This window comes from Tabrizicola sp. (genome assembly GCF_041919135.1).
GTDB lineage: Bacteria > Pseudomonadota > Alphaproteobacteria > Rhodobacterales > Rhodobacteraceae > Tabrizicola.
In genome coordinates, this window is the sequence record NZ_JAYRUJ010000001.1 from 324,337 (window position 1) to 378,036 (window position 53,700).

57 protein-coding genes and 1 tRNA gene (2 of these 58 cut by a window edge) are annotated in these 53,700 nt (G+C 69.2%); 28 read left to right on the forward strand and 30 right to left on the reverse strand.

Annotation, left to right across the window (positions count from 1 at the left end; genetic code table 11):
• The 5 genes from phnK to phnG form a co-directional block, all read right to left on the reverse strand.
• A protein-coding gene (gene phnK / locus ACE3UA_RS01545) for a phosphonate C-P lyase system protein PhnK (protein ID WP_374641795.1) crosses the window boundary here: on the reverse strand, positions 1-640 show its 5' portion. It extends 140 nt beyond the left edge of the window; the window shows 640 of its 780 coding nt (coding positions 1-640); it begins with the start codon at positions 638-640; its stop codon lies beyond the left edge, outside the window.
• The gene (locus ACE3UA_RS01550; protein ID WP_374641797.1) at positions 637-1,587 is read right to left on the reverse strand and encodes an alpha-D-ribose 1-methylphosphonate 5-phosphate C-P-lyase PhnJ; all 951 of its coding nucleotides are present in this window, start codon (positions 1,585-1,587) and stop codon (positions 637-639) included. Before ACE3UA_RS01550 ends, phnK begins: the two co-directional genes overlap by 4 nt.
• Positions 1,588-1,702: 115 nt before the next feature.
• Positions 1,703-2,869, reverse strand: coding sequence for a carbon-phosphorus lyase complex subunit PhnI (locus ACE3UA_RS01555; protein ID WP_374641799.1), 1,167 nt, complete (start codon positions 2,867-2,869; stop codon positions 1,703-1,705).
• Positions 2,869-3,450 (reverse strand): phosphonate C-P lyase system protein PhnH, encoded by a 582-nt coding sequence (gene phnH / locus ACE3UA_RS01560; RefSeq protein ID WP_374641801.1) that lies wholly within the window; start codon positions 3,448-3,450, stop codon positions 2,869-2,871. Before phnH ends, ACE3UA_RS01555 begins: the two co-directional genes overlap by 1 nt.
• Complete coding sequence (phnG, locus tag ACE3UA_RS01565; RefSeq protein WP_374641803.1) at positions 3,447-3,896, reverse strand: phosphonate C-P lyase system protein PhnG; 450 nt, start codon at positions 3,894-3,896, stop codon at positions 3,447-3,449. The genes phnH and phnG overlap by 4 nt, the downstream gene beginning before the upstream one ends.
• Before the next feature lie 112 nt (positions 3,897-4,008).
• Between phnG and phnF the strand changes: the two genes are divergently transcribed.
• Entirely contained in the window at positions 4,009-4,722 is a 714-nt protein-coding gene (gene phnF / locus ACE3UA_RS01570) for a phosphonate metabolism transcriptional regulator PhnF (protein ID WP_374641805.1), read from the forward strand.
• Between the two features lie 168 nt (positions 4,723-4,890).
• Here phnF and phnE (ACE3UA_RS01575) read toward each other — a convergent pair whose 3' ends face one another.
• From phnE (ACE3UA_RS01575) to ACE3UA_RS01615, 9 genes are all read right to left on the reverse strand, one after another.
• Entirely contained in the window at positions 4,891-6,216 is a 1,326-nt protein-coding gene (gene phnE / locus ACE3UA_RS01575; RefSeq protein WP_374641807.1) for a phosphonate ABC transporter, permease protein PhnE, read from the reverse strand.
• 3 nt (positions 6,217-6,219) lie between these two features.
• Positions 6,220-7,098, reverse strand: a complete 879-nt coding sequence (gene phnE / locus ACE3UA_RS01580) for a phosphonate ABC transporter, permease protein PhnE (RefSeq protein WP_374641809.1) — start codon at positions 7,096-7,098, stop codon at positions 6,220-6,222.
• A gap of 66 nt (positions 7,099-7,164) precedes the next feature.
• Positions 7,165-8,061 carry a phosphonate ABC transporter substrate-binding protein gene (gene phnD, locus ACE3UA_RS01585; RefSeq protein WP_374641811.1) on the reverse strand — a complete coding sequence of 299 codons (897 nt, stop codon included), beginning with the start codon at positions 8,059-8,061 and terminating at the stop codon, positions 7,165-7,167.
• A gap of 49 nt (positions 8,062-8,110) precedes the next feature.
• The gene (gene phnC, locus ACE3UA_RS01590; protein WP_374641813.1) at positions 8,111-8,929 is read right to left on the reverse strand and encodes a phosphonate ABC transporter ATP-binding protein; all 819 of its coding nucleotides are present in this window, start codon (positions 8,927-8,929) and stop codon (positions 8,111-8,113) included.
• A gap of 188 nt (positions 8,930-9,117) precedes the next feature.
• Entirely contained in the window at positions 9,118-10,353 is a 1,236-nt protein-coding gene (locus ACE3UA_RS01595; RefSeq protein ID WP_374641815.1) for an alpha-D-ribose 1-methylphosphonate 5-triphosphate diphosphatase, read from the reverse strand.
• A complete protein-coding gene (locus ACE3UA_RS01600) occupies positions 10,350-11,012 on the reverse strand; it encodes a class I SAM-dependent methyltransferase (RefSeq protein ID WP_374641817.1) in 663 nt (220 codons plus the stop codon). The genes ACE3UA_RS01595 and ACE3UA_RS01600 overlap by 4 nt, the downstream gene beginning before the upstream one ends.
• Positions 11,009-11,803, reverse strand: coding sequence for a phosphonate ABC transporter, permease protein PhnE (gene phnE, locus ACE3UA_RS01605; protein WP_374641819.1), 795 nt, complete (start codon positions 11,801-11,803; stop codon positions 11,009-11,011). Before phnE (ACE3UA_RS01605) ends, ACE3UA_RS01600 begins: the two co-directional genes overlap by 4 nt.
• Positions 11,800-12,600, reverse strand: coding sequence for a phosphonate ABC transporter ATP-binding protein (locus ACE3UA_RS01610; protein WP_374641821.1), 801 nt, complete (start codon positions 12,598-12,600; stop codon positions 11,800-11,802). Before ACE3UA_RS01610 ends, phnE (ACE3UA_RS01605) begins: the two co-directional genes overlap by 4 nt.
• Positions 12,601-12,607: 7 nt before the next feature.
• Entirely contained in the window at positions 12,608-13,474 is an 867-nt protein-coding gene (locus ACE3UA_RS01615; RefSeq protein WP_374641823.1) for a PhnD/SsuA/transferrin family substrate-binding protein, read from the reverse strand.
• A gap of 361 nt (positions 13,475-13,835) precedes the next feature.
• On the opposite strand from ACE3UA_RS01615, the gene hisB reads away from it, so the two are divergent.
• The 3 genes from hisB to ACE3UA_RS01630 all read left to right on the forward strand — a co-directional run bounded on the left by hisB (position 13,836) and on the right by ACE3UA_RS01630 (position 16,043).
• The gene (gene hisB / locus ACE3UA_RS01620) at positions 13,836-14,423 is read left to right on the forward strand and encodes an imidazoleglycerol-phosphate dehydratase HisB (RefSeq protein WP_374641825.1); all 588 of its coding nucleotides are present in this window, start codon (positions 13,836-13,838) and stop codon (positions 14,421-14,423) included.
• A 73-nt stretch (positions 14,424-14,496) separates the two neighbouring features.
• The gene (gene hisH, locus ACE3UA_RS01625; RefSeq protein ID WP_374641827.1) at positions 14,497-15,138 is read left to right on the forward strand and encodes an imidazole glycerol phosphate synthase subunit HisH; all 642 of its coding nucleotides are present in this window, start codon (positions 14,497-14,499) and stop codon (positions 15,136-15,138) included.
• Entirely contained in the window at positions 15,126-16,043 is a 918-nt protein-coding gene (locus ACE3UA_RS01630) for a glutaminase (RefSeq protein WP_374641933.1), read from the forward strand. Before hisH ends, ACE3UA_RS01630 begins: the two co-directional genes overlap by 13 nt.
• Here ACE3UA_RS01630 and ACE3UA_RS01635 read toward each other — a convergent pair.
• The 3 genes from ACE3UA_RS01635 to ACE3UA_RS01645 are packed head-to-tail and all read right to left on the reverse strand — an operon-like array spanning position 16,040 to position 17,803.
• Positions 16,040-16,447, reverse strand: coding sequence for a VOC family protein (locus tag ACE3UA_RS01635; RefSeq protein ID WP_374641829.1), 408 nt, complete (start codon positions 16,445-16,447; stop codon positions 16,040-16,042). The two genes, ACE3UA_RS01630 and ACE3UA_RS01635, sit on opposite strands and share 4 nt — an antisense overlap.
• Before the next feature lie 47 nt (positions 16,448-16,494).
• Positions 16,495-17,364, reverse strand: a complete 870-nt coding sequence (locus tag ACE3UA_RS01640; RefSeq protein WP_374641831.1) for a DMT family transporter — start codon at positions 17,362-17,364, stop codon at positions 16,495-16,497.
• A gap of 49 nt (positions 17,365-17,413) precedes the next feature.
• The gene (locus ACE3UA_RS01645; protein ID WP_374641833.1) at positions 17,414-17,803 is read right to left on the reverse strand and encodes a DUF2147 domain-containing protein; all 390 of its coding nucleotides are present in this window, start codon (positions 17,801-17,803) and stop codon (positions 17,414-17,416) included.
• A gap of 145 nt (positions 17,804-17,948) precedes the next feature.
• Between ACE3UA_RS01645 and hisA the strand changes: the two genes are divergently transcribed.
• From hisA to ACE3UA_RS01660, 3 genes are all read left to right on the forward strand, one after another.
• A complete protein-coding gene (gene hisA, locus ACE3UA_RS01650; RefSeq protein ID WP_374641835.1) occupies positions 17,949-18,668 on the forward strand; it encodes a 1-(5-phosphoribosyl)-5-[(5-phosphoribosylamino)methylideneamino]imidazole-4-carboxamide isomerase in 720 nt (239 codons plus the stop codon).
• A gap of 133 nt (positions 18,669-18,801) precedes the next feature.
• Positions 18,802-19,563 (forward strand): imidazole glycerol phosphate synthase subunit HisF, encoded by a 762-nt coding sequence (gene hisF / locus ACE3UA_RS01655; RefSeq protein WP_374641837.1) that lies wholly within the window; start codon positions 18,802-18,804, stop codon positions 19,561-19,563.
• On the forward strand, positions 19,560-19,865 hold the full coding sequence (locus ACE3UA_RS01660; protein ID WP_374641839.1) for a phosphoribosyl-ATP diphosphatase: 306 nt from the start codon (positions 19,560-19,562) through the stop codon (positions 19,863-19,865). The genes hisF and ACE3UA_RS01660 overlap by 4 nt, the downstream gene beginning before the upstream one ends.
• Before the next feature lie 57 nt (positions 19,866-19,922).
• Here ACE3UA_RS01660 and ACE3UA_RS01665 read toward each other — a convergent pair whose 3' ends face one another.
• Positions 19,923-20,330, reverse strand: coding sequence for a CoA-binding protein (locus ACE3UA_RS01665; protein ID WP_374641841.1), 408 nt, complete (start codon positions 20,328-20,330; stop codon positions 19,923-19,925).
• Between the two features lie 158 nt (positions 20,331-20,488).
• The gene (gene rlmB / locus ACE3UA_RS01670; protein WP_374641843.1) at positions 20,489-21,277 is read right to left on the reverse strand and encodes a 23S rRNA (guanosine(2251)-2'-O)-methyltransferase RlmB; all 789 of its coding nucleotides are present in this window, start codon (positions 21,275-21,277) and stop codon (positions 20,489-20,491) included.
• A gap of 119 nt (positions 21,278-21,396) precedes the next feature.
• Here rlmB and ACE3UA_RS01675 point away from each other — a divergent pair.
• Positions 21,397-21,480: transfer RNA gene (locus ACE3UA_RS01675), tRNA-Tyr, on the forward strand.
• A 64-nt stretch (positions 21,481-21,544) separates the two neighbouring features.
• On the opposite strand, the gene ACE3UA_RS01680 is transcribed toward ACE3UA_RS01675, so the two are convergent.
• Positions 21,545-21,985, reverse strand: coding sequence for a PACE efflux transporter (locus ACE3UA_RS01680; protein ID WP_374641845.1), 441 nt, complete (start codon positions 21,983-21,985; stop codon positions 21,545-21,547).
• A 138-nt stretch (positions 21,986-22,123) separates the two neighbouring features.
• Here ACE3UA_RS01680 and ACE3UA_RS01685 point away from each other — a divergent pair, with 138 nt between their 5' ends.
• Together ACE3UA_RS01685 and ACE3UA_RS01690 are read left to right on the forward strand one after the other, a co-directional pair.
• On the forward strand, positions 22,124-22,918 hold the full coding sequence (locus ACE3UA_RS01685) for a dimethylarginine dimethylaminohydrolase family protein (protein ID WP_374641847.1): 795 nt from the start codon (positions 22,124-22,126) through the stop codon (positions 22,916-22,918).
• Positions 22,915-23,889 (forward strand): hypothetical protein, encoded by a 975-nt coding sequence (locus tag ACE3UA_RS01690; RefSeq protein ID WP_374641849.1) that lies wholly within the window; start codon positions 22,915-22,917, stop codon positions 23,887-23,889. Before ACE3UA_RS01685 ends, ACE3UA_RS01690 begins: the two co-directional genes overlap by 4 nt.
• Before the next feature lie 2 nt (positions 23,890-23,891).
• On the opposite strand, the gene ACE3UA_RS01695 is transcribed toward ACE3UA_RS01690, so the two are convergent.
• Positions 23,892-24,047, reverse strand: a complete 156-nt coding sequence (locus tag ACE3UA_RS01695; protein ID WP_374641851.1) for a hypothetical protein — start codon at positions 24,045-24,047, stop codon at positions 23,892-23,894.
• A 247-nt stretch (positions 24,048-24,294) separates the two neighbouring features.
• Between ACE3UA_RS01695 and ACE3UA_RS01700 the strand changes: the two genes are divergently transcribed.
• Entirely contained in the window at positions 24,295-25,578 is a 1,284-nt protein-coding gene (locus tag ACE3UA_RS01700; protein WP_374641853.1) for an O-acetylhomoserine aminocarboxypropyltransferase/cysteine synthase family protein, read from the forward strand.
• Positions 25,579-25,596: 18 nt separating this feature from the next.
• On the opposite strand, the gene ACE3UA_RS01705 is transcribed toward ACE3UA_RS01700, so the two are convergent.
• The 3 genes from ACE3UA_RS01705 to ACE3UA_RS01715 form a co-directional block, all read right to left on the reverse strand.
• Positions 25,597-26,367, reverse strand: coding sequence for a hypothetical protein (locus ACE3UA_RS01705; RefSeq protein ID WP_374641855.1), 771 nt, complete (start codon positions 26,365-26,367; stop codon positions 25,597-25,599).
• A complete protein-coding gene (locus tag ACE3UA_RS01710) occupies positions 26,367-27,428 on the reverse strand; it encodes a hypothetical protein (protein ID WP_374641857.1) in 1,062 nt (353 codons plus the stop codon). The genes ACE3UA_RS01705 and ACE3UA_RS01710 overlap by 1 nt, the downstream gene beginning before the upstream one ends.
• Before the next feature lie 94 nt (positions 27,429-27,522).
• Entirely contained in the window at positions 27,523-28,218 is a 696-nt protein-coding gene (locus ACE3UA_RS01715; RefSeq protein ID WP_374641859.1) for an SIMPL domain-containing protein, read from the reverse strand.
• 161 nt (positions 28,219-28,379) lie between these two features.
• Between ACE3UA_RS01715 and ACE3UA_RS01720 the strand changes: the two genes are divergently transcribed.
• Positions 28,380-31,214 (forward strand): translation initiation factor 2, encoded by a 2,835-nt coding sequence (locus ACE3UA_RS01720; RefSeq protein ID WP_374641861.1) that lies wholly within the window; start codon positions 28,380-28,382, stop codon positions 31,212-31,214.
• Between the two features lie 157 nt (positions 31,215-31,371).
• Here the strand turns inward: ACE3UA_RS01720 and cobT are convergent, their stop codons facing one another.
• A complete protein-coding gene (gene cobT / locus ACE3UA_RS01725; RefSeq protein ID WP_374641863.1) occupies positions 31,372-32,382 on the reverse strand; it encodes a nicotinate-nucleotide--dimethylbenzimidazole phosphoribosyltransferase in 1,011 nt (336 codons plus the stop codon).
• 132 nt (positions 32,383-32,514) lie between these two features.
• Here cobT and cobS point away from each other — a divergent pair, with 132 nt between their 5' ends.
• The 5 genes from cobS to ACE3UA_RS01750 all read left to right on the forward strand — a co-directional run bounded on the left by cobS (position 32,515) and on the right by ACE3UA_RS01750 (position 35,809).
• The gene (cobS, locus tag ACE3UA_RS01730; RefSeq protein ID WP_374641865.1) at positions 32,515-33,243 is read left to right on the forward strand and encodes an adenosylcobinamide-GDP ribazoletransferase; all 729 of its coding nucleotides are present in this window, start codon (positions 32,515-32,517) and stop codon (positions 33,241-33,243) included.
• 75 nt (positions 33,244-33,318) lie between these two features.
• On the forward strand, positions 33,319-34,410 hold the full coding sequence (ribB, locus tag ACE3UA_RS01735) for a 3,4-dihydroxy-2-butanone-4-phosphate synthase (RefSeq protein ID WP_374641867.1): 1,092 nt from the start codon (positions 33,319-33,321) through the stop codon (positions 34,408-34,410).
• Between the two features lie 4 nt (positions 34,411-34,414).
• Positions 34,415-34,915, forward strand: a complete 501-nt coding sequence (locus ACE3UA_RS01740) for a 6,7-dimethyl-8-ribityllumazine synthase (RefSeq protein WP_374641869.1) — start codon at positions 34,415-34,417, stop codon at positions 34,913-34,915.
• Positions 34,912-35,379, forward strand: coding sequence for a transcription antitermination factor NusB (gene nusB / locus ACE3UA_RS01745; protein ID WP_242070035.1), 468 nt, complete (start codon positions 34,912-34,914; stop codon positions 35,377-35,379). The genes ACE3UA_RS01740 and nusB overlap by 4 nt, the downstream gene beginning before the upstream one ends.
• 43 nt (positions 35,380-35,422) lie before the next feature.
• Positions 35,423-35,809: an META domain-containing protein gene (locus ACE3UA_RS01750; RefSeq protein ID WP_374641872.1), complete on the forward strand. Its 387-nt coding sequence runs from the start codon at positions 35,423-35,425 to the stop codon at positions 35,807-35,809.
• A gap of 122 nt (positions 35,810-35,931) precedes the next feature.
• Here the strand turns inward: ACE3UA_RS01750 and ACE3UA_RS01755 are convergent, their stop codons facing one another.
• Positions 35,932-36,864, reverse strand: a complete 933-nt coding sequence (locus ACE3UA_RS01755) for an alpha/beta fold hydrolase (RefSeq protein ID WP_374641935.1) — start codon at positions 36,862-36,864, stop codon at positions 35,932-35,934.
• Positions 36,865-36,872: 8 nt separating this feature from the next.
• On the reverse strand, positions 36,873-37,160 hold the full coding sequence (locus ACE3UA_RS01760) for an SCP2 sterol-binding domain-containing protein (protein ID WP_374641874.1): 288 nt from the start codon (positions 37,158-37,160) through the stop codon (positions 36,873-36,875).
• Positions 37,161-37,224: 64 nt separating this feature from the next.
• Between ACE3UA_RS01760 and ACE3UA_RS01765 the strand changes: the two genes are divergently transcribed.
• The 5 genes from ACE3UA_RS01765 to ACE3UA_RS01785 all read left to right on the forward strand — a co-directional run bounded on the left by ACE3UA_RS01765 (position 37,225) and on the right by ACE3UA_RS01785 (position 42,146).
• Positions 37,225-37,788, forward strand: coding sequence for a tetratricopeptide repeat protein (locus tag ACE3UA_RS01765; protein ID WP_374641876.1), 564 nt, complete (start codon positions 37,225-37,227; stop codon positions 37,786-37,788).
• A 3-nt stretch (positions 37,789-37,791) separates the two neighbouring features.
• Positions 37,792-40,638, forward strand: a complete 2,847-nt coding sequence (locus tag ACE3UA_RS01770) for a helicase-related protein (RefSeq protein ID WP_374641878.1) — start codon at positions 37,792-37,794, stop codon at positions 40,636-40,638.
• Entirely contained in the window at positions 40,639-40,959 is a 321-nt protein-coding gene (locus tag ACE3UA_RS01775) for an RNA-binding S4 domain-containing protein (protein ID WP_374641880.1), read from the forward strand.
• A gap of 51 nt (positions 40,960-41,010) precedes the next feature.
• Entirely contained in the window at positions 41,011-41,349 is a 339-nt protein-coding gene (gene fdxA / locus ACE3UA_RS01780) for a ferredoxin FdxA (RefSeq protein WP_197641946.1), read from the forward strand.
• A 287-nt stretch (positions 41,350-41,636) separates the two neighbouring features.
• Positions 41,637-42,146 (forward strand): CarD family transcriptional regulator, encoded by a 510-nt coding sequence (locus tag ACE3UA_RS01785; protein ID WP_374641882.1) that lies wholly within the window; start codon positions 41,637-41,639, stop codon positions 42,144-42,146.
• A gap of 163 nt (positions 42,147-42,309) precedes the next feature.
• Here ACE3UA_RS01785 and ACE3UA_RS01790 read toward each other — a convergent pair whose 3' ends face one another.
• Positions 42,310-42,900, reverse strand: a complete 591-nt coding sequence (locus ACE3UA_RS01790) for a riboflavin synthase (protein WP_374641884.1) — start codon at positions 42,898-42,900, stop codon at positions 42,310-42,312.
• A 132-nt stretch (positions 42,901-43,032) separates the two neighbouring features.
• Here ACE3UA_RS01790 and ACE3UA_RS01795 point away from each other — a divergent pair, with 132 nt between their 5' ends.
• From ACE3UA_RS01795 to ACE3UA_RS01805, 3 genes are all read left to right on the forward strand, one after another.
• Complete coding sequence (locus tag ACE3UA_RS01795; protein WP_374641886.1) at positions 43,033-44,307, forward strand: capsule biosynthesis protein; 1,275 nt, start codon at positions 43,033-43,035, stop codon at positions 44,305-44,307.
• A 129-nt stretch (positions 44,308-44,436) separates the two neighbouring features.
• The gene (locus ACE3UA_RS01800; RefSeq protein WP_374641937.1) at positions 44,437-45,522 is read left to right on the forward strand and encodes a polysaccharide biosynthesis/export family protein; all 1,086 of its coding nucleotides are present in this window, start codon (positions 44,437-44,439) and stop codon (positions 45,520-45,522) included.
• A 91-nt stretch (positions 45,523-45,613) separates the two neighbouring features.
• Positions 45,614-47,518: a capsular polysaccharide biosynthesis protein gene (locus ACE3UA_RS01805; RefSeq protein WP_374641939.1), complete on the forward strand. Its 1,905-nt coding sequence runs from the start codon at positions 45,614-45,616 to the stop codon at positions 47,516-47,518.
• A 76-nt stretch (positions 47,519-47,594) separates the two neighbouring features.
• On the opposite strand, the gene parE is transcribed toward ACE3UA_RS01805, so the two are convergent.
• Both parE and ACE3UA_RS01815 read right to left on the reverse strand, forming a co-directional pair.
• Positions 47,595-49,550: a DNA topoisomerase IV subunit B gene (gene parE, locus ACE3UA_RS01810; protein ID WP_374641888.1), complete on the reverse strand. Its 1,956-nt coding sequence runs from the start codon at positions 49,548-49,550 to the stop codon at positions 47,595-47,597.
• Positions 49,551-49,720: 170 nt separating this feature from the next.
• Complete coding sequence (locus ACE3UA_RS01815) at positions 49,721-50,380, reverse strand: glutathione S-transferase family protein (RefSeq protein WP_374641890.1); 660 nt, start codon at positions 50,378-50,380, stop codon at positions 49,721-49,723.
• Between the two features lie 144 nt (positions 50,381-50,524).
• Between ACE3UA_RS01815 and ACE3UA_RS01820 the strand changes: the two genes are divergently transcribed.
• The 3 genes from ACE3UA_RS01820 to ACE3UA_RS01830 all read left to right on the forward strand — a co-directional run.
• Entirely contained in the window at positions 50,525-52,285 is a 1,761-nt protein-coding gene (locus tag ACE3UA_RS01820; RefSeq protein WP_374641892.1) for a helix-turn-helix transcriptional regulator, read from the forward strand.
• Between the two features lie 215 nt (positions 52,286-52,500).
• Entirely contained in the window at positions 52,501-53,439 is a 939-nt protein-coding gene (gene ppk2, locus ACE3UA_RS01825) for a polyphosphate kinase 2 (RefSeq protein WP_374641894.1), read from the forward strand.
• A gap of 201 nt (positions 53,440-53,640) precedes the next feature.
• On the forward strand, positions 53,641-53,700 hold the beginning of the coding sequence (locus tag ACE3UA_RS01830; RefSeq protein WP_374641896.1) for a DUF1007 family protein. 588 nt of this gene lie beyond the right edge of the window; the window shows 60 of its 648 coding nt (coding positions 1-60); the start codon lies at positions 53,641-53,643; its stop codon lies off the right edge, out of view.

Sequence of the window (53,700 nt, forward strand, 5' to 3'; positions counted from 1 at the left end):
CGAGGTCATGCGTGACGATGATCACCGACAGCCCGAGGTCCCGCACCAGCCCGCGCAACAGGTCCAGAAGCCGCGCCTGCACGCTGACGTCGAGGCCGCCGGTCGGTTCGTCCATGAACACGAGGCGCGGCGAGGTCACCAGGTTCCGGGCGATCTGGAGCCGCTGCTGCATCCCGCCGGAAAAGGCCGAGGGCCGGTCGTCCACCCGATCCTCGGCGATCTCGACCCGGCCCAGCCAGTCCAGCGCCTTGCCGCGGATCTGGCCATAGTGCCGCGCGCCCACGGCCATCAGCCGTTCGCCCACGTTGCCGCCCGCCGAGACCCCCATCCGCAACCCGTCGCGCGGGTTCTGGTGGACATAGGCCCAGTCGGTGCGCGACAGCCGCCGGCGGTCGGTCTCGCTCATGCCAAGCACGTCGCACCCGCCATAGGCGATGCGGCCCAGATCGGGGTGCTGGTGTCCGGCGAGGCAGGACAGCAGCGTCGACTTGCCCGAGCCGCTTTCGCCGACGATCCCCAGCACCTCTCCCGGGTAGAGGTCGAAGGAGACATCCGCGCAGCCGATACGGGGGCCGTAGCGTTTGGTCAGGCCCTCGACCTGCAGCAGCGGCGTGGCCGTGATGCCGGTCTGGATTGTCATCGCGCGCCCTCCGTTTCAGGCCAAATTCCTTCGAAGGAATTTGCAAAAGTCTTCGAAGACTTTTGGTCCCCGCCCAACCGTCCCGCGTGACCTTTCGCCCGCCGCCCCGCACAGAAATCGGTGTCGGAACAGACGAACATCCGCCCGCCTGCGTCGTCGGTGATCACCTCGTCCAGGTAACTGTCCTTCGCGCCGCAGAGATCGCAGTCATGCGGGGCCTTCGAGGTCTCGAACGGGTGGTCGTCGAAATCGAGGCTCACGGCCTCGGTCCAGGGCGGCAGGGCGTAGATCCGCTGTTCGCGTCCCGCCCCGAACAGCTGGATCGCCGGGTTGCCCGACAGTTTCGGGTTGTCGAACTTGGGGATCGGCGAAGGGTCCATCACATAGCGCCCCTCTACCTTGACCGGATAGGCGTAGCTGGTCGCGATCTGGCCGTGCCGCGCGATATCCTCGTACAGCTTCACATGCATCAGCCCATATTCCTCCAGTTCGTGCATCTTCCGCGTCTCGGTCTCGCGCGGTTCCAGGAAACGCAGGGGTTCGGGGATCGGGACCTGGTAGACGAGGATCTGGCCCTCGGTCAGCGGCGTCTCGGGGATGCGGTGGCGGGTCTGGATCACGGTCGCCTCCGCTGTGGCCTCGGTCACGGCGACTCCGGCGGTGCGCTGGAAGAAGCGGCGGATGCTGACGGCGTTCGTGGTGTCGTCCGCCCCCTGGTCGATGACCTTGAGCCGGTCCTCGGGCACCAGGCAGGCCGCCGTCACCTGCACCCCGCCCGTGCCCCAGCCATAGGGCATCGGCATCTCGCGGCTGGCGAAGGGGACCTGATAGCCCGGCACCGCGATGCCCTTCAGGATCGCCCGGCGGATCATCCGCTTGGTCTGCTCGTCCAGATAGGCGAAGTTGTAGGCGGACGCCGTCGCGGCGGTGGAACAAAGCTCGGTCATTTCGACTTTCCTTCGCAGGGGGACCTCGAATGGACGCGCCGACCGTCATCATCTCTGCCATCGGCATCGCCATTGCGCTCTGGATCGCGTGGCGGCTGAAGTAGGGCCGGGTCTCTCATTCCGCCGCCTCCTGCATCGCCATCGCCTCGGTCCTGAGCTTGCGGACCAGTTCCAGCTCGGCCTGGAAGTCGACGTAGTGCGGCAGCTTGATGTGTTCCAGGAACCCGGTGGCCTGGATGTTGTCGCAATGCATCAGGACGAATTCCTCGTCCTGCGCCGGGGCGCCGGTGAAATCCTCGCCCAGCTCCTGCCAGCGCAAGGCACGCTCGACGAGGCTCATCGCGATGGCCTTGCGTTCGGACTGGCCCATCACCAGACCGTATCCCCGGGTGAACTGCGGCGGCTCGCTGCGGCTGCCCTTGAACTGGTTCACCGTCTCGCATTCGGTCAACTCGATCTCGCCGATCTCGACGGCGAAACCCAACTCGGGGATGTCCACTTCCACCGCCACGGTGCCGATGCGCAGCTCGCCCACGAAGGCGTGGGTCCGGCCATAGCCGCGCTGGGTGGAATAGGCCATGGAGAGGACGAAGCCCTCGTCCCCCCGCGCCAGCGCCTGCAGGCGCAGCGCCCGGTCGGCGGGAAGCTCCATCGGCTCGCGGGTCAGGTCGGGGGGAGTGGCGTCAGAGGGTTCGGCGGTCTCGATCAGGCCGTCGCGGTTGAGGAAGCTCGTGACATGGGGAACGCGCGATGCCCCCCCACCCCATCCCTCCCCCACGAGGGGGGAGGGAGGCGCTTCGGCGTCGGCGTGGCGCAAGACCGTGGAACCGGGAACCTCCCCTCCCCCTTGTGGGGAGGAGATGGGGGGCACGCCCTCGGCCATCAGAGCAAAGTCCAGCAGCCGATGCGTGTAGTCGAAGGTCGGCCCCAGCACCTGCCCGCCCGGCACGTCCTTGAAGGTCGCCGAAATGCGCCGGCCCACCGCCATCGCGCCGGTATCCACCGGACGCGAGCCCGCAAGGCGCGGCAGCGTCGTGCGGTAGGCGCGGATCAGGAACACCGCCTCGATCAGATCGCCCCGCGCCTGCTTGATCGCCAGCGCCGCGAGGTCGGGATCGTAGAGCGAGCCCTCGGCCATGACCCGGTTCACCGCAAGCTTCATCTGCTCGCGGATTTGCGGAATGGTCAGTTCGGGCACCGCTGGGTCGCCCCGCCGCTCCTCGGCCAGCCACTGGTGCGCATTGTCGATGGCGCGTTCGCCACCCTTGACGGCCACATACATCAGATCGCCTCCACGCGGGTGGATCGGGGCAGACCGGCGATGCGGTCGCCGGCGGTGAAAAGCGTGTCGAAGCCCAGCGGGAACAGCGCCCGGTTGGCGCGGAAGGCGGCCGTCTCGGGCAGGTTCAGCCTGGTTGCCGTCTCGATCCCCGGCCCGGTCAGCATCGGCCCCCGGGTCGCCAACTGGTCGCATTCGACGATCAGCGTGGCCGAGCGGTCGGGATAGTCAGGCTGGCCGATCCTGAAGCGTGACACGGGGTGAAGCGCCTCCCAGGGGCCGAGGGCAAAATCGGCGTCCTCGGCCGCGACAAGCGGCGCGCCGATGTGGAAAGCGATCCAGTCGCGCACGTCCGGGCAATCGACCCGACCTGACAGATGGAGAGCCGTGGTCGGGTCGGTCAGGACCAGGAGGGCTACGCCGGCGGCGATGGAAAGCGGGGCGGGCGGCGTCGCGCCCGAGACCCGGCGGATCGTGCCGGGCCGAGCCAACGCCTCGAGAATCTCGCGGAAGGCGCGGGCGGACTGGACGGGAGCATCGGTGAAGCCGCCCCCGAGCGTGACGGAGGCCTGGGCGGGGGTCATTTGTCTTCCCCCCGGACCATGGTGAAGAAATCGACCTTGGTCGCGGCCGCCTTTGCCGCGCGAAGGTCCCTTGCGGCCCCGGACTCCGCTGCGAGCGGGCGCAGCAGGCTTGCGGTCAGGTCGGCGGCACGGTCGGTCTGCATGAGCGCATCCACCGCCGCCGCCCGCAGCGCATGGTCCTTGTCGCGGCCTTGGACCCAGGCGTGCCCGACCTCTCCCGACGCAAGCCGCACCGACGCGCGCGTCACCGTCATCTCGCCCAGGTTGAAGGCGGAGCCGGTGCCCCCGATCCGGCCGCGCACCATCACCGCGCCGATCTCGGGATGGCGCAGGACGGTATGCGCGGGAAGGTCGGGGAAAAGCCCGGCCAGCCGCGCGGGCGAGGCCTTGGCGAGCGTTGCCATCCAGGACTTGCGGGCAAATGGGGAGGCGTCGGTCATCTGCATCTCGACAGGTTGAGGGGGTTGTCCAGTGTTCTATACAACTATACAACTTATACCCAATGGACGGCTTCGGTCCAACCGGAGAGTTGTGAAATTTTCATGACAGGAGAAACGCTTGATCAAAGACTCGCTCTGGTCCGCCATCGCCGCCACGCTGAGTTCTGAAATCGGCACCGGCCACTACCGCCCCGGAGACAAGCTGCCGACCGAGGCCGCCCTTGCCGCGCGGTTCGGGGTCAACCGGCACACCATACGCCATGCCCTTGCGGCGCTTGCCGAACGGGGTCTGTTGCATTCGCGGCGCGGTGCCGGCGTCTTTGTGGCCCAGCGTCCGACGGACTACCCGCTGGGGCGCCGGGTCCGTTTCCATCAGAACGTCATTGCCGCCGGCCGGACTCCCTCGCGCCGGATCGGCCGGGCCGAGACACGGCCCTGCGACGCCGAGGAAGCACGCGCGCTTCGGGTAAGGACCGGCGACGCCGTGCATGTGGTGGAAGGTGTGTCCATGGCCGACGGACAACCGATCGCGGCCTTCCGTTCGGTCTTTCCGGCGGCGCGGTTTCCCGGCCTGTTGGCCCTTGTGCAGGAGTCCGGATCCATCACCCAGGCCCTCGCGGCCGCGGGCCTGCCCGACTATACCCGGGCCGAGACGCGGCTGACGGCCCAGCTGGCGGACCCGGTGCTGGCGCTGGCGCTGGCGGTCCGGCCGGGGGCGCCGGTGCTGCGGACAATGGCGGTAAACGTGGACCCGAAGGGCGTGCCCGTGGAGTACGGCATGACCTGGTTTGCGGGCGAGCGGGTGACGCTGACGGTCGCCGATCTGCCCTGATACTCCTCCAGGAATTCCCCGGCCTTCAGCGCGCGGAAATCCGGCAGGGCGGCGCGCAGCCGGTCGTTCGGTCGGCTATGCCGGGCGGGAGGCGGGGGCGCAGCGGTTGGGCCGGAATGCCGGCCATGATCATGCAGGAAGGCACGTCCCTGGTGACCACGGCATGGCTCAGGCGCCCTTGATCAGCTTGCGCCGCAGCCAGCCCGAGAGACTGTCCATCAGCATGACCATCAGCACGATCAGGACCATGTAGTAGGCCACTTCCTCCCAGTCCTTCTGGGTGATAATCGCCTGTGTCAGCAAGAGCCCGATGCCGCCGCCGACGATGGCCCCGATCACGGTGGCGCTGCGGGTGTTGGATTCCAGGTAGTAAAGCACCTGGGAGAGCAGGACCGGCGTGATCTGCGGGATGACCCCGAAGCGGGCGCGCAGCAGGCTGTTCGCGCCGGTGGACCGGATTCCCTCGACCTGCTTCTCGTCGATGTTCTCCAGCGCCTCGGAGAAGGTCTTGCCGAAGGTGCCGGTATCGGTCAGCGCGATGGCGATGGCGCCGGTCATCGGGCCGGGACCGAAGGCGCGGGAAAGGATGATGGTCCAGATCAGCCCGTCCACGCCGCGGATGAAGTCGAAGACCCGGCGGGCGGCAAAGCGCAGGGGGCCGAGCGGGTTGAAGTTCCGCGCCGCGAGGAACCCAAGCGGCAGGGCCACCAGCGCGGCGGTCATCGTGCCGAGGAAGGCCATCAGGATGGTCTCGAAGATCGCCCAGGCGACGTCGCCGTGCCGCCACATCTTGTTGGTCCAGAACTCGCTGGCCATGTAGCCGAGGTTCGACCGGGCCGGGTCGATCCGGTCGCCCGAGACGGCGAGGCCAAGGAGTTCGCCGAAACCCTTGCCGTAGAAGGGGCTGTCGAGGGTGAAGAACCAACGCTCCCAGCCCGCTTCGTATTTGAAGGTCTCGACCTTGGCGCGGGAATAGCTGAAGCGGCCTGCATCCGTGGTGACACTGACCTTGTTCTCTGACACGGAAATCCAGCCGGGAATCGGTTCCGGGGCGGTCAGGACCGGCTTGCCGCCTTCGGGGCGGATGTCGACGGTGCCGTAGCCGGGGACGACATAGCGCGCGCCCTGATCGTCGTAGGTGACGACATGGCCCTGCCCCAAGTCGATGGTCGTGACCGGCCCGGCGATGGCGACCCAGTCGGGCAGCTTGTCCCGCGGGTAGGTGCCCTTGTTCTCGCCCTCGATCGCCACCACCACATCGCCCGAGCGGTTGTCGCGGGTGACGTGGGTCTTGTGGGACCAGAAGTCGGACAAAAGAATTGCGGCATTGTCGAACCTGGCGCGCTGCACCAGACCCGCGATGTCGAAGCTGATCGCTGCACAGACGAGATAGGCCAGGACCGCGGCGGGAATGGCGAAAGTCAGGCGGCGCTTGCGGCCAAAACTGGCGGTGACGGTCTCGGACAGGGACGGGGCAGTCGCGGTCATGGTCATGGCCTAGTGCCCCTTCACCAGCTTGTGGCGGTAGTGGTCGGAAATCCGGTCGATCGCGACGATGGCGAGGAAGAGAAGGAAGAAGATCGCGACGACCTCATCATAGCGTCCCTGCCCCCATTGCATCGCCAGCTTCAGGTCGTGGCCGATCCCGCCTTCGCCCACGAATCCGAGGATGGCACTGGCGCGGACGTTGATCTCGAATCGCAGGAGCGCGTAGCTGAGCCAGTTCGGCGCGACCTGGGGGACAATGCCCAGCCACATGCGCTGCGACCAGTTGGCCCCGACGGAGGCGAGGCCCTCGACGGGCTTGAAGTCGGCATTTTCGGCGGCTTCCGAGAAGAGTTTCCCAAGGGCGCCGCCGGTATGCAGCGCGATGGCGATGACGGCGGGAACCGGGCCGCCGCCAAGGATATAGATCAGCACCAGTGCGATGACGATTTCCGGCATCGCGCGCAGGGCGTCCATGCTGCGTCGGAAGACCGGGATCAGGGCGGGCCAGCGGGCAAGGCCGCGTGTGGCGAGAAGCGAGAGAGGCATGGCCATAAGCGCGCCGAGCAAGGTGGCGACGGCGGCAATGTTCAGCGTCTCGATCAGGGCGGGAATGTGGTCCCGGAAGATCGCGGGAAGGAACGCGCGCTTTTCCCAGGCTTCGGAGAGGACCTCCGAGGGGAAGGCGAAGATCTGGTCCAGGCCGCGCAGGAAGCTGCCGGCGTTGCGGTCCTCGGCCAGACTCCAGCCCGAGGCCATGAGGGCGATGAACACCACCAGCAGGATGCCGCCATACATCCGCTTGCGCCGCACCATCTCCAGATAGGCCTCGCGGGGGTCGGCAAGGTTCGGGCGTTGGCCCGGCTCGGGGCCGAAAGCTGCATCAACCATCAGAGGATCCGCAAATAGGAGGAGGCCGGACCCCGGGGAGCATCGGGGTCCGGCCGGGAGGATGGCTCAGGTGCCTTCCTGCATCTTGCGGGCGGCGAGGATGCCGTCATAGGCCGAATGTTCGACCGGAACGAAGTCCTTGGCCTCGCCGGCGGCGACGGCATAGGCGCATTCGGGGTCGGTTTCCCAGAGGTCGGCGGTCAGCTGGGTCACCTTGTCCTTGACGTCCTGCGGCAGGGCCTTGCGAACGACCATCGGGCCTTCCGGGATCAGGGCGGAGCGCCAGATCTCCACCAGGTTCGACATGTCGACGACGCCCGCGTCGGCGGCCTTGCGGAAGGCGCCCGAGTTGTAGCCGTCTTCCCAGTTGCCAAGGCCGTCGGCCCAGCTGACGCCCGCGTCGAAATCGCCGTTGGCCACGCCGACGATGGTCTGCTCATGCCCGCCGGACATCTTCACTTCGCCGAAGTAGGACTTGAGGTCGCCGTATTCGGCGGCGAGTTCCGCGCCGGGGACGAGATAGCCCGAGGTCGAGTTCGGATCGGCGAAGGCGAAGACCTTGCCTTTGGCGTCTTCCATCGAGGTGATGCCGCTGTCCTTGCGGGTGAAGCCGATGGAATAGTAGCCGGTCGAGCCGTCGATGTTCTGCTTGGTCAGCTTGACTTCCACGGCCTCGGGGTCGGTCAGGTAGACCTTGGCATAGCCCGAGGCGCCGAGCCAGGCATAGTCGAGCGTGCCGCCGAGCAGGCCCTGGATCACGCCGTCATAATCGGCGGGGGTGAAGAGCTTGACCGGGACGCCGAGTTCCGCCTCGATCCTGGCGCGGAAGCATTCGTTCGAGGTCAGGCGGTCCTGGGCGTTCTCGCCGCCGAGGATGCCGATGTTGAATTCCTTGATCTCCTGCGCGGTCGCGGCAGAACCAAGGAGCGCGGTCAGGGCGGTAGCAGTCAGCAGCTTTTGCATGGGGTCTCCATGAGGTTGAGGCCCGAAGGCCGGATGATGAGCGGGCGGGTCACGACAGCATCAGGTCCGCGTAGCTGCGGTCCGGGCCGGTGTCGGTGGGGATCGAGGTGGAGGTGGCCGCTTCGTTGAAGCTGGCGTCCGCGCCGTAGATGTCGCGGGCGACGCCGGTGGACAGCTGGTCGGGCGTGCCGTCAAAGACGATGCGGCCGTCGCGCATCCCGATCACCCGGTCGCAGTAGCGGCGTGCGGTATCGAGGGTATGGAGGTTGGCGATGACCATGCGGCCGTCTTCCACGTTGATGCGCTTCAGCGTGTCCATGACGACCTGGGCGTTCATCGGGTCGAGGCTGGCGATGGGCTCGTCGGCCAAAATGATCTTCGGGTCCTGCATCAGGGCGCGGGCGATGGCGACGCGCTGCTGCTGGCCGCCGGACAACGCCTCGGCCCGTTTGGTGGCCTGCTCGGCGATGCCGAGCCGGTCGAGGATCTCCAGCGCGCGCAGGATGTCGGCGCGGGGCCAGAGGTTGAACATGGTCTGGAGCGTGGAGCGGCGGTTCAGGATGCCGTGCAGGACGTTCGAGGCGACGTCCATCCGCGGCACGAGGTTGAACTGCTGGAAGATCATCGCGCAGTGGGACTGCCAGGCGCGGGCCTCGGCGCCCGTCAGCGACAGGACGTTGCGGCCCTCGACCCGGATCTCGCCGGAGGTGGCGTCGAGAAGCCGGTTCATCATGCGCAGGAAGGTGGATTTCCCGGCCCCGGAGCGGCCGATGATGCCGACGAAGGCGGGGCCTTCGATACGGAAGCTGATGTTGTCGACGGCGGCCTTCTGGCCGAACATCCGCGTCACGCCCTGCACATCCAGCATCTGTGTTCCATTCGCTTTGCGTCTGGGACGGTGGTAGCGGCGGGATGTGACAGGCTGCCGAAGGCTGGGTGAAGCTTGTGTGACGCGCCTGCCACCTGATGTGGCGCGGCCAGTCGCAGACCTCCTCGGGGGCAGGCGCGGCGGGCGGCGCGGCGAAATTGGCGAGCGCATCGAACATCGGATGCCTCCTAGAAGGCAGGTTCGGGCTGGGGAAGAAGCGGCAGGGCGGAATAGCCGGGTCGGCCCGAAACCCAGGTGCGCAGCGGGGCCGGAGCCTGACCTGCGGGCCAGTCGAGGAGCAGAAGATCGGCGCGCTGGCCCGGAGCGATGCGGCCCCGGTCGGTCAGGCCCATCGCGCGGGCCGGGTTCAGCGAGACGAGCTTCCAGAGCGATTGCAGGGGCGCAACGCGGTCGGCGTGCAGCCGCACCATCGCCCCCAGCATGGCGGGGTAGAAGTAGTCCGAGGCGAGGATGTCGCAAAGGCCCCGCGCGATCATCCCGGCCGCGCCGGGGCTGCCGAGGTGGCTGCCGCCTCGCATCGCGTTCGGCGCACCAAGGACGATGTGATCGCCCGCCTCGCGCGCAGCGAGGAATACCCGCTCGTGCATCGGGAATTCGGCGACCGTCACGCCCAGCCCCCGGTAATAGCCGCGGGTTTCGGCCTGGCTGTCGTCGTGGGACAGCATCGGCACGTTCCGCGCGAGGGCCAGGGCCGAAACGCGCGCGATATGCGCCGGCACCTCAGCCCGACGGCTCCACACCCCGGTCAGCAGCGCCACATATTCCTCGGGCGAGACATGCGCGCGGCGGGCCTGGTCCTGCATCTTCTTCAGGAAGCGCGGGGCTTCGAAGGATGTCACCGGATAGGGATCGGCCTGGTCGAAGGGCCGGTCCTGGACCGGGACGTCCGGGTGCAGCAGCATCGAGGTCGTATGGTCGTTGAATGCCAAGGCCGGTCGGTCGGCCCCCGAGAGAACATGGGCGATCAGCGGCTCGGCCTCGTGGCAGAAGGTTTCCCAGCGCAGCTGGATGCGGTTGTCTGCGGTCAGGCGCTGGCGAAGCCTCTCCAGCGCGCGGACGACCTGCCAGCCGGTATCGACGCTGCGAAGACCGGGCTCCCAGGACAGGGTCAGGGCGTGGTAGGCGGTGGCGATTCCGTTGGCCGCAAGCTGGCGGTCGGTCTCCAGAAGCGCGGTTTCCACCGGGACCATGACGCCGGGGCGGGGCATGAGCTGGCGCTCGAAGGCGTCACCGTGGATGTCGACGAAGGCCGGAGCAAGAAGGCGACCCCTGGCCGGAATCACCGCCGCGCCGTCGCGGGCGACGTCGATGCCGGTGATGCGGCCGTCCTCGATCCGGACGGAAGCGGTCTCGATCCGGTCTTCCAGGATGACGCGCGCGCCTTCGATCAGTTCAGCAGTCATGCCAGACGCTCCGCCAGAAGATGCCAGTGCCAGGAACCGGGCTTTTCGTGCGGCCGGTCGAAAAGGGTGAAAACCTCGAAGCCCCACAGGAGCGAAAGAAGGTCCGGCGCGGTGCAGAAATAGTGCGGGTGGATCTTGTCGCCCTCACCCTCGAAGACCCAGGTGTTGCGGCTGATCTCGCGGCCCCTGGCCTTGGCCTGTTCGACGGGCAGGCGGCGGGCAGAGAGCATGGTGGCCATGAAGCTGCCGCCGGGACGGGTGACGCGGGCCACTTCGGAGATCGTGCGGCGGACGACGGATTCGTCACCGTGGTAGATCACGTTCCAGGCAAGCACATGGTCGAAGAAGGCGGTATCGAAGGGCAATTCCGTCATCGGGGCCTCGACGGTTTCGACGGCAAGCCCCCTGGTGAAGGCGGCGGCGGCGACTGCGGCGGTTGAGGCCCCGGCCGCATCAAGCGCCGTCACCTGGTGGCCCATCGCGGCCAAGGCAAGCGCGTGGCGGCCGATCCCGGCACCGAGGTCCAGGATGCGAGACCCCGGCGCAAGGGTCGAGGCATGGTTCATGACCCAGGGTTCAGGCATGGCCCAGGGCGAACTGCCATCGGCCTTCTGCCATTCGGTGTTCCAGTAGCGATAGGCGGTGGCGGTGTCGGTCATATCAGCTTCCTGCGGATCCAGCCCGAGCCTTGCTCGACGGCGATGACGAGGGCGAGCATCATCAGGATGATCGCAAGGGCCTCGTCGTAGTTGAAGAGGTCGAAGGCCACCTTGAGGTCCACCCCGGTGCCCCCTGCCCCGACCAGGCCCAGGGCTGCCGATCCGCGCACGGATTTTTCCAGCGCGAACAGGGACGTGGCGGTGAAGGACGGCAGGCAGGCCGGGATCACGGCAGAGCCGATGAGGCCCAGCCGCGAGGCCCCGATGGCGCGCAGCGCGTCCTGCGGGCCGGGATCGGTTTCCTCCATCGCCTCGGCGAAGAAGCGGCCGGCAAAACCGATCTTGTCGACCATGATCGCCATGACTCCGGCGGCGGGGCCAAGGCCGACGATGATGATGAAGATGATCGCCCAGACGAGGTCGGGCACGGTGCGGAAAAGCGCGATGAGCGCGCGGGCAGCGTGGCGGACCAGGGGATGCGGCGACAGGCGGTCGGTGGCGAGGATGGCGAAGGGGAGTGCAAGGATCAGGCCCAGGAAGCAGCCGGCGACGGCCATCTGCAGGGTTTCGAGAAGTTTCCAGCCGATGGGGACGATGCGGGCGAAGTCCGGCGGGAACATCCGGGTCAGGAGACCCGAGGGCGCGAACAGCCGGGCGATCCCGCTGCCAAGCTTGTCCGGCGCGGGGGCGGTGGCGGCGAGCGAGGTCACGACCAGGGCCAGCACGGCCAGGAGCGCGGCATATTCCAGCAGACTGCGATGCTGGAAACGGGTGGGGGCAAGCGCGGTCATGCGGCCTCCGCCTGATCGAAGAACTGCCGGAGACTGGCGGGGTTGGCGCGGCCGGTCGCGGTGTCAAGCGCGATCCGGCCGTTCGCCAGGCCGAGGATGCGGTCGGAGTAGCGCAAGGCATGCTCCAGCCGGTGCGAGATGACGAGGAGCGAGAGGCCCTCCTGGCGGACGAGGTTCAGGAGGAGGGACATGACCTCCTCCCCGGTCTGGGGATCGAGGCTGGCGTCGGGCTCGTCGGCCAGGATGACGGCGGGGCGCTGCATCAGCATCCGGGCGATGGCGACGCGCTGCTGCTGGCCGCCGGAAAGGCTGTCGACACGCGCCAGGGCGCGGTCGGCAAGGCCCACGCGGCCGAGGCAGGACATGGCCTCGTCCCTCACGGTCGCCGGGGCGAGCGACTGCACCCACATGCGGGGGCCGGACATCCGGGCTTGCGCGCCGTGGATGACGTTCGACAGGGCCGAAAGCCGGGGGACGAGGTTGTGGCGCTGCCAGACGATGCCGACCTCGGCCCGGACCTGCCGCAGCGCGCGGGGCGGCAGGGCGGTCATGTCGCGGCCAAGAAGCCGGACCCGGCCCGAGGTCGGCTCGACCAGCCGGACCAGGCAGCGCAGGAGCGTGGACTTGCCGGATCCGTTCGCGCCGATCAGGGCCGTTGCCTGCCCGGGCGCAAGGGCGAAATCGAGGCCCCGCAGCACCGGGCGACCCGAGAAATCCTTGGTCAGGCCCGCGACGGAAAGGACCGGCTCTGCCAGGGCAGAACCGGCCAGCGCCTGCGGGGGGAGAGGCGCGTTCATCGGCGGCTCACTCGCCCACGAACTCGGTGAACTCGGTGATGCCGATGTTCTCGAACATCTTCCGCACCACGTCGTAGTCGGCATTCGTCACGGTCGGGTCGAACTTGCCGCCGGCATATTTGGCGTTCTCTTCCGTGCTGATCAGTGCCGCCAGGATCTCCTCGCCGTGGTCGGTGAAGGTCTTTCTGACGGTCTCCACCACCTCGGGCGGCACCTTGGCCGAGGCGAGCAGGATGTCATCCGGAAGCTGGTCACCCTTCACCAGGACGCGGAACTTCTGGTCGGGGAACTTCTCGGTGATACTGTCGATATGGGTCCGGTTCAGGCCGATCCCGGCGATCTCGCCCTTGATCAGCGCCTCGACGGCGACGTTGCGGTTCAGGAATACGGGCTGGTAGTCCACGGCATAGGTCAGGCCGGCCTTGGCCAGCAGATCGACCGGACCGAGGTGCTGCGAGGTCGAGCCGATCTCGCCGAACGAGATCATCTGGCCCTTCAGGTCGACGGACGCCTCGACCGGGCTCTCGTCCAGCACGACGACGGTGGAGTAATAGTCGGGCCGCACCCAGGTGACCACGGGCCGGGCGTCGAGACGGGCGTTGAAGACGACATATTCCGCCGGGCCGGTCAGCACGAAATCGACCTGCTCCGCCGCCATCGCCTCGACCGCAACGGTGCGGCCCGAGACCGGAAAGAACTCGACCTTCAGGCCCGAGGCGGCCTCGAACGCATCCTTGAAGGGCCCCATCTCGCGCTGCAGTGCCTCCATCCCGTCGATATCGGTGACGGCGAAGCGGATTGCATCCTGCGCCGCAAGCGGGGGGGCAGTGGCAAGGCCGATGGCAAGCAGGCCGGGGGTGAATAGGTGCTTCATCAGGGTGACGTCCTGTTCCGGGGAGACTGAACAGGCGGTAGCAGGTGGGGATGACAGCGAAGCGACGCCAAGATCACAGCACTGCAACAGATGCGTCTGCTGCATCGGGTCGGTGTGGCGTCGCGCACGAGCGGCAGCGAACACTATCCGACTTAACTACATGATTTATAGCATTTTCTCGCGTTCTCTGATACTCTGGCGGCCGTTCAGTGCAATCTTGCCAAACTTTGGGTCGTGAGTTCGAATCTCATCGCCCGTTCCAGTCGGACCAGCCAGCGGGGCGCCCTTCTGCTTTCCCGCGGGTCTTGCCGCAGCGCGCCCAAGGGTTTACCAGCCATCTGGCAACCGCCGGAGATTGCCGATGCGCCAGGCCGAGATCACCCGCACCACCGCCGAGACCGCGATCACGGTCAAGCTGGACCTCGACGGCACCGGCCGGCATGACTGCCAGACCGGCGTGGGCTTCTTCGATCACATGCTGGACCAGCTTGCCCGGCACAGCCTGATCGACCTGACGGTGCGCGCCAAGGGCGACCTGCACATCGACGACCACCACACGGTCGAGGATGTGGGCATCGCCATCGGCCAGGCGCTGGCGAAGGCGCTTGGCGACAAGCGCGGCATCCGCCGCTATGGCCATTTCCGTCTGGCGATGGACGACGCGCAGATTGCCTGCGCGCTGGACCTCTCGGCCCGGCCATACCTGATCTGGACCGTCGATTTCCCGACCCCGAAGATCGGCAGTTTCGACACCGAGCTGGTGCGCGAGTTCTTCCAGGCCCTCTCCACCCATGGCGGCATCACGCTGCATGTGGACAAGGCTCATGGCTTCAACAGCCACCATATCGCCGAGGCCGCCTTCAAATCCGTCGCCCGCGCCCTGCGCGAGGCGGTGGAAACCGATCCCCGTCTTGGCGACGCGCTTCCCTCGACCAAGGGCGCCCTGTGACGGCCGCGCGCATCTTCCTGAATAGATCTGCAAGAATTCTCGCAAATGCTTGCAGCACCCAGAGACCAGACCCATGCCCCTGACCGCCCTCGTCGATTATGATTCCGGCAACCTGCACTCCGCCGAAAAGGCCTTTCAGCGCATGGCGGCCGAGGTGGGCGGCGGCGAGATCCTGGTGACCTCCCGGCCCGAGGACGTGGCCCGCGCCGACCGCATCGTCCTGCCGGGCGATGGCGCCTTCCCTGCCTGCCGCGCGGCGCTCGGCGCCTATGGCGGGCTGTTCGAGGCGATCGAGGAGGCCGTCATCCGCAAGGCCCGTCCCTTTCTCGGCATCTGCGTCGGCATGCAGATGCTGGCCTCGCGCGGCCACGAATACCGCCTGACCGAGGGCTTCGGCTGGATTCCCGGCGACGTGGTCAGGATCGAACCCGCCGACCGCGCGCTCAAGGTCCCGCACATGGGCTGGAACGACCTGATCCTGGACCGGCCGCACCCGGTGCTGGAGGGGATCGCAACCGGCGACCACGCCTATTTCGTCCACTCCTACCATTTCCGCGCCACCGACCCCGCGCATCTCCTGGCGCATTGCGACTATGGCGGGCCGATCACGGCGATCGTCGGCCGCGACAACATCGTCGGCACCCAGTTCCACCCCGAGAAAAGCCAGGCCGCCGGCCTGCACCTGATCGGAAACTTCCTGCGCTGGACGCCGTGACCGGGGCGCTGGCGCAGCATCTGGCCGAGATTGCGGCCGAGATGGCAGAGCGCAGCGAACGGGGCCGCGTGGCCGAATACATCCCCGAGCTTGCCGCCGTCGCCCCCGACCAGTTCGGCATCTCGGTCTGCCTGGCCGACGGCGCGCAGCTTTCGGCCGGGGACAGCGCCACGGCCTTCTCGATCCAGTCGATCTCCAAGGTCTTCGGCCTGGCTATCGCGCTTGGCCGTCTTGGCGACCAGCTCTGGACACGCGTCCGTCGCGAGCCTTCGGGCCTGGCCTTCAACTCGATCCTGCAGCTCGAGAACGAGGGCGGCATCCCGCGCAACCCCTTCGTCAACGCCGGCGCCATCGTCACCGCCGACGCCGCCCTGGGCAGGCGCGCGCCCCGCGAATATCTGGCGGAACTCCTCAGCTTCGTCCGCACCGCCGCGGGTGACGAGGGTATCCACATCGACGGCAAGGTCGCGCGGTCGGAAACCGAGACCGGCCACCGCAATTTCGCGCTGGCGCATTTCCTGAAGGCGCAGGGCAACCTGATGAACCCGCCCGAGCTGGTGCTGGGCGCCTATTTCCACCAATGCGCCATCGCGATGACGGTCGAGCAACTGGCCCGCGCCGGCCGCTTCCTGGCCGGGATCCAGCACCTGATCGCGCCCGAGCGCGTGCGCCGGATCAACGCGCTGATGCTGACCTGCGGCCATTACGACGGCTCGGGCGAGTTCGCCTTCCGGGTCGGCCTGCCCGGCAAGTCCGGCGTCGGCGGCGGCATCCTTGCCATCGCCCCCGGCCGCGCCTCGATCGCGGTCTGGTCGCCGGGGCTGAACGCGCAGGGCAACTCCCAGCTCGGCACCGAGGCGCTGGAGATGCTGGCTCGGCGCACCGGCTGGTCGATCTTCGGCTAGCTCTCCCACAGCCGGGGTTCGGCGAATTCCACCGAATTCCCCGCCGGATCGCGCAGGTAAAGCGAGCGCGCCCCGTTCGGCCAATCGAACTCGGCCTCCACCGCCAGGCCCGCTGCGCCGAACCGCGCGCGCCAGTTTGCGATCTCCTCCCGGCTGGCGGCAAAGCAGACATGGCCCGGCCCCCGCGCGCCATGCACCGGCACCGGCAGCGCCGGATTGCCGGACGGATGCCCGGTCGCATCGGGGTTGAAGACCAGCAGCACCCCCGCGCCCACCCGGAAGAACACATGCCGCCCCGGGACCTTCACGATCACCGGCAGGCCCAGGAGCCCGCCATAGAACGCCTCCGCCGCGCCCAGGTCGGCGGCGTAGATCGCGGTCTCCAGGATGGCTTGCGGCTGCATCCCCCCAGCCTGCGCCCCCGACCCCCCAAGGTCAACGCCTCCGAAGGTCAACGTCCCCGCGTCCTCTCGATCAGCGCCAGCCCGCCCAGGATCAGCGCCAGCCCGGCCAGATGCCGCGCCTCCAGCCGCTCGTCCAGCACCAGCCAGCCCAGGCCCGCCGCCGAGAACGGAATCAGGAAGGTGACCAGCGAGATCGCCGTCGCCCCGGCCCGCGCAAGGATGCGGAAGTAGATGAGATAGGCCAGCGCCGTGGACAACCACGCCAGCGCCACCACCGCCGCCACCGGCACGGCCCCCGGCCAGGGCAGCATCCAGGGCCGGTCGAGTGCCAGCCAGATCGGAGTCAGCATCACCGTGCTTGCCGTCACCAGCCCCGCCGCGGTCTGCAAGGGCGTCACCCCTGCCCTCCGGAACCGCCGCCCCCAGACCCCGGCCAGCGCATAGAACAGCGCCGCCAGCAGGCAGGCCAGCATCGCCGGCAGCGCACCGCCCAGATCCTCGCCCGCCATCATCGCCAGCACCCCGGCGAATCCCAGCCCCACGCCCGCCGCCTTCATCGGCGACAAGCGTTCATCCTGCGTCGCCAGATGCGCCACCAGCACCGTGAACAAGGGCGTCGTCGCATTCAGGACCGAGGCCAGCGCCCCGGTGATCTGCCCCTGCGCCAGCACGAACAGGCTGAACGGCACCAGGTTGTTCAGCACCCCCATCACCGCCAGCGCCCCCCAGACCCGGCGGGGCGGCATCCCCTGGCCCGAAAGCCTTGCCGCCAGCACCAGAAGCACCGCCGCCAGCGCCACCCGGCCCCAGACGATACTGACCGGCGGCAGGCCGGCAAGGGCCAGTTCGTTGAACAGGAAAGACCCGCCCCAAAGCAGGGACAGGCTCCACAGCAATATCCAGTCGCTCGCTCGCATGGTGCCCCGATGCCAGAAGCCGCGCGCCGCCGCGACCCGAAGCTTGCGGCTATTTCACCCGCGTCCAGGTCCCGCCGTCGCGGCAGATCCCCAGCACGCAGCCTCTGACCTTCAGGCTGTCCCCGGCCAGCGTCATGTCACCGTTATAGGTCTTGTCCCGGTCCGGCGACCAGATCTTGCCGTCGTCATACAGCCCGTCCGGATAGGCCACCATGTCCCAGACGATGCGCTTGCCGACATTCGGGCTCTCGATCTCCTTGCCCGCCCCGTCGAAGGCACGGACGAGGGTGCCGCAATAGGCCGGGCCGCAGGGCCTGATCTCGACATGGCCGAAATTGCCGTTGTCGTCCTTCCGGGTCTGCCAGACCCCCTCGACCGGATCGGCGAAAGCCGTCCCGGCCATGACCGCAAAGCCCGCGGCAAGTGCGAAAACCTTCATGTTGCATCCTCCTCGCAATCTCCCTGCCCGTGACCTTGCGCGAGCTGCAAAACCGATCAAGCGTGACGTCGGGTCGCGCCTGGCGGCTTTTCATTCCCCGCGTCCCATGCCAAAGACCGGCGCGACCGCAAGCGGAGAGCCTGCCATGATCCTTTACCCAGCCATCGACCTGAAGGACGGCCAGTGCGTCCGTCTCCTGCGCGGCGAGATGTCGGCCGCCACCGTCTTCGGCGACGACCCCGCCGCCCAGGCGCTGAAGTTCCAGGACGCGGGCTGCGCGTGGCTGCATCTCGTCGACCTGAACGGCGCCTTCGCCGGCCAGCCGGTGAACGCCGCCGCGGTCGAGGCGATCCTGAAGGCCGTCAGCGTCCCCGCCCAGCTCGGCGGCGGCATCCGCGACATGGGCACCATCGCGATGTGGCTGGAAAAGGGCCTGGCCCGCGTGATTCTCGGCACCGTCGCGGTGGAAGATCCCGCCCTGGTGCGCGAGGCGGCGAAAGCCTTCCCCGGCAAGGTCGCCGTCGGCATCGACGCCCGCAAGGGCCGCGTCGCCACCAAGGGTTGGGCCACGGAAACCGATGTGATGGCCACCGACCTCGCCCGCTCGTTCGAGGATGCCGGCGTCGCCGCGCTCATCTACACCGACATCGACCGCGACGGCGCGATGCAGGGCCCGAACATCGCGGCGACCGAGGCACTGGCCCGCGCCGTCTCGATCCCGGTGATCGCCTCGGGCGGCGTCTCGCGCATGGAAGACCTGATCGCGCTGCGCGACACCGGGGTCATCGCCGGCGCCATCTCCGGCCGCGCGCTTTATGACGGGGCGATCGACCTGGCCCAGGCGCTGAAGGCGCTCGTGGCCTGACCCGCCTGCTCCTCGTTCGACTTCGTCTCCTCGTCGCATCACCCTGCGAGGAGTGACGAAGTCATCGACGAGCAGCCCACTGGTCCTTTCCCCGCCTCCGGACTAGAAGGACGTGACCCAAGCGGAAGTGCCCATGCTGAAGACCCGCATCATCCCCTGCCTCGACGTGGCCGACGGCCGCGTGGTGAAAGGCGTCAACTTCGTCGACCTGATCGACGCCGGCGACCCGGTCGAGGCCGCGAAGGCCTATGATGCGGCCGGGGCCGACGAGCTTTGCTTCCTCGACATCATGGCGACCGAGGACAACCGGGCCACCATGCTCGACCTCGTGACCCGCACCGCCGAGCAATGTTTCATGCCGCTGACCGTCGGCGGCGGGGTGCGGACGCCCGAGGACGTGCGCAAGCTTCTCCTGGCGGGGGCCGACAAGGTCAGCTTCAACTCCGCCGCCGTGGCCGACCCCGAGGTGGTGGCCCGCGCCGCCGACCGTTTCGGCAGCCAGTGCATCGTGGTGGCCATCGACGCCAAGACGGTTTCGCCGGGCAAATGGGAGATCTTCACCCACGGCGGCCGCCGCGCCACCGGGATCGATGCCGTCGCCTTCGCCCGCACCGTCGCCGCGAAGGGGGCGGGAGAGATCCTGCTGACCTCGATGGACCGCGACGGCACGAAACAGGGCTTCAACCTCCCCCTCACCCGCGCCATCGCCGATGCCGTCGACATTCCCGTCATCGCCTCGGGCGGCGTCGGCACGCTGGACCACCTGGTCGAGGGCATCACCCAAGGCCACGCCTCCGCCGTCCTCGCCGCCTCGATCTTCCACTTCGGCACCTTCACCATCGGTCAGGCCAAGGCCCACATGGCCGCCGCCGGCATCCCCGTGAGGTTGTCATGAGCCTGGAACGTCTCGCCGCCACCATCGTTGCCCGCAAGGGGGCCGATCCGGAAACCTCCTGGACCGCGAAACTGCTGGCCAAGGGGCCGGAGAAATGCGCCGAGAAGTTCGGGGAGGAGGCGGTCGAGGCGATCATCGAGGCGGTGAAGGGCGACCGCGCCCGCCTGACGGCCGAGGCCGCGGATGTGCTTTACCATCTCCTCGTCATGCTTGCCGCGCGCGACGTGACCCTTGCCGAGGTGCTGGCGGAACTCGACCGCCGCGAAGGCACCTCGGGGATTGCCGAAAAAGCCAGGCGCTGACCGATTTCCTCGAAGAAATCGGACCGGAGCCGTCAAGGGCTTTGAATAATCCCGGCGCTACAGCCCCAGCCGCGGGATCTCGATCGCCGGGCAGCGGTCCATCACCGCCTTGAGCCCCGCCGCCCTGGCCCGCGCGGCCGCCGCCGCGTCCACCACGCCCAGCTGCATCCAGACCACCTTGGCCCCGGCGGCAATCGCCTCGTCCACCACGCCGCCCGCTTCCTCGCTGCGGCGGAAGATGTCCACCATGTCGACCGGCCCCGCCTCGGCCAGGCTGGCCACCACCGTCTCGCCCAGCGCCACCTGGCCCGCCTGGCCGGGGTTGACCGGAATCACCCGGTAGCCGCGTGCCTTGAGGAAGGCGGCGACCCGGTGGCTGGGCCGATCGGGTTTCGGCGACCAGCCCACCAGCGCGATGGTCTTGGTCGAGGTCAGGATCTCGCGGATCTCGGAATCGGTCGGCATGATACCCCCTGAATGAAAAAGGGTGCCGGGGAATTACCCCAGGCACCCAGTCGCGGAACGAGGGACAGTGAAGTCAAGGACGGGGTTCCGGTCCCGTGCCTCCTTACTGTCATTTAGGAATCTGAACGCCCGGTTAAAGGTCCGTCGCAGAGTCGTGATCATCCCCGCGTCGCGGCATACAGCGACACGGCGGCGGCGTTCGAGACGTTGAGGCTGCCGAAGGCCCCGGCAAAGGGGATGCGGGCCAGCACGTCGCAGGTCTCGCGCGTCTTCTCCCGCAGCCCCGGCCCTTCCGCGCCGAGGACAAGGGCGATCGGCCTGCCGTTCGCGCCCGCCACCGCCTGATCCAGCGTCACCGGGGCCTCGCCGTCCAGCCCGATCAGGGTGAAGCCCATGTCGCGCAGGGCTTCCATCGCCTCGGCCAGGTTCGTCACCTTCAGATAGGGCTGCCGCTCCAGCGCGCCGCTCGCGGTCTTGGCCAGCGCCCCCGTCTCCGGCGCCGAATGGTGCTTCGGCGCGATCACGGCCCGCGCGCCGAACACCTCGGCCGAACGCAGGATCGCACCGACGTTGTGCGGGTCGGTCACCCGGTCGAGAAGGACCACCAGCGGCAGGCCCTCGCCCGCCGCACAGACATCGGCGAACTTGCCCCAGTTCAGGGGCTTCACCTCGACCGCCGCGCCCTGGTGGACCGAGCCTTCGTCGATCGGCACGTCGAAGCGGCGCGGCTCGACCACTTCCGGGGCCATCCCCGAGGCCGCGACCGCCGCCTCCAGCTTGTCGAGCGCGTTCTTCGTCAGCACCAGGCGCAGTTTCTCGCGCTTCGGATTCATCAGCGCGTCGCGCACCGCATGCAGGCCGAAAAGCCAGACGGTCTCCCGCGCCTCGCGCCGCTCGCCGCGTTCCTTCTCGACCACCCAGGCCGGTTTCTTTCCGCCCGCCGCCATGTCCCGACCCCATGAAAACCAGCCGGGACCTTTGCGCGGGCCTGCCCCCCGATGCAAGCCGAAAACTTGCCTGACCACCCTTGACGCCCCCCGCCCCCTTGGGTAGACCCACCCCCGGCGGGCGACGAGCTGCAAGGTGCGGCAGGGGACTGTAACTCCCCCGGGGCGACCCACGCCTGGTTCGATTCCAGGGTCGCCCACCATTCCATCGAATGGTGTACTACGGTTCCGGCCCCGCTCAACCGGCCTTGCGCGGGCACGGGTGCTTTAGCCGTCCGGGCTCGGCAGCGGTACCGCCAGGTCGTAAAGCCAGTTGAAGGCAAAGGCGTAAACCAGGTAGAAACCGGCCAGCGAGACGTCCATCAGGAAAGCCTCCCACAGCGGCACCGCCAGATACCAAGCGATGAACGGGACCAGGAGAATCAGCAGTCCCGCCTCGAACAGCACTGCATGGACGGCCCGAAGGCGCAGCGATTTCTTCAGGCCGAGGCCCAGGCGGAGCAGCGCAACGTCGAAGACCAGGTTGTAGCCATAGTTCCACAGCATCGCCAGGGTGGTGCTGACCAGGGCCACCACACCGAAATGCCCGACATCCACGTCGAAGACCAATCCGCCCAGGGGCGCGACCAGGGCCAGCGCGATCAACTCGAACAGGATCGCGTGGCGCAGGCGGTCGCGCGGGGTTCGCATCTGCACCTTGCCGGCCATGGTTCCCGCCCCCAGCGGCGGGTCCGTCCCGCCGCCCGGCACCCTAGCTCTTGCGGCCGGGGCCGCAAGCCCGCTGCGCTTTCTCTTGCGGCGCGGCTTCCGGAATGCGACACCCTCGGTCACACCACGGGGTCCGCCATGTCTTTCTCTATCCATTTCACCCATGCCATCACCCGCCGCCCGGCGGCCTCGATCACGCGCGGCCTGCGCGCGGTGGATACCGGCAACCCCGACCTCGCGCTGATGCAGGCGCATCACGACAGCTATGTCGCCACCCTGCGCGAGACCGGGGCCAGGGTGATCGAACTGCCGCCGCTGGAGACCTATCCCGACAGCGTCTTCGTCGAGGATACCGCGCTCTGCCTGCCGCAGGGGGCGGTCGTCATGCGCCCCGGCGCCCCCTCGCGGCTGGGCGAGGCGGCGGAAATGGCGCCGCATCTGCGCGCGCTTTACGGCGAGGTGGTCGGGATCACCGGCGCGGAGAGCTTCATCGAGGGCGGCGACATCCTGGTCACCGAACGCGAGATCCTCGTCGGCCGCTCGGCCCGGACCAATGCCGCGGGCATCGCCGAGCTGGCGGGGCTGGTCGCCCCCTGGGGCCACAAGCTGCGCGAGGTGCATACGCCCCCCGGAGTGCTGCATTTCAAGACCGACTGCTCACTCCTGGACGTGGACACGATCCTGTCCACCACGCGCCTCTCGGCCTCGGGCTGCTTCGATGGCTACCGGGTGATCGACGTCGCCGAGGGCGAGGAGGCGGCCGCCAACACGATCCGCTTCAACGACCTGGTGCTGATGCCCGCCGGTTTTCCCCGCACCCGCGACGCCATCCTGGCGGCGGGCTATACCGTGCGCGAGATCGGCAATTCGGAATGCGCCAGGCTGGACGGCGGCATGTCCTGCCTGTCGCTACGGTTCACCCCCCGGAAATGAGCTTCAACATCCTCGCCGTCGGGCAGGCCGGGCGGCTGGAGTTCGAGGCGATCCTGCTCGCGGCCTCGCTGCGCCAGTCCGATCCCGGCTTTCCGGGCCGCCTGTTCATCGCCGAGCCGCAGCCGGGCGGCGCATGGCCGGGCGACCCGCGCCTGTCCGACCGCGCCCGGGCGATCCTGACCGGGCTTGGCGCCGAGATCCTGCCCTTCGAGGCGCGGGTCTTCGGCGCCGACTATCCCCAGGGCAACAAGATCGAGGCGCTGCCGGCCCTGCCCGAGGCGCCGTTCCTGTTCCTGGACACCGATACGCTGATCACCGGGCCGGTCTCGGCCATCGCCTTCGACTTCTCCCGCCCCTCGGCCTCGATGCGGCGCGAGAATACCTGGCCGGCGGTGGAGCTTTACGGGCCCACCCCGAGCCAGACCTGGAAATCGCTGTATGACCGTTTCGGCCTGGACTTCGACGCCTCGCTCGACCCGCGCCAGCCCGAGGACTACTGGCAACGCTTTCTCTACTTCAACGCGGGCTGGTTCTTCCACGAAAGCCCGTCCCGCTTCGGCGGCCGCTTCCTTGCCTGGGCCAGAGAGATCCGCGACAACCCGCCCGCGGAACTGGTCTGCCAGGAGCTTTTCCCCTGGCTGGACCAGATCACCCTGCCGCTGGTGCTGCATTCCTTCGGCGGCGGCCGTCCGGGGCCGGAACTTGCCGCACTGGACGGCGCTGCCACCTGCCACTATCGCACCCTGCCGCTCCTCTATGCGCGGGAAAGCGACCGCGCCGTCGCGGTGTTGGAGGCAGTCGCCCGCGACAAGGCGCTGCGTCCCGCCTTGCGCGACTGGGAGGCGCTGCGGCTGATGGTCTACCAGAACCGCGGCCGCAAGGTGCGCGCGCTTTTCGACCGCGACCACCTGCCCCACCGCGAGCAGGCGATCCGCAACACGCTGAAACGCGAGGGCTTCTGGCTGCGCTAGGCTCAGCGGCCCGGAACCACGCAATCGGCGGCATCCAGCTTCTGCACCGGATCGGTCGGGCCGCACTGGTCGCCCCCGACCGGATACTGCCCGGTCTCCGCACAGGCCGTAAGGCTAAGGAGTGCCGCAAGAAGTCCGATCGTCACAATCCCTTTCATCGCCATCCTCCGAAGCACGCGAATTGCCCGCCCAGACTGACCCGACCGGCACACCGCCGCATTGACGCAAATCAACCGTCCGGCGGCGTAGGATGCGCTACAGCCCACCTCGCACGGCGGCCGGAAGGATTTCCCTCCGATCCCCCGAACCAAGCCATTGATTTCCCTATCATCATCCTTCACCACCCGCCCCCGTTGCGCCTGCCCGCATCCTTGCATACCCTGCCGCCAGATACGGGAGGACCCCATGACCGACAGACCCCTTGGCTTCGAAACCCTCGCCATCCACGCTGGCGCCGAGCCCGACCCCGCCACCGGGGCCCGGCAGATTCCGATCTACCAGACCACGGCCTACGTCTTCCGCGACGCCGAACATGCGGCCAGGCTGTTCAACCTGCAGGAAGTCGGCAACATCTATTCCCGCCTGACCAACCCCACCGTCTCGGCGCTGGCGAACCGGGTCTGCGCGCTGGAAGGCGGGGCCGGGGCCATCGCCTGTTCCTCGGGCCATGCGGCGCAGATCATGGCGCTGTTCCCGCTGATGCAGCCGGGGCGCAACGTCGTCGCCTCGACCCGGCTTTACGGTGGCACGATCCAGCAGTTCTCGAACACGATCCGCAAGTTCGGCTGGTCGGCGAAATTCGTCGACTTCGACGATCCCAAGGCGATCGAGGCCGCGATCGACGGCGACACCCGCGCGCTGTTCTGCGAGACGATCTGCAATCCCGGCGGCGCGATCTCGGACATTCCCGCCATCGCCCGCGTGGCGAACCAGGCCGGCATCCCGCTGATCGTCGACAACACCACCGCCAGCCCCTATCTCTGCCGCCCGATCGACCTGGGCGCGACCATCGTCGTGCATTCGGCCACCAAATACCTGACCGGCAACGGCACCGTCACCGGCGGGATCGTGGTCGACTCGGGCAAGTTCGACTGGTCGGCCAGCGACAAGTTCCCCTCGCTTTCGCAACCCGAACCCGCCTATCACGGCCTTGTCTTCCACCCGACGCTGGGCGGGATGGCCTATACCTTCCACTCCATCGCCATCGGCCTGCGCGACCTCGGCATGACGATGAACCCGCAGGGCGCGCATTACACGCTGATGGGGATCGAGACGCTGGCACTCCGGATGCAGCGCCATGTCGAGAACGCGAAGATCGTGGCCGAGTGGCTGGAGCAGGATCCGCGGGTCGGCTCGGTCACCTGGCCGGGACTGAGATCCTCGCCCTACTACCATCTGGCGCAGAAGATCACCCCCAAGGGCCCCGGCGCGCTGTTCACCTTCACGGTGAAGGGCGGCTATGAGGCCTGCGTCCGGCTGATCGACAATGTAAAGCTGTTCAGCCATGTCGCGAACCTGGGCGATACCCGCAGCCTGATCATCCATCCGGCCTCGACCACCCACCGGCAACTGTCCGAGGAGGCGCAGATCAAGGCCGGCGCCGCGCCGGATTCGGTGCGGCTCTCGATCGGGATCGAGAATGTCGAGGACATCATCGCCGATCTCGACCAGGCGCTGTCCAAGGCCTGAGCCCTCGCGGCGCGGAGGTCAGCCCCCCGGGGCGGCCTCCAGCGGCGGCAGCGCGATGACGCCCTTCGGCAGCGGCCGAAGCCAGGCGACTTCGGCCGTCAGGCTGACCGGCGCCGCCTCGGACCAGTCCACCGCAAGGCGCTGGATCCGGCAGAACAGCCCCTCCTCGGGGCAGGCGGCCTGCGCCTGGGCAAGGGCGACGGCAAGCGCGGCCTCGGGGGATTCCGTGCCCTCGGCACCGGGGTCGAGGTCCAGGGTCCGGCGGGCTCCGGTCAGGACATGGGTGCCAAGGTCCGGCAGTTCCTCGGCCTCGGGCTTCAGGCGGAACACCAGCTCGATGCGGAACCTCGCCGTGCCTTCCAGCGGATCGACGCTGCCCGCCTCGACCCGCGCCCGGTTCACCGCGCAATCGGCGGCCAGGGTCGTGGTCATTTCCTTGCACAGCATCCCGGCCAGCATCGGGGCGCGGATGTCGGCCAGGACCTGCAGATAGGGCGCATCGGGCAGTTTCTCGCCCTGGACCAGCAGATCGGCCAGATGCGCATCGCGCAGCACGGTGACCGTCCGGGCCGGCATGAAGCGATCCTGCCGCAGGAAGGCCAGCGCCTCGTCCTGCGGCACCAGCCCGCCCGAGGGCGAGATCAGCCAGCCCTGCCGGGGCATCCCCGGCGGCGGCGGCGGCAGTTCGGCCTCGGCCCGCGGCGGGGGAGAGCGGAAATGCTTCCAGCCGGCCGTGCCGAAGCCCACGGCCATCAGCAGCAGGCCGGATGCGATCAACAGGCGCGGCATCAGAAGCTTGCCCCCTGCCGAAGGTAGTCCAGATCGCCAAAGGCGAAGGTCAGGGCGATGGCCTTCACCCGCGCCGCGAAATTCTCGCCCTTGCCGGCCTGGCCCCGGATCTCGAAGAACTGGTCCTGGGTCGCGCGGATCCTTGCGCCGTTGATCGGGGCGTAGCTCGCCTTCGGGCCCTCGGCCCCCGGAACCGGGCCGACCAGCGAGATCGTGCCCCGGTCGAACCCGATCCGGCTGGAGGAGGCCGCGACCCCGAAGGCATCCAGAAACCAGCGGTCATAGGCCTCGGCCCCGGACGACATGCCCTCGGACCCATAGGCCGGATGGATGCCGCAGCTTGCCAGGTCCGCATCCAGGATGACCTCGACCGGCACGACCGGGTCCAGGTTGGCGATCCCGGCCTGGGTGCCGCCCAGCAGGATCACCCGCTCGATCCGGGCGCCGGGGGCAAGGTGCAGGTTCCACATCCGGTTGCCCGCGCCCGTCTCGAGGACCAGGTAGACCGGGGCCGAGGTTTCGGTCACCGCGACGTCATAGGCCTCATAGCCGGGACCGGAGAGATCCGGCATCGCGGCATTTCCGGTCTGGCGATAGTGATCGACCAGACGCTGCACCCCGGCGGCAAGGTCGCTGTCGTCGTAGGTGGACAGCGCCAGCCCGATCCCGCTGGTCCCGGCGGTGACATGTCCGAAATGCGTCCCCTCCTGCGGCGGAGTCGGGCGGCAACCCATGATCGGGCGGATCGTCGTGACCTCGGCCGGGATGTCGGCTGCGGCCCGAGTGGTATAGCCGGCCACCACATCCCCGATGAAGACCGGCCGATTGCCCGCCCCGGCCGCTATCGGCCCCACGGCGACAAGGCCGTCGGCGCCCTCTTGCAGGAAGTCCTGCGGCCTCTGGCCCGAACGGCCATGAAGGCCGAAGACGCCCGCGCTTTCCAGATAGTCCAGCGCCTGGCGAGGCAGGATCCGCTCCAGCGGGCCGGGACCGCCCAGCACCAGCGCCACCGCCGCAAACACGGCAGTGCCAAGGATGGCCAAGCTGATCCGACGCACCATTAACCTCGCTCCCGCCTTCCGACGCTGTCTTGCCGAAAACTTGGGCAAAATCAGGCCGAAACGGCGGTGCAGTTGCGGTTTCGGCCGGATCCCGTCACTCGGCGATCTCGTAGAAGATCGTGACCGAGGCCGCCACATCCATCGCACCCGCCGCCACCGGCACCGGGGCCGCCGCAAGCTCGGCCTTGTACATCGGCACCGGCCCGCCCTCCGGCGCGCCCTCGCTGATCGAGAGGATGCGGCCCAGCTTCACCCCCGCCGCCGCGGCCAGAAGCTCGGCCCGTGCCCTTGCATCGGCCACCGCCTCCTTGCGCGCCTCGTCCAGAAGCGGGTCGGGATCGGCAACGCCGAAGCTCAGCCCGTTCAGCGTGTTGGCCCCGTCCTGCACTGCCGCGTCCAGCACCGGACCCAGGCCCGCCAGGTCGCGGATCGTCACCGTCAGCAGGTTCGCCGCGACATAGCCCGAGATCGCCGGCGTGCCGCTGTCATAGCCGGTCCAGTTCGGGTTGACCGACAGGTTCGAGGTCTGCATGTCCCGCGCCTCGACCCCGGCCGCGGTCAGCCGCGCCATCACCGCCTCCATCGCGGCGGAGTTGGCGGCCAGCGCGGCCACCGCCGTCTCGCCCTGCGTGGTCACCCCGATCGAGAGGGTGGCGATGTCGGGGGCCGCCTCGACCGTGCCGGTGCCGGTCACGTTGATCATCGGCACCCGCGCCTCCTCGGCCATGGCAGGGGCTGCAAGCGGCAGGGCAAGGGCGGCCGCAAGGGCAAGGGCAGTGAGTTGGCGCATCGGGTTTCTCCTTGGTTCGGCGCAGGTTTTCGGGTTTGTGACGTCGCAGGCAAGCCGATCCTTGGCCCTTTCCCTTTCTTTCGGCGAAAAGCTGCTGTAGTTCTGCGCCACCCCCGCGCGGCAAGTTCCCGCGCTTTCATTTTCCGTGCTAGACCCGCCGCATGAAACCGACTTTCGCACTTGATCTCACCCGCGACGTCGTGGGCCTTCTGCATCGGACGCCGAAAGGCTGGCTGCCGCTGGGCGAGGTGGCCTTCGACGCCCCCGACCTGGACGAGGCGCTGGCCTATCTGCGCAAGACCGCGCTCGGTCTCTCTCCGCTGGGAATGGCCACCAAGATCGTCCTGCCCAACAGCCAGATCCTCTATACCGAGGTCAATGCCCCCGGCCCCAGCCGCGACGAGAAGCGCCGCCAGATCGCCGCCGCGCTTGAGGGGCGGACGCCCTATGCCGTGGACGACCTGGTGTTCGACTGGTCCGGCAAGGGCGCGACCGTGAAGGTCGCCGTCGTGGCGCGCGAGACCCTGGAGGAGGCCGAGGGCTTCGCGACCCGGCACCGGCTGAACCCGGTCGGCTTCGTCGCGATCCCCGAGGATGGCAGCTTCGTGGGCGAGCCGTTCTTCGGCCAGACCGATGCCGCCGCCGCCATCCTTGCCGAAGGCGAGACGGTCGAGAAGGACCGCGAGCCGGTCTCGATCCTGCAACGCGACCTGCCCGTCGCCCCTCCCCCGGCGCGCGCGCCTGCCGTCGCCGAAACGCCGCCGATGGCCGAGGTTCCGCCCGTGGCGGAGGAGCCGGCCGTGGTGGAGGAGCCGGCCCCCCCGCCGGCCGAAGCCGCGATCGCCGCGGACGACAGCCCTCCCGGTCCGGACGAGGCGCGGACCGCCGACCTGCCGCCCGCACCGGACCTGCCCGCGGCCCCCGTGCCCGAGGCAGAGCCGATCGCGGAAGATCTCGCCCGGCCCGCACCCGAGCCCGCCCGCCGGCCCGAGCCGACGCCCGAACCCGCGCCCGAACCCGCGCCGGTCGTGGAACCTGTCGCGGCAATGCCCGCCGCCCCGGAACCTGCGACCCCGCGCGTCGACGAGGTCGAGGAAGCCCCCTTCGCCGAGGTCGCCGACGAGGATGCGCCTCCCGCCCCGCCGCCGGTGGTGCCGAAGCCCAGCGTGACCGCGCCGGAGCTGGAGGATGAAATCCCGCCCGCCCCGCCCTCGGCGGCGCTGATGGCCTTTGCCAGCCGCCGCTCCGGGACCCAAGGCGCGGCGCCCTCCTCCGCCCCGCCGGTCGCCGCCCCGCCCCGCGGGGCCGAGGCCACGCTGCGCCCCGGGGCCGTGCCGCCAGCGGCCAGCCGGCCCGCGCCCGCCACCAAGGGCTTTCAGGGCCTGGTCACCGCCCCCACGATTCCCGGCACGCGCAGCAAGCCAAAGCTGAAGCCGGGCACCGAGATCCCGCGTCCGGCGATGCCGGGCCCGACCACGGTGAAATCGCCCTCGCGCCCCGGCGGAACCTTCGGGGCCGCCGCACCGACGCGCGGGCGGACCGGGATCGTCTTCACGGTCCTGGTGGCGCTCCTTCTGTTGTTCCTCGCGCTGATCGCCGCCTGGTCGTCCTACTACCTCGCGGGCGGCGACCCCGGCGCGACCGAGGAAACCGCCATCACCACGGCCGACCCCGGCATCGACGACGAGATGCTGGCCGACATGCAGGACCCCGAGGGCCAGACGGCTCCGCCGGCGGAAGCGGCCGGTGCCGCGCCGGAGGCCGACCCCGCTGCGGTGAATCTGGCCCTGGAGGAAGCCGTGCCGGAAGCTGCCCCCGAGGCGGCGACCGAGGCGGCTGCCGCCGAACCCGCGCCCGGGACCGCCGTCGCGACCGAGGTGGCGACCGCCGAGGCCCCGGCCGAGGATCAGGACGAGATCTTCCTCTCCGCCATGGACGCGCCGCCGGCGGCGCTGGATGCCCTGGCGCTGCCCGCCCCGGTCGACCGGGCCGACGCCGCGCCCGCGCCCACGATGCCGCCCCCGGCCTTCGGCACCGTCTACCAGTTCGATGCGAACGGCCTTCTGAAGCCCACGAAAGAGGGGATCGTCAGCCCCGACGGCGTGTTCCTGATCGCGGGCAAGCCGCCGCGCCTGCCGCCCTCGCGCAGCGAAACCGCCGCCGCCCTGGCCGCCGCCGCCCAGCCCGCACCTGCGGCACCCGCAGCCGATCCCGCCGCCGCCACCGCCGCCGATGCCTCGCTGGTGACCGCCGCCGATGCGGCCGAACCTGCCGCCGCTCCCGCCTATGCCGACCCGGCGCTCGCCGAATTCCGCCCCCGCCCCCGGCCCGAGACGCTGGTTCCCCCCGCCACCGGGGATGGAGCCGCGCTGACGCCCGATCCGGCAGCGGCGGCGGAATTCGCCGGTCGCCGCCCCCTGCCCCGCCCCGAGACCGTTCTCGCCGCCGCCGCCGCGGCCAAGCCAGCCGACCTTGGCGCGCAGGGCGCCTCGCTTGCCGCCCAGGCCGAGGCGAACCTGGCCGCCGCCGAGGCGCTGGAGGCGCGGAATCCTTCCATCGTCGCCATCTCGATGCGCCCGGCAGCCCGGCCGAAGGACTTCACCGGCGCGGTCGAGGCCGCCGTCGCCGCCGCCGTGCGCGCGCCCGAACCGCAGGAGGTCGCCGCCGCCGCCCCGGCCCCCGAGGCCAAGCCCGAGGAACTGGACGAGCTGAACGAGCCCGAGACCGCCAGCGCGGCTCCGTCGATCCCGACCAAGGCCAGCGTGGCCAAGCAGGCGACCTTTGCGGATGCGATCAACCTGTCGAAACTGAACCTGATCGGGACCTACGGCACCGACTCGCGCCGGTATGCGCTGATCCGGCAATCGAACGGGCGCTACAAGAAGGTCACGGTGGGGGACAAGATCGACGGGGGGACGATCAAGGCGATCACCGAGACCGAGGTCCGCTATCAGAAGGGCGGGCGGCTGCTCAGCCTGAAGCTGCCGCGAGCGTGACTGTCCACTGCGGACAGCAAATGCGATTCGCTTGAAATCAATGGGTTGGCTGCGGACATTCACCCTTTGTTAGGGACTGGCCGCCCCGCTCGTCGATGACTTCGTCACTCCTCGCCGCCCGGCGACGAGGAGACGAAGTCGAACGAGGAGCATCCGGTCAGGAACCGGCGGCGACTCCGGCCTCGGCGAAGGTTGCCATGCCGGAATGGCAGGCCACCGCGCCCTGCGCCACCCCGATCGCCAGCGCGGCGCCGGACCCCTCGCCCAGACGCAGGCCAAGCGACAGGAGCGGCTCTTTCCCCAGACGCTCCAGCAGGCGGGGATGCGCGCCTTCGGCCGATTGATGCCCGGCGATGCAATGGTCAAGCGCGCCGGGCACCGACCGTTCCAGCACCGCAGCCGCGGCGCAGACGACGAAACCGTCGAGAATCACCGGCACCCGGTGCATCCGCGCCGCGACGATCGCGCCGGTCATCGCCGCCAGCTCGCGACCGCCGAGGCAGCGCAGGACCTCGAGCGGATCGCCCAGCATCGCCGCGTGGCGCGCCACTCCGGCGGCGACGGCGGCCTCTTTCCGGTCAAGGCCCGCATCGTCCACCCCGGTGCCGCGCCCGGCCCAGCCCGCGCCGCCATAAAGCGCCGCGGCCAGCGCGGCGGCGACGGTGGTATTGCCGATCCCCATCTCGCCCGCGACGAACAGGTCAGCCTCGGGATCGACGGCGCCGTAGCCCAGGCGCAGCGCCGCGACGACCTCGGCCTCGGTCATCGCGGGGCCCTGGGTGAAATCGGCGGTCGGGCGCTCCAGCTCCAGCGGGACGACATCCAGCTTCGCGCCGAACGCCTTCGCCAGCTGGTTGATCGCGGCCCCGCCATGGGCGAAGTTCGCCACCATCTGCACCGTGACCTCGGGCGGGAAGGCCGAGACGCCTTGCGCGGTAACGCCATGATTTCCCGCGAAGATCACGATCTGCGGCCGGTCGGCATGCGGCCTGTCGGTGCCCTGCCAGCCCGCCAGCCAGAGCGCCACCCGCTCAAGCCGCCCGAGCGCACCGGGGGGCTTGGTCAACTGGCCGTTCCGCGCCTCCGCCCCGGCCAGCGCCGCCGCGTCCGGTGCGGGCAGGCGGTCGAGGAGGCTGCGAAATTCGGCGAGGGTCTGGAACGGCATCATCTACTCCCGATTGATCCTGAGATGGGTTGGGGCTACCCCATGGCCACAGGCAGGGCCAGCCGGGATGTGCCGCTTTGGGCCCGCTTCGCGACATGGCGTCGGATTGCCGCAGGGTGAACTGGGGGAAACGGAATGTGGGATGATCTTGCCTCGGGCTTTGCGCTGCTGACGCGGCTGCCGATGCCGGATCACCGGGGGACGGGCGCGGCTTCGGCCTGGGCCTGGCCGCTGGTCGGGGCGGCGCTGGGGGCGCTGGCGGCGGCGCTGGCCGGGATCGCGCTGTGGCTGGGCTTCACGCCGGGGGTCACGGCGGCCATGGTGCTGGCGCTGGGGGCGATCCTGACCGGGGGGCTGCACGAGGACGGGCTGTCGGACACGGCGGACGGCCTGTTCGGCGCCTGGACGCGCGAGCGGCGGCTGGAGATCATGAAGGACAGCCGGGTCGGCAGCTATGGCGTGCTGGCGCTGCTGCTGGTCACGCTGGCGCGCTGGTCGGCGCTGGTGACGATCCTCGCGGCCGGAGAGATCTGGGCGCTGGTCGCCGTGGGTGCGCTGGCGCGGTCGCCGATGGCGGCGCTGATGGCCGGCCTGCCGAATGCGCGCGGCACCGGGCTGAGCCATGCCACCGGCCGCCCGCCCAGGGACCGGGTGCTGGCCGGGATCGGGATCGCGGTGCTGATCGCGCTGATCTTCGCCGGGGCCGCCGCGCTGCCGATGGTGGCGCTGGCGGCGCTGGCCGTGCTATGGCTGGCGCGGCTGGCGCTGCGGCGGATCGGCGGGCAGACCGGCGATATCCTGGGCGCGGCGGAGCAACTGGCCGAGGTGGCCTGCCTGGCCGTCCTTGCCGCCAGCGCGGGGTGAGTCTGCGTTCCGCGCACATCCGAAGCTCTGGCATTTGCGCCGGCGCCGCGATACATCGGCGGAACCAGACGCAGGATGCCGCCCATGTCAGACTACTCCGACGCCATCTCCTCGACCGAGGATATCATCGAGGATGCCCGCAACGGGCGGATGTTCATCCTCGTCGATCACGAGGACCGCGAGAACGAGGGCGACCTGGTGATCCCGGCGCAGATGTGCACGCCGCATGCGATCAACTTCATGGCGACGCATGGCCGGGGGCTGATCTGCCTGGCGATGCCGAAGGAACGGATCGACGCCCTGGGCCTGCCGCTGATGAGCCCGAAGAACTCCAGCCGGCACGAGACCGCCTTCACCCTGTCGATCGAGGCGCGCGAGGGGGTGACGACGGGGATCTCGGCCGCCGACCGGGCGCGGACGGTCTCGGTGGCGATCGACCCGACCAAGGGCGCGGCCGACATCGCGACGCCGGGCCATATCTTCCCGCTGCGCGCCCGCGAGGGCGGGGTGCTGGTGCGGGCGGGCCATACCGAGGCGGCGGTGGACGTCAGCCGCCTGGCCGGGCTGAACCCCAGCGGCGTGATCTGCGAGATCATGAACGACGACGGCACCATGGCGCGGCTGCCGGACCTGATCACCTTTGCCCAGAAGCACGGGCTGAAGATCGGCACGATCAGCGACCTGATCGCCTATCGCCGCCGGCATGACAACCTGATCACGGAAAAGGCGGTGAAATCGGTCTCCTCGGCGCATGGCGGCGACTGGCTGATGCGGGTCTTTGCCGACGAGACCCATGGCGACGAGCATGTGGTGCTGTCGAAGGGCGACCTCGCGGCACCCGGCCCGGTGCTGGTGCGGGTCCATGCGCTGAACCCGCTGGAGGATGTTCTGGGCGTGGGCGGCGGCGGCGAGCTGCCGGCGGCGATGCGGATCATCGCGGCCGAGGGGCGCGGGGTGGTGGTGCTGTTGCGCGACACGACGATGAAGATGGTGACGCCGGGCGAACATTCGCCGCAGACGTTGCGGCAATATGGCGTGGGGGCGCAGATCCTCTCCGCGCTGGGGCTGTCGTCGATCACGCTGGTGACGAATTCCGCCGCGCCGAAGTTCGTGGGGCTGGATGCCTACGGGCTGACCATCGCGGGCACCCATCCGATCAAGGAGTGATCCCATGGCCGGGACCGAGACGCATTACACCCTGCCCCTGCCCGGCTTCGACAAGCCGGTAAAGCTTTTGATCGTGGTGGCGCCCTACTACAAGGACATCGCCGACAACCTGATCGCGGGCGCGCGCGCGGTGGGCGCGGCCTGCGGGGCCGAGGTCGACCTGGTCGAGGTCCCCGGCGCGCTGGAGGTGCCCTCGGCCATCGCCATGGCGCAAAGGCTGGCGGAATATGACGGCTATGTCGCGCTGGGTTGCGTGATCCGGGGCGAGACGACGCATTACGACACGGTCTGCAACGATTCCAGCCGCGCGCTCAGCCTGCTGGGGTTGCAGGGGGCCTGCATCGGCAACGGCATCCTGACGGTGGAGAACCGCGCCCAGGCCGAGGTGCGGGCGGATCCCTCGGGCCAGGACAAGGGCGGCGGGGCGGCGGCGGCGGCCTTGCACCTGATCGCGCTTTCGCGCAAATGGGCCGGAAAATCCAAGGGGATCGGCTTTCGGGCATGACGGACAAGGGGCAGCAGAAGCGCCAGATGAAATCGGCCGCGCGGCTTTACGCCGTACAGGCGCTTTTCCAGATGGAAGTCTCGGGCCAGACGGTCGAGGCGGTGACGCGCGAGTTCGAGACGCACCGTCTTGGCGCGACCTATGACGAGGGCGAGTTCGCCGAGGGCGATGTCGACCATTTCCGCGCCGTCGTGGGCGCGGCGGTGAACTGGCAGGCGAAGATCGACCAGATGACCGACCGGGCGCTGGTCGCGGCCTGGCCGATCGACCGGATCGACCCGGTGCTGCGCGCGCTGTTCCGCGCGGCGGGGGCGGAGCTGGTGGACATGGCGACGCCGCCCAAGGTCACGATCACCGAATATGTCGACGTGGCGAAAGCCTTCTTCCCCGAGGGCAAGGAGCCGAAGTTCGTCAACGCCGTCCTCGACCACATGGCGCGCGAGGCCAAGCCCGGGGCCTTCTGATGCGTCGAAGGGATGACGAACCCGATGATATGGAGCCGGTGACATGCGTCTGCTTTCCCTTGCCGCCCTTCTGGCCGTGACCACCACGGCCGCCTGCGCCCAGGACCCCGTCGGGGTCGACTGGCGGCTCGTCTCGGTCGACGGGGTGGCGGTCGACTATCGCGCCACCTTGCGGATCGAGGCGGACGGGACGCTGGCCGGGAAGGCGCCGTGCAACAACTGGTCAAGCCTGAACGGGGCAACCCTGCCGGAGCTGAAGCTGCAAGGCATCCGGGCGACGCGGATGGCCTGCGACAGTCTGGCGGATGAGGCGGCCTTCTTCGCCGCGCTGGAGGCGATGAGCCGGGCCGAGGTGACCGAAGGCGGGCAGCTGGTGCTGACAGGACCGGAAGGGCAGAGTCTGGAATTCGGCAGCGACGCGGCCGAGTGATCCCCGGTCCGGAAGCCGGGCGGATCGCCCACCCGCGCCGGTGGGGACAGTTGCGGAACCCTCGCGCGGGGTGGGTGGTTCCTCCGTCCTGCCGGCGCTCTTCGGGCGCCGGGCGATTCGCCCTAAGGACGGGAGGCGTCGAAGAGTCTGGCGGCGCGGTCGAAGAATCGGCGGCGGACCTCGTGGCCTTCCATCATGATCTCGTGCTCGGCCCCGGGATAGATGTCCAGCTCGCCCCCCGGCCAGCGGGCCATCCGCAGATGCACCGGGGCCAGGTCCACCACCTTTTCGCCCGACCCCATGGCGCAGATCGCCGGCAGGTCCGGCGCGGGCCGCGTGGCGAGTGCCGCGCATTCGCGCAGCGCCGCGCGCAGCCAGGCGATCGACGGCCCGCCCAGCGCCAGCCCGGGCACCGCATGCAATTGCGCGGCCATATACTCCCACATCTCGCGGTCGGTGGTCAGCACATTGCCCTCGAAGGGCGCGGTCAGGATGTAGGACTCGCCCCCCGTCGTCGGGGCATAGCGATGGGCATAGCGCAGGGGGCCGGCCAGCGCCGAGACCACATGCGCCACCGGACGCAGCCAGGCGGCCATCGAGATCCCCCACATCGGCGCCGAGAACACCGCCGAGCGGAACGGCAGGCCGCGCATCAGGCCGCGCAGGCCGATGCAGCCGCCCATGGAATGGGCCAGGATATGCCAGGGCTCGGGCAGGCCGGCCTGCCGGGCGGCGGCCAGCATCGCGTCGAAATCCTGCTGGTATTCCGCGAAATCGCCGACATGACCCGCCATCGGATCGGGCAGCGCCCGGTCGGCCAGGCCCTGGCCGCGCCAGTCGATGGTGATGACCGACCAGCCCCGCGCGATGAGGTCGCCCGCGGCGCGGCCGTATTTCTCGACGCATTCGGTCCGGCCGGGCAGCAGGAACACCGTCCCCTTCGTCCCGCCCTGCCACCAGGCCAGCCGGATCCGCACAGCACCCGCCCGCGCCCAGACCGCGACCGCGCCCGGCGGCGCATCGGCGATCCCTTCGTGGAAGGGCGCAGGCGTCAGCCCCTGGATCACCCCAGCACCGCGCCAAGCTTCATCGCCTGGCCCATGCTGCCGTCCACCTTCAGCTTGCCGGTCATGAAGGCCATGGTCGGATTCATCGCACCGTCGAGGATGGCGCGGAACACATCGGCCTCGGCCGTGAGGGTCACGTCGGCCTCGTCATCCCCGGCGCGGACGCCGGCGTGGTCGAGCATGATCGCCCCCTCGCCCGGGATGACGAACTTGGCCACCCCGTCATAGCCGCCCGACAGTTTCGCCGACAGTGCCTTTACCGCCGCATCGATCAGTTCGCTCATCGCATCTCTCCTTCGTGACCCGGGCGCCACTGGCAATCTCGCGCGGATCGGTTACCTTCACGTTATGGGTGTCCGTGCCGCCATTCTCAATCGTATCGTTGCGGCACTTGTTCCGCTTTTCCTGACTTGCGGCCTGGCCGCGGCCGGGGATAGCGCCCGGCTGGACGATCTGTTCACCCGGTTGCAGACCGCCACGCCCGCAGAGGCCGCCCGGATCGAGAGCGAGATCTGGATCGAATGGTCAAAATCGGGGTCGCCCGCGATCGACCTTCTGTTGCAGCGCGGGCGCGATGCGCTGGAACTGGGCGACACCGGGCAGGCGATCGCGCATTTCACCGCCGTCATCGACCATGACCCCGATTTCGCCGAGGGCTGGAACGGGCGGGCCACGGCCTATTTCCAGGCGGGGGAGTTCGGGCCCTCGCTTGCCGACATCGCGCATGTGCTGACGCTGAACCCGCGCCATTTCGGGGCGCTGGCGGGCTTGGGCGCGATCTTCGAGGACAGCGACCGGCCGGACAAGGCGCTGGCGGCCTATCGGGCGGCGCTGGCGATCCATCCGCATCTGGAGGGCATCCCCGAAGCGGTGGAGCGGCTGGAGACCGAGGCCGAGGGGCAGGAGCTTTAACCGATGGACGCCCAGCGGCGGGTGACGGCGGTCCTTGGACCGACCAACACCGGCAAGACCCACCATGCGATCGAGCGGATGCTGGCGCACCGCACCGGCGTCATCGGCCTGCCGCTGCGGCTGCTGGCGCGCGAGGTCTATGACCGGATCGTCGCCCGCGTCGGCCCTTCGGTCGTGGCGCTGGTGACGGGCGAGGAACGGATCGTTCCGGAGCGGACGCAATACTGGGTCTGCACCACCGAAGCGATGCCGCTGGAGATCGGCGCGGATTTCGTCGCCGTGGACGAGATCCAGCTTTGCGCCGATGCCGACCGGGGGCATGTGTTCACCGACCGCCTGCTGCGGGCGCGCGGGCTGAACGAGACGCTGTTCCTGGGGTCCGACACGATGCGCGGCGCGATTGCGGCGCTGGTGCCGCATGTCACCTTCCTGCGCCGCGACCGGCTGTCGACGCTGGCCTATACCGGGTCGAAGAAGATCAGCCGGATGCCGCCCCGGTCGGCCATCGTCGGCTTCTCGGTCGAGAATGTCTATGCGATCGCCGAGCTGATCCGGCGCCAGAAGGGCGGCTGCGCGGTGGTGATGGGCGCGCTGTCCCCGCGCACGCGGAATGCGCAGGTCGCGCTCTACCAGAACGGCGACGTGGATTATCTGGTGGCGACCGATGCCATCGGCATGGGGCTGAACCTCGACATCAAGCATGTGGCGTTTTCGGCGACGGCCAAGTTCGACGGGCGGCGGATGCGCGCCCTTTATCCGCAGGAGCTGGCGCAGATCGCGGGCCGGGCGGGCCGCCATACCGAGGACGGCACCTTCGGCGTCACCGGCGAGGCGCGGCCCTTCGACGAGGATCTGGTAGAGGCGATCGAGAGCCACCGCTTCGCCCCGGTCAGAAAGCTGCACTGGCGCAACGAATCGCTGGAATTCGGCAGCGCCGAGCGGCTGATCCGCAGCCTGGAGGAGCCGACCTCGAACGACTGGCTGACCCGCGCGCGGGACGCCGACGACCTGCTGGCGCTGAAGGCGCTGGCCGCCATGCCCGAGGTGCGGGAGCGGCTGACCGAACCGAAGCGCGTGCAGCTTCTCTGGGACGTCTGCCGCATTCCGGACTTCCGGTCCTCCTCCGGCACGGAACATGCCGCCCTGCTGGCGCGGATCTACGAATTCCTGGTCGGCAGGGGCCTTGGCGGGGGGCGGATCCCCTCGGACTGGCTGGCGCAGGCGGTGAAACGGATCGACCGGACCGAGGGCGACATCGACGCCCTGTCGCGCCGCCTGGCCTATATCCGGACCTGGACCTATGTCACTCAGCGGAAAAACTGGGTCCAAGACGAAAGCCATTGGCGCGAGGAAACCCGCGCTGTAGAAGACCGCCTGTCGGATGCCCTGCATGCGGCATTGACGCAACGATTTGTCGACCGGCGGACTTCTGTCCTGCTTCGCCGGTTGAAGCAGAAGGAGGCTCTGGTGGCCGAAGTGAACGACAAGGGCGAAGTGACGGTCGAGGGCGAGTTCGCCGGCCGGCTGGAAGGATTCCGCTTCCGCCAGGATGCCAGCGCGACGGGCGATGCCGCGCGCACGCTGGCGCAGGCCGCGCTCCAGGCGCTGAAGCCCGAGTTCCACCTGCGCGCCGACCGTTTCTACAACGCGCCGGATACCGAGCTGGACTTCACCGAACAGGGCGGCCTGATGTGGGGCAGCAATGCCGTTGGCAAGCTGGTCAAGGGCGCCGAGCCCGCGAAACCGGCGGTCGAGGCCTTCGTCGATGAGGAAGCCGGTCCCGAGGTCGCCGAAAAGGTGCGCCGTCGCCTGCAGCACTTCATCGACCGCAAGGTCGCGGCCCAGTTCGACCCGCTTCTGGCCATGGGCCGGGACGAGGCGCTGACCGGCCTCGCCCGTGGGTTCGCCTTCCGCCTGACCGAGGCGATGGGCGTCCTGCCGCGCGACGCCGTCGCGACCGAGGTCAAGGAGCTGGACCAGGAGGCGCGCGGGGCGCTGCGCAAGCATGGCGTCCGCTTCGGCCAGTTCACCATCTTCCTGCCCGCCCTGCTGAAGCCCGCCCCCACCCGGCTGCGGCTGGTGCTGTGGTCGCTGTGGAACGGGTTGCAGGAATTCCCGGAATCGCCGCCTCCGGGCCTGGTGACGATCCCGAACGTGGCCGAGGTGCCGAAACAGCATTACACGCTCGCGGGCTATCACCCGGCCGGCGCGCGGGCGATCCGCATCGACATGCTGGAACGCCTGGCCGACATCCTGCGGCAGAAGGACAGCCGCGCGGGCTTCGAGGCGACGCCCGACATGCTGTCGATCACCGGCATGACGCTGGACCAGTTCGCCGACCTGATGGCGGGCCTTGGCTACAAGGGCGAGAAGGCGGAGCGGGTCAAGGTCAAGGCGGCCGAGGCCCCGAAGGCGCCCGAAATCTCCGAGGAAGCCGCCGCCGCCATCGCCGCCGGCGTGCCGATCCCCGAGGAAGTCTCGATCCTCGCCCCGGAACCCGCGCCGGAACCCGAGGCCGCGCCGGAGATGGAATCCTTCTACACCTTCACCTGGGCGCCGAAGCCGCGTCCCCGGCCGGAACGCGGCGGCGACCGTGGCCCCCGGCCCGAGCGGAAGGAGGGCGACCGCCCGCGCGGCGACCGCCCCCGGCGCGAAGCCCAGGGCGAGCGTCCGCAGGGCGATCGGCCGAAACACGACCGGCCCAAGGGCGACCGTCCCGACCGCAAGGGCGGCAAGCCCCCGCGCGAGGAGCGGCAGAAAAGCTTCGAGGCCCGCCCGCCCCGCGCCGAAAAGCCGATCGACCCCGACAACCCCTTCGCCGCGCTCCTCGCGCTCAAGGGCAAGGTCTGATTGGCCGGGCCGTCGGGAAAGCCGAACCCTTCGGCGGCCCCCGGCCTGCGTCTGGACAAATGGCTCTGGCAGGCCCGGTTCTTCAAGAGCCGTGGCCTGGCCGCCGAGATGATCGAATCCGGCGCGGTCCGGGTGAACGGCACCCGCGTCACCCGCCCCGGCCGCGACGTCGGCGCGGGCGACGTCCTGACCTTTGCGCAAGGCGGCCGCATCCGGGTGGTCCGCATCCTGGCCCTGGGCCAGCGGCGCGGCCCGGCCGGCGAGGCGCAGACGCTTTACCACGATCTCGAGCCGCCTGCGACGCCGGAGCCGCTTGAATGATCCGCCCGCCTGCTCTAGCTAACCCTGAACGCATCGCATCCGAGTCACGCCATGACCTATGTCGTCATCGACAACTGCATCGCCTGCAAATACACCGACTGCGTCGAGGTCTGCCCGGTGGATTGCTTCTACGAAGGCGAGAACATGCTTGTCATCCACCCGGATGAATGCATCGACTGCGGCGTCTGCGAGCCGGAATGCCCCGCCGACGCGATCCGCCCCGACACCGAGCCCAACCTTGAGGAATGGGTGGCCTTCAACCGCAAATATGCGGTGCAATGGCCGGTGATCGTGACGAAAAAGGACCCGCTGCCCGGATATGAGGAGCGCGACGGGGAACCGAACAAGCGCGAGAAGTATTTCTCCGAGGCGCCCGGAACCGGCGGCTGATCGCCGACCGATTCGGGCCACGGAAAGGCGCAAGCCGGGCTTCGCCCGGATAAACCGTGACAATACAATGCTTTCCCTGCCAGGGACCCGGTTCTGCGGCAGTTGGAATCAGGCGCGTTTTGTGTTATGGTTTGTCTACAAACAAGCATGGAAGCCTGTCTGACGGCTTGGCGCATCCCGCCCGGCCGTGTGTTTCTGCGACTAGCCAACTCCACACACCAGGGCTGGGGTGCCCCGGTGGGCGGAGTTTGTTGTGGAACAGGGTTCCGATCTGGGGAATGTGCCGTATGACCAAACCGAAGAAGCCTGAATTCCGCCCGAACGATTTCGTGGTCTACCCCGCGCATGGCGTGGGCAAGATCATCTCGATCGAGGAGCAGCAGATCGCCGGGATTCAGCTGGAGCTTTTCGTCATCTCCTTCGAGAAGGACAAGATGACCCTGCGCGTCCCCACCCACAAGGCGCTGGACATCGGCATGCGCGCGCTGTCGGCCCCCGATGTGGTGACCAAGGCGCTGGACACGCTGAAGGGCAAGGCCAAGGTCAAGCGCGCGATGTGGTCGCGCCGGGCGCAGGAATACGAGCAGAAGATCAACTCGGGCGACCTCTTGTCGATCGCCGAAGTGGTGCGCGACCTGCACCGCGCCGACGACCAGCGCGAGCAGTCCTATTCCGAGCGTCAGCTCTACGAGGCGGCGCTGGAGCGCCTGACCCGCGAAGTCGCCGCCGTCTCCGGCGTGGACGAGGCCGGTGCCGCCAAGCAGGTGGACAGCGTGCTGGTCAGCCGCGCGGCCTGATCTGCCGGACATTGCAGGAACGGCGGTCCTTCGGGGCCGCCGTTTTTCATGGCCGCCCTTTCGGCGCAATTCGGGTCAGATTGCGCTGGGAGCGAACCCGCGGGTGCCAGTAGTCGCGCCATGGCACCACTGGCCGCGAGGGTATGAAACCCCCGGCCCGCCCTCAGTCGAACTCGCGCAGGCGGGCCACATAGCGGGCCATGGTGTCGACCTCCAGGTTCACGCGGTCCCCGGCCTTCACCTCGCCCCAGGTGGTCACCTCCTGGGTATGCGGGATCAGGTTCACGCCGAACTCGGCCCCCGCGACCTCGTTCACCGTCAGCGAGGTGCCGTTCAGCGCCACCGACCCTTTCGGCGCGATGAACCGCGCCAGGGCCTCGGGCGCGCGGAAGGTCACGCGGACCGAGCCGCCCTCCTGCCGCACCCCCACCACCTCGGCCAGCCCGTCGACATGGCCCGAGACGATATGCCCCCCGAGTTCGTCCCCGACCTTCAGCGCGCGTTCGAGGTTCACCCGTTTGCCGGGGGCCCAGCCGCCGAGATTGGTCTTCGACAGGGTCTCGGCCGAGATCTCGACATCGAACCAGCCGTCGGGGCCCAGCGCCACCACCGTCAGGCAGACCCCGTCGCAGGCAATCGAGGCGCCGATGTCGATGCCCGCCACGTCATAGCGCGTCGCGATCCGGGCGCGCAGGTCGCCGGTGAGCTTCGTCTCGACGATCCGGCCGACATCGGTGACAATTCCGGTGAACATCCGCTTCTCCTGCTTTTCCCCTGAGGTAAAGCCGCCCCGACCCGCTTGCAAGCCCAAGGGCCAAGGTGTCATGATCCGGGCCTGACTTCTTGCCACGCCTCCGCGGGCGTGATGCGCACGAGTGACCTTGGGTTGAGCGACCGTCGTTTCCTGTTCCTGCAAGGGCCGCATGGCCCCTGGTTCCACCGCCTGGGGCGGATGCTGCGCGCGGCCGGGGCGCGGGTCTGGCGGGTGGGGTTCAACCTCGGCGACCGGATGTTCTGGCGCGGCGAGGGCTATATCCCGTTCCAGGACAGCCACGACCTCTGGCCCGCGACCTGCGCCGCGCTGATGGACAGGCTGCGGATCACCGACCTGGTGCTTTACGGCGACACGCGGCCGATCCATGCCGAGGCCGTCCGCCTGGCCCGCGCGCGCGGGATCACCGTGCATGTCTTCGAGGAAGGCTACCTCCGGCCCTACTGGGTCAGCTACGAACGCGGCGGGTCGAACGGCCATTCGCGGCTGATGCAGCTGACCCTGCCCGAGATGCGGGCGGCGCTGGAGCGGGTGGACCGCGACCTGCCCGATTCGCCCGGCACCTGGGGCGACATGCGCCAGCACATGTTCTGGGGCGCGATCTATCATGCCTTCGTGGCGCTTGGCCGCCGGGCCTATCGCAACTTCCGCCCGCATCGCGCCCTTACCGTGGGGCAGGAGTTCCGGCTGCACCTGCGGCGCTTCTTCCTGATGCCGCTCTACCGGGTCGAGCGCCGGCTTGCCACCCGCCGCATCCGGCGCGGCGGCTTTCCCTATCATCTGGCGATCCTGCAGCTGGAGCATGACGCAAGCTTCCGCGCCCATTCCCCTTTCGCCAGCATGACCGACTTCCTGGCGCTGGTCGTGGAAAGCTTCGCCCGTGGCGCGCCGCCGCATCACCATCTGGTGTTCAAGGCCCATCCGCTGGAGGACGGCCGCGTGCCGCTCTTGCCCGAGATCCGGCGTCTGGCGCGGCTGCACGGGATCGGCGCGCGCGTGCATTTCGTCCGGGGCGGCAAGCTGGCCGGGCTGCTGGCCGAGGCGCGCGGCGCGGTGACGGTCAATTCCACCGCCGGGCAGCAGGCCCTGTGGCGCGGGGTGCCGCTGCGCAGTTTCGGCGCGGCGGTCTATGCCAAGCCGGAGTTCGTCTCCTCGCAGCCGCTGGCCGAGTTCTTCGCCGCCCCGGAAGGCCCCGATACCCGCGCCTATCGCGACTACCGGCAGTTCCTGCTGGAGACCTCGCAGCTGGTCGGGGGCTTCTATTCCGCAGACGGCCGGCGATACCTGCTGCGGCAGGTGGTGGACCTGATGCTTGCGCCCGACGACCCCTATCAGGCGCTTCTGTCCGGCAGCGCGGCGCCACGGCAAAATCTGCGCCTGGTGCGCTGATTCCGGCAGGACCGGCTGGCGCAGCCCCGGCAGTTTCGCTAGTTTCCCCGCATCGGGCGGAGCGCGAGGAATCCGGCAGTGCGTAGACGGTATCTGGTCAGGGCGGTCGCCCTTCTGACCCTGGTTTCGATGGTCCCCTCCTGCGGGCTGCCCCGCTCGGGTCCGACCAAGCGCGAGGTCCTCGCCGGCTCGGTCGAGCGCGAGGGCAATGCCCATGTCGTTCCCGTGACCCCCGCCGTCAGCCGGGCCACCGCGATACAGCCAAGCTTCGGCTTCAGCGAGTCCTTCCGCAAGGCGGGGCTGATGGGGTCGGACGTGATCAGCGCCGGCGATGTGCTGGGCGTCAGCGTCTTCGAGAACGTGAAGGACGACCCGCTGCTGGGCAATTCCGGCCAGCGGGTGACCAGCCTGCAGGAAATCCAGGTCGACGGGCAGGGTTTTATCTACATCCCCTATGCCGGGCGCATCAAGGCCGCCGGCCAGACGCCCGAGGGGCTGCGCCAGGCGATCACCCGCCAGCTCGAGGACCAGACCCCGGACCCGCAGGTCAGCGTCACCCGCATGGCGGGGGACGGGGCGACGGTCTCGATCTCGGGTCAGGCGGGGGCGAATGGCGTCTATCCGATCGAGGCCCCGACACGGACGCTGGCCACGATGCTGGCAAAATCCGGCGGCGTGGCGATCGACCCCGGCGTCGCCATCGTGCGGGTGACGCGCGGCGGCCAGACCGGCAAGATCTGGCTGAAGGACCTTTACGCGAACCCCGCGCTGGACATCGCGCTGCGCCCCGGCGACAAGATCGTGATCGAGGAGGACAGCCGCAGCTTCATCGCGCTTGGCGCGACCGGCGGGCAAAACCTGGTGCCCTTCGAATCCGAGACCCTCTCGGCGCTGGAGGCGATCGCCACGGTCGGCGGGCTTTCGACCGGCTCGGCCGACCCGACCGGCATCTTCGTCCTGCGCGAGGAGGACGAGGCGGTGGCGCGGGACGTGCTGGGGCGGGCCGATCTGGTGGGCGAACAGCGGATGATCTATGTGCTGGACCTGACGGAACCCACCGGCCTGTTCGAGGCGCGGGATTTCCAGATCCGCGACGGCGACACGCTTTACGTGACCGAGGCCCCCTTCGTGCAGTGGCAAAAGACGCTGGGCGCGGTCACCGGCACCACCGGGGCGGCGTCGACCCTGGCCAATACCGCCACGTCCGGCAACTGACCCGGCCGTGGCGGGCAAGGGCCTGGCCGGGGTTCCGCGACGGCTCTGGCATCAGAACCTGTCGCTGGCGCGCGACCGCCGCCTGCACCGGATGCTGGAACTTGCCGGGCACGAGCTGCGCCTGGGCCTGCCCCGGAAGGGCGACGGCCTGCTGGTCTGGGGCCGGAGCCCGACGGCCTGGCGGGGGGAAAGGCTGGCGACGGCAACGGGCCTGCCGCTGATCCGGGTCGAGGACGCCTTCCTGCGCTCGATCCACCCCGGCCGGGCGGGCGGGGATGCGCCCCTTGGCCTGCTGGTGGATCCGCTGGGCGTTCACTTCGACAGTTCCACCCCCTCGGCGCTGGAGGCGGCGCTGGCGGCGGAATTGCAGGATTCGAACATTCTGGACCGTGCAAGGCTGGCTATGGCGCGGATCCAGCATCTTCATCTTTCAAAATACAACAATTTCGACCTTGACCTGTCTGCGCCCGATCCGGGCTATGTGCTGGTCGTGGACCAGACCAGGGGCGACGCGGCGATCCGGCATTCCGGGGCCAGCGCCGAGGATTTCCAGGCAATGCTTGCCGCCGCGCTGCGCGAGCATCCCGAGAGCCGGATCGTGATCCGCACCCATCCCGAGACGACGGCCGGCCTGCGTCCCGGCCATTTCGACCGGGCCGGGGGGCGGGTCGCGCTGCTGACCGCTCCGGTCGCGCCGCAGCGGCTGCTGGCGGGGGCGGCGGCGGTCTATGCGGTGTCCTCGCAGCTGGGCTTCGAGGCGATCCTGCAGGGCCACCGCCCGCGTGTCTTCGGCCAGCCCTTCTATGCCGGCTGGGGCCTGAGCCGGGACGAGCGCCCCCTGCCCCGCCGCACCCGCCGCCTGAGCGTCGAGGAGCTGTTCGCGGGCGCGATGATCCGTGTGCCGCTCTGGTATGACCCCTGCCGCGACCGGCTCTGCGAGGTCGAGACGGTGATCGACCAGCTCGAGGCCGAGGTCCGCACCTTCCGCGAGGACCGGCGTGGCCATGTGGCGGCGGGGATGCGGCTGTGGAAGCGGCCGCATCTGCGCGGTTTCTTCGGGCCCTTGCGGTTTCGCGCCGATCCGGCGGCGGCGGACCGGCTGGCGGCCGAAACGGGACGCGGGCTGCTGCTCTGGGCCGGGAAGGAGCCGGAGGGGTTCCGCCCGCGCGCGCCCTGCCTGCGGGTGGAGGACGGGTTCCTGCGCTCGCGCGGGCTGGGGGCCGAACTGGTGCCGCCGCTCTCGCTGGTGACGGACGACCGGGGCATCTACTTCGACCCTTCGCGCCCCTCGCGGCTGGACGCGCTGCTGGCCACCCCGATGCCGCCGGGTGGCGAGGCACGGGCGCGGGCGCTGATCTCGGTGCTGCGTCAGCGGGGATTGTCGAAATACAACCTCGCCGCCCCGCCCCTGCCCGAATTGCCGAAGGGCCGCCGCATCCTGGTGCCGGGCCAGGTGGAGGACGACGCCTCGATCCTGCGGGGGGCCGGGGCGGTGCGGACGAACCTGGCCCTGCTGCGGGCGGTCAGGGCGGAGAATCCGGGGGCGGTGGTGATCTACAAGCCGCATCCCGACGTGGTGGCGGGGCTGCGGCCGGGGGCGATGGCGGGGCCGGCCGATCTGGTGCTGGAGCGGGCCGATCCCGCGGCCTTGCTGGCCGAGGTGGACGAGGTCTGGACGATGACCTCGCTCCTGGGCTTCGAGGCGCTGGTCCGGGGGGTGCCGGTCACCTGCCTCGGGACGCCGTTCTATGCAGGCCGGGGCCTGACGCGGGACCTCGCGCCGGTGCCGGACTGGCGGGGGCCGCTCAGCCTGGAGCGGCTTGTCCATGGCGCCCTGGTCGAATACCCGCGCTACCGGGACCCGGTCAGCGGGCGGGCCTGTCCGGTAGAGGTGGTGCTGGAGCGGTTGGCCACCGGGGAGGGGCTGGGGGCCGGGCCGGTCAACCGGAAACTGGCGAAGGCGCAGGGATGGCTGGCGGGCCGGGGGTGGTGGTAGGGGGCAGGCTGCGCTGTGGCGCACCCTACGCGGGGGATGTCAGATGCGCTTCGGCGCACCCTGCGACGGTGCGAGGTCACACATCCAGTTCCTCAACGAACCGCGCATTCTCCTGGATGTACTGGAAGCGCAGCTCCGGCTTCTTGCCCATCAGGCGCTCGACCAGGTCGCCGGTCTCGCCGCCGTCCTCGTCGTCGATGCTGACCCGGATCAGCTTGCGGGTCGCCGGGTTCATCGTGGTGTCCTTCAGGTCCTTGGCGTCCATCTCGCCCAGGCCCTTGAACCGCTGGACGTCGATCTTGCCTTTGCCGCCCAGGCCCTTGGCCAGCCATTCCTCCTTCTCGGCGTCGTCGGCGACATACATCCGCCGCGCGCCCTGGGTCAGGCGGTAGAGCGGCGGGCAGGCGAGATAGAGGTGGCCCTTGTCGATCAGCGGGCGCATCTGGGTGAAGAAGAAGGTCATCAAGAGGCTCGCGATATGCGCGCCGTCGACGTCGGCGTCGGTCATGATGATGATCTTGTCATAGCGCAGGTCGTCGACCTTGAACCTGGTGCCCATGCCGGTGCCCAGGGCCTCGCAGATGTCGCGGATCTCGGCATTCTCGCCGAGTTTCGACGACGCCGCGCCGAGGACGTTCAGCACCTTGCCGCGCAGCGGCAGGAGGGCCTGGAAGTTGCGGTCGCGCGCCCCCTTGGCCGAGCCGCCGGCCGAGTCGCCCTCGACGATGAAAAGTTCCGTCCCCTCGCGGTTCTTGGCCGAGCAGTCGGTCAGCTTTCCGGGCAGGCGCAGCTTCTTGGTGGCGGTCTTGCGGGCGGTTTCCTTTTCCTCGCGGCGGCGCAGGCGTTCCTCGGCGCGCAGGACCAGGAAGTCGAGGATCGCGCCGGCGGATTTCGGGTCGGCGGCAAGCCAGGTGTCGAAATGGTCGCGGACGGCGTTCTCCACCCATTTCGCGGCTTCCTCGGTCGAGAGCCGGTCCTTGGTCTGGCCGACGAAGCTGGGTTCGCGGATGAAGATCGACAGCAGCGCGCAGCCGCCGGTGAGCAGGTCGTCGCGGGTGATCGCCTCGGCCTTGCGGTTCTTCACCCGCTCGCCATAGGCGCGGATGCCTTTCAGGATCGCGGCCCAGAACCCGGCCTCATGCGTGCCGCCCTCGGGGGTGGGGACGGTGTTGCAGTAGGAGTGGAGGTAGCCGTCCTGCGCGGGCGTCCAGTTGATCGCCCATTCGACCGAGCCGGGGATCTGGTATTTCTCCTCGAAGCTCACCCGCCCGGCGAAGGGGCGTTCGGAATAGGTGGTGAGTTTCTTCAAGGAATCGTTCAGGAAATCGGCGAGGCCGCCGGGGAAGTGGAAGGTGGCTTCCTGCGGCGTGTCGCCGTCGCTGACCGCAGATTTCCAGCGGATCTCGACGCCGGAGAAGAGATAAGCCTTGGACCGCGTCATCTTGAACAGGCGCGCGGGTTTCAGGGTCTGGTGGCCGAAGATCTCCGGGTCGGGGTGGAAGGTGAACCACGTCCCGCGCCGGTTCTGGATGGGCCCGAGTTTCTGGATCGGGCCAAGCGGGATGCCGCGCGAGAAGCTTTGTTCGTAAAGTTCCTTGTTCAGCGCGACCTGGACGGTCAGGGCATCGGAGAGGGCGTTGACGACCGAGGAGCCGACGCCGTTGAGGCCGCCGGACGTGGAATAGGCCTTGTTGGAAAACTTGCCCCCGGCGTGGAGGGTGCAGAGGATGACCTCCAGCGCGGATTTGCCGGGGAATTTCGGGTGGGGGTCGACGGGGATGCCGCGCCCGTTGTCGCGGACGGTGACGGAGTTGTCGGCGTGCAGCTCCACCTCGATGCGGTTGGCGTGGCCCGCCACCGCCTCGTCCATCGCGTTGTCCAGGATCTCGGCGACCATGTGATGCAGCGCGCGTTCGTCGGTGCCGCCGATGTACATGCCGGGGCGCTTGCGGACCGGCTCCAGGCCTTCGAGTACCTCGATCGAGGAGGCGTCATAGGTGGTCGCGGCCTGGGAGAGAAGGTCGTTCGGCATGGGGCATCCTGTCTGGGCTTGGCCGTATTAGATCACCTTGCGGGGGAGAGGCGCAAGATGTGGGGGCAGCGCCGGCCGTGGGGTCGGACCGGGGGTTTCACACCCCCGGACCCCCGTGGGATATTTGCACCAGTATGAAACCGGCTGGCCTGGAGATCGTCTCGCCGGTCTTACGCGGGTTCCGCCAGCCGCGCGGTCCACATCTTCTGGAAGGCCGGGCGCGACTGGCAGGTCTCGAGCCAGATCTTCACCGCCGGGAACTCGGCCAGGAGCGTCGGGTGGCCCTGGGCATAGCGCAGGCATTCGGCGAGGTTGAGGTCGGCCACGGTGAAGCGGTCGCCGACCAGATGGCTGTGGACGGCCAGATGCGCCTCGAGCCGTTTCAGCGGGCGGCGCAGCTTTTCGGCGCAGATCGCGATGGCGCCCTGGCCCTCGGGCGTCTGGTCGCCGCCGGCCCCGACGATGTTCAGGATCTCCAGCGCCGGGCCTTCCACGGCGGTGACGGCGAGAAGCGTCCACTGGTCGATCAACGCCTGTTCCGCCGGGGTGCGGGGACCGAGGTCGCCGCCACGGGTGCGGGCGATATGGTTGGTGATCGCCAGCGATTCGGTGAGCGTCAGGTCCCCCTCGACATAGGCCGGGATCTGGCCCTGCGGGTTGACCTGCAGGAAGGCGGCAGAGGTGGTGTTCAGCGGCGCGTCGGGGGCGCTGGCCTGCGGCAGCCGGTAGGCCTGGATCACCGGGACATGGTCGAAGGCCATGTCCAGCTCGTACATCAGCCAGACCGGGCGCGAGGCGCGGCTGCGGAAGACGCCGTAAAGGGTGGGCATCGGAAAACTCCTGTGGTGACGGGCAAAGCCTAGTGGGTGTAGAAGGCAAGAAAAAGGGGGCCCTTGCGCCGTTTGCCTGGGCCGCTTGCCTGTTGGTATTGCTTGTGCCGAATTGCGGGGCCGGAACGTGACCAGTGTGGCGAGATGACCGAGTCGGGGCCGAAAATCGTCACCGCATCCTTCGCCGATCGCGACCACCGGGCCGAGATCGTCGAGCGGCTTTACGACGTGGCGGTGGATCCGATCCGGCTGGAGGAACTGCTGGAGGTCTGGGAGGGCAGCGTCGCCCGCTTGCGCGACAGCGCCATCGCGCTGGAGGATCCCGAGATCGAGGCGCATCTGGCGCGGGCCTCGGTGTTCCTGGACCGCTATGAGGCGGCTGCGCGCGAGGCGGGGCCGCGTTCGGTGCTGGAGGAGATCCCGCGCTCGGCCGCCTTCCTGGCGGATGGCGGGGCGCAGGTCGCCGGCTGCAACCGGGCGGCGGTGGCGGCCTTCGGGGTCGCCGAGGGCGGGCCCTTCGCCGCCCTGCCCTTCGATGCCGAGGATCGCGAGCTGTTGCAGGGCGTGATCCGCAAGGTCGCGGCGCGGCGGGCCGAGAAGGTGGTGACGCTGCGCATCCGCTCGACCGTCACCGGCAGCCCGGTGATCCTGCGGGTCAGCCCGGTCGAGGGCGGCGGAGCAAGGCCGCTGGCGCTGGTGGTCTCGACCGAACTGGTCTGGCCCGAGGGTTTTGCCGACACGGTGCAGGAGGCCTTCGGCCTGACGGCGGCCGAGGTCGAGATCGTGCGCGGGGTGACGCTGGGCCTGCCGCTGCGCGACATCGCCGAGGCGCGGGGCCGGTCGCTGGAGACGGTGCGGACGCAGGTGCGCTCGGTCCTGGCCAAGACCGAGACGCACAGCCAGTCGGAACTGGTGCGCGTGGTGCTGGGGCTGATGGATGTGGCGCTCTTGCCCCTGGGCGGGCAGGCCGGTCCGGTGCCGCGCGGCGCGCTGGAGGCCCGGCCGGTGCAGGAGATGCGCGGGCCGGACGGGCGGCGGCTGACATGGATCGGCTTCGGCGATCCGGCGGGGCGACCGGTCCTCTACATGCATCTCGACTACGGGCTGATCCGCTGGCCCGCCGCGGCCGAGCGGGCGGCGGCGGCGCGGGGGCTGCGGGTGATCGTGCCGGTGCGGGCGGGCTATGGCCGCACCGACCCTCTGCCCAGGGGCGCGGACCATCTGGAGGGGGTGACGCAGGACTACGCCGCCGTGCTGGACCACCTGGGCCTGAAGGGCGCGGTGGCGTTGCCCCTGGGCGCGGACCTGCGCTTTGCGATGCAGCTGGCGAACCTGCGGCCCGATCTGGTGCGCGGCATCGTCGGCGCCGCCTGCCAGCTGCCGGTGCGCACGCCCGCGCAATACGAGCGGATGGACAAGTGGCAGCGCTTCATCCTGGCCAATGCGCGCCATGCGCCAAGGGTCCTGCCCTTCCTGGTGCAGGCGGGCTTCAGCCTGGCCCGCCGCCTGGGCAAGGAAGCCTTCTTCCGCCAGGTGAACGGCGGCAGCCCGGCCGACATGGCGACCTTCGCGCAACCCGAGGTCAAGGCGGCGGTGCTGGAGGGCTCGGAGGTCTGCCTGGCGACGAGATGGTCGGCGCATGCGGCCTTTTCCGCCGAATGCATCGGATCCGAGCGGGACTGGTCGGCGGTGGTGCATGCGGTGCGGGTGCCGGTCCGGCTCTTGCAGGGCGATCAGGACCCGCAGTCCCCGGTGCAGACGATCCGCGAACTGGCGGCGGACTATCCGCATCTGGAGGTGGAATTCCTGGCCGGGACCGGGCAGCTTCTGTTCTTCGCGGCCTGGCCGCAGGTGCTGGAGGCGGTGGAGCGGATGCAGGCGCAGGCCGCGGTCGCTTACCCTTGATGGGGTATGCGGGTCGTTCCGCCGGCGGCTAGTCTGGTCGGACCGCAAGGCATTGGCGGCCCCTCTTTCCGAGCTATCCTTGAGCCATGGGGCGGCAGGATCCGGACCCGCGCCGCCCCTTTTCCTTGTCTTTCGCGCCGGGGTTGATCCGGGTCAAGGCGGCGTGCAGGGTTTTGTGCATGGGTGCCGCCGGTGTACCCAGTGCAGGAGCGCAGATGCCCATGGACGACAGCAAGACGATCGACACCGCCGCCGCCGTGACCGCCGGGGCCCCTGCCGCGCCCGGTCCGAAAAGCTTTCCGGTGGCGGACAGCCCCCTGCACCAGGCCTTCGAATCCGGCCGCTACCCCTATGCCCGGCTGATGGGCCGCGCCACCTACGAGTCGGAAAAGGCCAAGCTGCAGGCCGAGCTGCTGAAGGTGCAGATCTGGGCGCAGGAGACCGGGCAGAAGTTCGTGATCCTGATGGAGGGCCGCGACGCGGCCGGCAAGGGCGGCACGATCAAGCGGTTCATGGAGCATCTGAACCCGCGTTACGCCCGGGTCTGCGCGCTGACCAAGCCTTCGGACGTGGAGAAGGGCCAATGGTTCTTCCAGCGTTACATCGCGCATCTGCCGACGGCGGGGGAAATGGTGTTCTACGACCGCTCCTGGTACAACCGCGCCGGGGTCGAGCGGGTGATGGGCTTCTGCACGCCCAGCGAATACCTGGAGTTCATGCGCCAGGCGCCGGAGCTGGAGCGGATGCTGGTGCGCTCGGGGATCCGGCTGTACAAATACTGGTTCAGCGTGACGCGGGAGGAACAGCGCGCGCGGTTCCTGGCGCGGGAGACCGATCCGCTGAAGATGTGGAAGCTGTCGCCGATCGACAAGGCGAGCCTCGACAAGTGGGACGATTATACCGAGGCGAAGGAGGCGATGTTCTTCTACACCGACACCGCCGATGCGCCCTGGGTGATCGTCAAGTCGGACGACAAGAAGCGGGCGCGGCTGAACTGCATGCGGCATTTCCTGTCGACGCTTGAATATCCGAACAAGGACCATGCCGTGGTCGGCACCCCCGATCCGCTGATCGTGGGCCGTGCGGTGCAGGTCCTGGGGATGGGGCCGGAAATCTATGACTCGGCGACCCATCCGGCGATGCAGCGCGGGTGAGGGACGGCTGCCGGATCGGGCGCTGGCGCGCGAGGCCTTTCCTCTCGTCGTCGGGGCTTGCGCCCTCCTCCTCGGCGTCGGGGGCATTCTGCCCCCGAACCCCCTGAGAGTATTTGCAAAAAGAGCAAGACCGGAGATTCCTTGCCAGGGAGTGCCGCGCCCCTCTTTTCCCCGGCGGCGCGGGGAACTAGGCTGCGGGCCATGCGGATGATCGGCCCGATCTGTGGAATTCTGGCGGCGGGCCCGGCGCTGGCGCATCCG

Bases quoted from the DNA above. Each gene is read 5' to 3' on its own strand.
- ACE3UA_RS01785 (WP_374641882.1), top strand. From the start codon at position 41,637: ATGACCAAACCGAAGAAGCCTGAATTCCGCCCGAACGATTTCGTGGTC.
- ACE3UA_RS01740 (WP_374641869.1), top strand. From the start codon at position 34,415: ATGGCCGGGACCGAGACGCATTACACCCTGCCCCTGCCCGGCTTCGAC.
- phnG (WP_374641803.1), bottom strand. From the start codon at position 3,896: ATGCAGATGACCGACGCCTCCCCATTTGCCCGCAAGTCCTGGATGGCA.
- fdxA (WP_197641946.1), top strand. From the start codon at position 41,011: ATGACCTATGTCGTCATCGACAACTGCATCGCCTGCAAATACACCGAC.
- ACE3UA_RS01680 (WP_374641845.1), bottom strand. From the start codon at position 21,985: ATGGCCGGCAAGGTGCAGATGCGAACCCCGCGCGACCGCCTGCGCCAC.
- ACE3UA_RS01820 (WP_374641892.1), top strand. From the start codon at position 50,525: ATGACCGAGTCGGGGCCGAAAATCGTCACCGCATCCTTCGCCGATCGC.
- ACE3UA_RS01665 (WP_374641841.1), bottom strand. From the start codon at position 20,330: ATGCCGACCGATTCCGAGATCCGCGAGATCCTGACCTCGACCAAGACC.
- ACE3UA_RS01700 (WP_374641853.1), top strand. From the start codon at position 24,295: ATGACCGACAGACCCCTTGGCTTCGAAACCCTCGCCATCCACGCTGGC.
- ACE3UA_RS01550 (WP_374641797.1), bottom strand. From the start codon at position 1,587: ATGACCGAGCTTTGTTCCACCGCCGCGACGGCGTCCGCCTACAACTTC.
- ACE3UA_RS01595 (WP_374641815.1), bottom strand. From the start codon at position 10,353: ATGACTGCTGAACTGATCGAAGGCGCGCGCGTCATCCTGGAAGACCGG.
- phnC (WP_374641813.1), bottom strand. From the start codon at position 8,929: ATGCTGGATGTGCAGGGCGTGACGCGGATGTTCGGCCAGAAGGCCGCC.
- nusB (WP_242070035.1), top strand. From the start codon at position 34,912: ATGACGGACAAGGGGCAGCAGAAGCGCCAGATGAAATCGGCCGCGCGG.
- hisH (WP_374641827.1), top strand. From the start codon at position 14,497: ATGCCCCTGACCGCCCTCGTCGATTATGATTCCGGCAACCTGCACTCC.
- phnD (WP_374641811.1), bottom strand. From the start codon at position 8,061: ATGCAAAAGCTGCTGACTGCTACCGCCCTGACCGCGCTCCTTGGTTCT.
- ACE3UA_RS01710 (WP_374641857.1), bottom strand. From the start codon at position 27,428: ATGGTGCGTCGGATCAGCTTGGCCATCCTTGGCACTGCCGTGTTTGCG.
- ACE3UA_RS01635 (WP_374641829.1), bottom strand. From the start codon at position 16,447: ATGCAGCCGCAAGCCATCCTGGAGACCGCGATCTACGCCGCCGACCTG.
- ACE3UA_RS01815 (WP_374641890.1), bottom strand. From the start codon at position 50,380: ATGCCCACCCTTTACGGCGTCTTCCGCAGCCGCGCCTCGCGCCCGGTC.
- ACE3UA_RS01760 (WP_374641874.1), bottom strand. From the start codon at position 37,160: ATGAGCGAACTGATCGATGCGGCGGTAAAGGCACTGTCGGCGAAACTG.
- ACE3UA_RS01800 (WP_374641937.1), top strand. From the start codon at position 44,437: ATGGTCCCCTCCTGCGGGCTGCCCCGCTCGGGTCCGACCAAGCGCGAG.
- ACE3UA_RS01615 (WP_374641823.1), bottom strand. From the start codon at position 13,474: ATGAAGCACCTATTCACCCCCGGCCTGCTTGCCATCGGCCTTGCCACT.
- ACE3UA_RS01705 (WP_374641855.1), bottom strand. From the start codon at position 26,367: ATGCCGCGCCTGTTGATCGCATCCGGCCTGCTGCTGATGGCCGTGGGC.
- phnE (WP_374641819.1), bottom strand. From the start codon at position 11,803: ATGACCGCGCTTGCCCCCACCCGTTTCCAGCATCGCAGTCTGCTGGAA.
- ACE3UA_RS01695 (WP_374641851.1), bottom strand. From the start codon at position 24,047: ATGAAAGGGATTGTGACGATCGGACTTCTTGCGGCACTCCTTAGCCTT.
- ACE3UA_RS01715 (WP_374641859.1), bottom strand. From the start codon at position 28,218: ATGCGCCAACTCACTGCCCTTGCCCTTGCGGCCGCCCTTGCCCTGCCG.
- phnE (WP_374641807.1), bottom strand. From the start codon at position 6,216: ATGACCATGACCGCGACTGCCCCGTCCCTGTCCGAGACCGTCACCGCC.
- ACE3UA_RS01770 (WP_374641878.1), top strand. From the start codon at position 37,792: ATGGACGCCCAGCGGCGGGTGACGGCGGTCCTTGGACCGACCAACACC.
- ACE3UA_RS01660 (WP_374641839.1), top strand. From the start codon at position 19,560: ATGAGCCTGGAACGTCTCGCCGCCACCATCGTTGCCCGCAAGGGGGCC.
- ACE3UA_RS01720 (WP_374641861.1), top strand. From the start codon at position 28,380: ATGAAACCGACTTTCGCACTTGATCTCACCCGCGACGTCGTGGGCCTT.
- cobS (WP_374641865.1), top strand. From the start codon at position 32,515: ATGTGGGATGATCTTGCCTCGGGCTTTGCGCTGCTGACGCGGCTGCCG.
- ACE3UA_RS01805 (WP_374641939.1), top strand. From the start codon at position 45,614: ATGCTGGAACTTGCCGGGCACGAGCTGCGCCTGGGCCTGCCCCGGAAG.
- ppk2 (WP_374641894.1), top strand. From the start codon at position 52,501: ATGCCCATGGACGACAGCAAGACGATCGACACCGCCGCCGCCGTGACC.
- hisA (WP_374641835.1), top strand. From the start codon at position 17,949: ATGATCCTTTACCCAGCCATCGACCTGAAGGACGGCCAGTGCGTCCGT.
- ACE3UA_RS01750 (WP_374641872.1), top strand. From the start codon at position 35,423: ATGCGTCTGCTTTCCCTTGCCGCCCTTCTGGCCGTGACCACCACGGCC.
- ACE3UA_RS01610 (WP_374641821.1), bottom strand. From the start codon at position 12,600: ATGAACGCGCCTCTCCCCCCGCAGGCGCTGGCCGGTTCTGCCCTGGCA.
- ACE3UA_RS01765 (WP_374641876.1), top strand. From the start codon at position 37,225: ATGGGTGTCCGTGCCGCCATTCTCAATCGTATCGTTGCGGCACTTGTT.
- rlmB (WP_374641843.1), bottom strand. From the start codon at position 21,277: ATGGCGGCGGGCGGAAAGAAACCGGCCTGGGTGGTCGAGAAGGAACGC.
- phnH (WP_374641801.1), bottom strand. From the start codon at position 3,450: ATGACCCCCGCCCAGGCCTCCGTCACGCTCGGGGGCGGCTTCACCGAT.
- cobT (WP_374641863.1), bottom strand. From the start codon at position 32,382: ATGATGCCGTTCCAGACCCTCGCCGAATTTCGCAGCCTCCTCGACCGC.
- ACE3UA_RS01690 (WP_374641849.1), top strand. From the start codon at position 22,915: ATGAGCTTCAACATCCTCGCCGTCGGGCAGGCCGGGCGGCTGGAGTTC.
- hisF (WP_374641837.1), top strand. From the start codon at position 18,802: ATGCTGAAGACCCGCATCATCCCCTGCCTCGACGTGGCCGACGGCCGC.
- hisB (WP_374641825.1), top strand. From the start codon at position 13,836: ATGCGCCAGGCCGAGATCACCCGCACCACCGCCGAGACCGCGATCACG.
- parE (WP_374641888.1), bottom strand. From the start codon at position 49,550: ATGCCGAACGACCTTCTCTCCCAGGCCGCGACCACCTATGACGCCTCC.
- ACE3UA_RS01555 (WP_374641799.1), bottom strand. From the start codon at position 2,869: ATGTATGTGGCCGTCAAGGGTGGCGAACGCGCCATCGACAATGCGCAC.
- ACE3UA_RS01645 (WP_374641833.1), bottom strand. From the start codon at position 17,803: ATGAAGGTTTTCGCACTTGCCGCGGGCTTTGCGGTCATGGCCGGGACG.
- ACE3UA_RS01640 (WP_374641831.1), bottom strand. From the start codon at position 17,364: ATGCGAGCGAGCGACTGGATATTGCTGTGGAGCCTGTCCCTGCTTTGG.
- phnE (WP_374641809.1), bottom strand. From the start codon at position 7,098: ATGGTTGATGCAGCTTTCGGCCCCGAGCCGGGCCAACGCCCGAACCTT.
- ACE3UA_RS01685 (WP_374641847.1), top strand. From the start codon at position 22,124: ATGTCTTTCTCTATCCATTTCACCCATGCCATCACCCGCCGCCCGGCG.
- ACE3UA_RS01600 (WP_374641817.1), bottom strand. From the start codon at position 11,012: ATGACCGACACCGCCACCGCCTATCGCTACTGGAACACCGAATGGCAG.
- ACE3UA_RS01790 (WP_374641884.1), bottom strand. From the start codon at position 42,900: ATGTTCACCGGAATTGTCACCGATGTCGGCCGGATCGTCGAGACGAAG.
- ribB (WP_374641867.1), top strand. From the start codon at position 33,319: ATGCCGCCCATGTCAGACTACTCCGACGCCATCTCCTCGACCGAGGAT.